The sequence below is a fragment of the Actinomycetota bacterium genome (genome assembly GCA_035759705.1).
Lineage (GTDB): Bacteria > Actinomycetota > CADDZG01 > JAHWKV01 > JAHWKV01 > JAJCYE01.
Genome location: DASTUJ010000138.1, coordinates 1 through 54,945, shown reverse-complemented (window position 1 = coordinate 54,945; position 54,945 = coordinate 1). Strand labels below are relative to the sequence as shown.

62 protein-coding genes (1 of these 62 only partly in view) are annotated in these 54,945 nt (G+C 66.0%); 33 read left to right on the top strand and 29 right to left on the bottom strand.

Translation table 11 applies throughout. The features are described 5' to 3' along the window. From VFV09_09735 to VFV09_09710, 6 genes are all read right to left on the bottom strand, one after another. Window positions 1-477, bottom strand: partial view of a complex I subunit 1 family protein gene (locus VFV09_09735; GenBank protein HEU4867998.1) — the 5' portion only. Its footprint begins 537 nt before the window's first position; the window shows 477 of its 1,014 coding nt (coding positions 1-477); it begins with the start codon at window positions 475-477; its stop codon lies beyond the left edge, outside the window. After that, a complete protein-coding gene (locus tag VFV09_09730; protein ID HEU4867997.1) occupies window positions 474-1,634 on the bottom strand; it encodes an NADH-quinone oxidoreductase subunit D in 1,161 nt (386 codons plus the stop codon). Before VFV09_09730 ends, VFV09_09735 begins: the two co-directional genes overlap by 4 nt. Then, complete coding sequence (locus tag VFV09_09725) at window positions 1,631-2,179, bottom strand: NADH-quinone oxidoreductase subunit C (protein HEU4867996.1); 549 nt, start codon at window positions 2,177-2,179, stop codon at window positions 1,631-1,633. Before VFV09_09725 ends, VFV09_09730 begins: the two co-directional genes overlap by 4 nt. Then, complete coding sequence (locus tag VFV09_09720; GenBank protein ID HEU4867995.1) at window positions 2,121-2,666, bottom strand: NADH-quinone oxidoreductase subunit B family protein; 546 nt, start codon at window positions 2,664-2,666, stop codon at window positions 2,121-2,123. The genes VFV09_09725 and VFV09_09720 overlap by 59 nt, the downstream gene beginning before the upstream one ends. 61 nt (window positions 2,667-2,727) lie before the next feature. Further along, window positions 2,728-3,042, bottom strand: coding sequence for an NADH-quinone oxidoreductase subunit A (locus VFV09_09715; GenBank protein ID HEU4867994.1), 315 nt, complete (start codon window positions 3,040-3,042; stop codon window positions 2,728-2,730). A 283-nt stretch (window positions 3,043-3,325) separates the two neighbouring features. Further along, complete coding sequence (locus VFV09_09710; protein HEU4867993.1) at window positions 3,326-3,853, bottom strand: hypothetical protein; 528 nt, start codon at window positions 3,851-3,853, stop codon at window positions 3,326-3,328. 278 nt (window positions 3,854-4,131) lie between these two features. Between VFV09_09710 and VFV09_09705 the strand changes: the two genes are divergently transcribed. Continuing rightward, complete coding sequence (locus tag VFV09_09705; protein ID HEU4867992.1) at window positions 4,132-4,605, top strand: methylglyoxal synthase; 474 nt, start codon at window positions 4,132-4,134, stop codon at window positions 4,603-4,605. On the opposite strand, the gene VFV09_09700 is transcribed toward VFV09_09705, so the two are convergent. Beyond that, a complete protein-coding gene (locus tag VFV09_09700) occupies window positions 4,600-5,925 on the bottom strand; it encodes a geranylgeranyl reductase family protein (protein ID HEU4867991.1) in 1,326 nt (441 codons plus the stop codon). The two genes, VFV09_09705 and VFV09_09700, sit on opposite strands and share 6 nt — an antisense overlap. Window positions 5,926-6,054: 129 nt before the next feature. On the opposite strand from VFV09_09700, the gene VFV09_09695 reads away from it, so the two are divergent. The 16 genes from VFV09_09695 (at window position 6,055) to VFV09_09620 (ending at window position 18,009) form a co-directional block, all read left to right on the top strand. Then, window positions 6,055-6,444, top strand: a complete 390-nt coding sequence (locus VFV09_09695) for a cytochrome c maturation protein CcmE (GenBank protein HEU4867990.1) — start codon at window positions 6,055-6,057, stop codon at window positions 6,442-6,444. Window positions 6,445-6,468: 24 nt separating this feature from the next. Further along, on the top strand, window positions 6,469-8,466 hold the full coding sequence (locus tag VFV09_09690) for a heme lyase CcmF/NrfE family subunit (protein ID HEU4867989.1): 1,998 nt from the start codon (window positions 6,469-6,471) through the stop codon (window positions 8,464-8,466). Further along, window positions 8,463-8,939, top strand: a complete 477-nt coding sequence (locus tag VFV09_09685; protein HEU4867988.1) for a cytochrome c-type biogenesis protein CcmH — start codon at window positions 8,463-8,465, stop codon at window positions 8,937-8,939. The genes VFV09_09690 and VFV09_09685 overlap by 4 nt, the downstream gene beginning before the upstream one ends. Next, window positions 8,936-9,280, top strand: coding sequence for a hypothetical protein (locus VFV09_09680; protein ID HEU4867987.1), 345 nt, complete (start codon window positions 8,936-8,938; stop codon window positions 9,278-9,280). The genes VFV09_09685 and VFV09_09680 overlap by 4 nt, the downstream gene beginning before the upstream one ends. Continuing rightward, window positions 9,277-10,497 carry a hypothetical protein gene (locus tag VFV09_09675; protein ID HEU4867986.1) on the top strand — a complete coding sequence of 407 codons (1,221 nt, stop codon included), beginning with the start codon at window positions 9,277-9,279 and terminating at the stop codon, window positions 10,495-10,497. Before VFV09_09680 ends, VFV09_09675 begins: the two co-directional genes overlap by 4 nt. A gap of 10 nt (window positions 10,498-10,507) precedes the next feature. Further along, window positions 10,508-11,110, top strand: coding sequence for an ABC transporter ATP-binding protein (locus VFV09_09670; protein HEU4867985.1), 603 nt, complete (start codon window positions 10,508-10,510; stop codon window positions 11,108-11,110). A 5-nt stretch (window positions 11,111-11,115) separates the two neighbouring features. Beyond that, window positions 11,116-11,811, top strand: coding sequence for a heme exporter protein CcmB (locus tag VFV09_09665; protein HEU4867984.1), 696 nt, complete (start codon window positions 11,116-11,118; stop codon window positions 11,809-11,811). Next, on the top strand, window positions 11,808-12,527 hold the full coding sequence (gene ccsA, locus VFV09_09660) for a cytochrome c biogenesis protein CcsA (protein HEU4867983.1): 720 nt from the start codon (window positions 11,808-11,810) through the stop codon (window positions 12,525-12,527). Before VFV09_09665 ends, ccsA begins: the two co-directional genes overlap by 4 nt. A 37-nt stretch (window positions 12,528-12,564) precedes the next feature. Next, a complete protein-coding gene (gene ccmD, locus VFV09_09655) occupies window positions 12,565-12,714 on the top strand; it encodes a heme exporter protein CcmD (protein ID HEU4867982.1) in 150 nt (49 codons plus the stop codon). Window positions 12,715-12,828: 114 nt separating this feature from the next. Beyond that, the gene (locus VFV09_09650; protein ID HEU4867981.1) at window positions 12,829-13,173 is read left to right on the top strand and encodes a hypothetical protein; all 345 of its coding nucleotides are present in this window, start codon (window positions 12,829-12,831) and stop codon (window positions 13,171-13,173) included. Next, window positions 13,170-13,583, top strand: a complete 414-nt coding sequence (locus tag VFV09_09645; GenBank protein HEU4867980.1) for a 4Fe-4S binding protein — start codon at window positions 13,170-13,172, stop codon at window positions 13,581-13,583. Before VFV09_09650 ends, VFV09_09645 begins: the two co-directional genes overlap by 4 nt. Before the next feature lie 100 nt (window positions 13,584-13,683). After that, window positions 13,684-14,400 carry a selenite/tellurite reduction operon b-type cytochrome ExtP gene (gene extP, locus VFV09_09640; protein ID HEU4867979.1) on the top strand — a complete coding sequence of 239 codons (717 nt, stop codon included), beginning with the start codon at window positions 13,684-13,686 and terminating at the stop codon, window positions 14,398-14,400. 34 nt (window positions 14,401-14,434) lie between these two features. Further along, a complete protein-coding gene (locus VFV09_09635; protein HEU4867978.1) occupies window positions 14,435-15,283 on the top strand; it encodes a menaquinol-cytochrome c reductase cytochrome b subunit in 849 nt (282 codons plus the stop codon). Then, window positions 15,280-15,981, top strand: coding sequence for a ubiquinol-cytochrome c reductase iron-sulfur subunit (locus VFV09_09630; GenBank protein ID HEU4867977.1), 702 nt, complete (start codon window positions 15,280-15,282; stop codon window positions 15,979-15,981). Before VFV09_09635 ends, VFV09_09630 begins: the two co-directional genes overlap by 4 nt. Before the next feature lie 37 nt (window positions 15,982-16,018). Then, on the top strand, window positions 16,019-16,939 hold the full coding sequence (locus VFV09_09625; GenBank protein ID HEU4867976.1) for a c-type cytochrome: 921 nt from the start codon (window positions 16,019-16,021) through the stop codon (window positions 16,937-16,939). Between the two features lie 26 nt (window positions 16,940-16,965). After that, complete coding sequence (locus VFV09_09620) at window positions 16,966-18,009, top strand: hypothetical protein (protein HEU4867975.1); 1,044 nt, start codon at window positions 16,966-16,968, stop codon at window positions 18,007-18,009. A 57-nt stretch (window positions 18,010-18,066) separates the two neighbouring features. On the opposite strand, the gene VFV09_09615 is transcribed toward VFV09_09620, so the two are convergent. From VFV09_09615 to VFV09_09605, 3 genes are read right to left on the bottom strand one after another with little or no spacing between them, the layout of a single operon-like run. Continuing rightward, window positions 18,067-18,303: a glutaredoxin family protein gene (locus tag VFV09_09615; protein ID HEU4867974.1), complete on the bottom strand. Its 237-nt coding sequence runs from the start codon at window positions 18,301-18,303 to the stop codon at window positions 18,067-18,069. Next, window positions 18,300-19,040, bottom strand: a complete 741-nt coding sequence (locus VFV09_09610) for a cytochrome c biogenesis protein CcdA (protein ID HEU4867973.1) — start codon at window positions 19,038-19,040, stop codon at window positions 18,300-18,302. The genes VFV09_09615 and VFV09_09610 overlap by 4 nt, the downstream gene beginning before the upstream one ends. Window positions 19,041-19,090: 50 nt before the next feature. Beyond that, on the bottom strand, window positions 19,091-19,828 hold the full coding sequence (locus VFV09_09605; GenBank protein HEU4867972.1) for a hypothetical protein: 738 nt from the start codon (window positions 19,826-19,828) through the stop codon (window positions 19,091-19,093). 93 nt (window positions 19,829-19,921) lie between these two features. On the opposite strand from VFV09_09605, the gene VFV09_09600 reads away from it, so the two are divergent. Beyond that, on the top strand, window positions 19,922-20,296 hold the full coding sequence (locus VFV09_09600; GenBank protein ID HEU4867971.1) for a response regulator transcription factor: 375 nt from the start codon (window positions 19,922-19,924) through the stop codon (window positions 20,294-20,296). A 4-nt stretch (window positions 20,297-20,300) separates the two neighbouring features. Here VFV09_09600 and VFV09_09595 read toward each other — a convergent pair whose 3' ends face one another. The 10 genes from VFV09_09595 to VFV09_09550 form a co-directional block, all read right to left on the bottom strand. Beyond that, complete coding sequence (locus VFV09_09595) at window positions 20,301-20,558, bottom strand: GlsB/YeaQ/YmgE family stress response membrane protein (GenBank protein ID HEU4867970.1); 258 nt, start codon at window positions 20,556-20,558, stop codon at window positions 20,301-20,303. A gap of 181 nt (window positions 20,559-20,739) precedes the next feature. After that, the gene (locus VFV09_09590; protein HEU4867969.1) at window positions 20,740-21,552 is read right to left on the bottom strand and encodes an SAM-dependent chlorinase/fluorinase; all 813 of its coding nucleotides are present in this window, start codon (window positions 21,550-21,552) and stop codon (window positions 20,740-20,742) included. A gap of 12 nt (window positions 21,553-21,564) precedes the next feature. Further along, entirely contained in the window at window positions 21,565-21,666 is a 102-nt protein-coding gene (locus VFV09_09585; GenBank protein HEU4867968.1) for an AURKAIP1/COX24 domain-containing protein, read from the bottom strand. Window positions 21,667-21,703: 37 nt separating this feature from the next. Beyond that, window positions 21,704-22,600, bottom strand: a complete 897-nt coding sequence (locus VFV09_09580) for a Clp1/GlmU family protein (GenBank protein HEU4867967.1) — start codon at window positions 22,598-22,600, stop codon at window positions 21,704-21,706. Between the two features lie 111 nt (window positions 22,601-22,711). Further along, window positions 22,712-22,906 carry a helix-turn-helix domain-containing protein gene (locus tag VFV09_09575; GenBank protein HEU4867966.1) on the bottom strand — a complete coding sequence of 65 codons (195 nt, stop codon included), beginning with the start codon at window positions 22,904-22,906 and terminating at the stop codon, window positions 22,712-22,714. 303 nt (window positions 22,907-23,209) lie between these two features. Beyond that, the gene (proC, locus tag VFV09_09570) at window positions 23,210-24,031 is read right to left on the bottom strand and encodes a pyrroline-5-carboxylate reductase (GenBank protein ID HEU4867965.1); all 822 of its coding nucleotides are present in this window, start codon (window positions 24,029-24,031) and stop codon (window positions 23,210-23,212) included. A 704-nt stretch (window positions 24,032-24,735) separates the two neighbouring features. Further along, window positions 24,736-26,022: a glycosyltransferase gene (locus VFV09_09565; GenBank protein ID HEU4867964.1), complete on the bottom strand. Its 1,287-nt coding sequence runs from the start codon at window positions 26,020-26,022 to the stop codon at window positions 24,736-24,738. 148 nt (window positions 26,023-26,170) lie between these two features. After that, complete coding sequence (locus VFV09_09560; GenBank protein ID HEU4867963.1) at window positions 26,171-27,208, bottom strand: GNAT family N-acetyltransferase; 1,038 nt, start codon at window positions 27,206-27,208, stop codon at window positions 26,171-26,173. A gap of 46 nt (window positions 27,209-27,254) precedes the next feature. Further along, complete coding sequence (locus tag VFV09_09555; GenBank protein ID HEU4867962.1) at window positions 27,255-28,013, bottom strand: HD domain-containing phosphohydrolase; 759 nt, start codon at window positions 28,011-28,013, stop codon at window positions 27,255-27,257. Between the two features lie 28 nt (window positions 28,014-28,041). Next, window positions 28,042-28,578, bottom strand: a complete 537-nt coding sequence (locus VFV09_09550; protein HEU4867961.1) for an aerial mycelium formation protein — start codon at window positions 28,576-28,578, stop codon at window positions 28,042-28,044. A gap of 385 nt (window positions 28,579-28,963) precedes the next feature. Here VFV09_09550 and VFV09_09545 point away from each other — a divergent pair, with 385 nt between their 5' ends. The 4 genes from VFV09_09545 to VFV09_09530 all read left to right on the top strand — a co-directional run bounded on the left by VFV09_09545 (window position 28,964) and on the right by VFV09_09530 (window position 32,349). Further along, window positions 28,964-29,632: a hypothetical protein gene (locus tag VFV09_09545; GenBank protein ID HEU4867960.1), complete on the top strand. Its 669-nt coding sequence runs from the start codon at window positions 28,964-28,966 to the stop codon at window positions 29,630-29,632. A 239-nt stretch (window positions 29,633-29,871) separates the two neighbouring features. Continuing rightward, window positions 29,872-30,543 carry a hypothetical protein gene (locus tag VFV09_09540; GenBank protein HEU4867959.1) on the top strand — a complete coding sequence of 224 codons (672 nt, stop codon included), beginning with the start codon at window positions 29,872-29,874 and terminating at the stop codon, window positions 30,541-30,543. Window positions 30,544-30,838: 295 nt separating this feature from the next. Then, window positions 30,839-31,504 (top strand): hypothetical protein, encoded by a 666-nt coding sequence (locus tag VFV09_09535; protein HEU4867958.1) that lies wholly within the window; start codon window positions 30,839-30,841, stop codon window positions 31,502-31,504. Between the two features lie 260 nt (window positions 31,505-31,764). Continuing rightward, window positions 31,765-32,349, top strand: a complete 585-nt coding sequence (locus tag VFV09_09530) for a hypothetical protein (GenBank protein ID HEU4867957.1) — start codon at window positions 31,765-31,767, stop codon at window positions 32,347-32,349. Between the two features lie 39 nt (window positions 32,350-32,388). On the opposite strand, the gene VFV09_09525 is transcribed toward VFV09_09530, so the two are convergent. The 3 genes from VFV09_09525 to VFV09_09515 form a co-directional block, all read right to left on the bottom strand. Further along, complete coding sequence (locus VFV09_09525) at window positions 32,389-33,957, bottom strand: HTTM domain-containing protein (GenBank protein HEU4867956.1); 1,569 nt, start codon at window positions 33,955-33,957, stop codon at window positions 32,389-32,391. A gap of 135 nt (window positions 33,958-34,092) precedes the next feature. After that, window positions 34,093-34,587, bottom strand: a complete 495-nt coding sequence (locus VFV09_09520) for a hypothetical protein (GenBank protein ID HEU4867955.1) — start codon at window positions 34,585-34,587, stop codon at window positions 34,093-34,095. A 336-nt stretch (window positions 34,588-34,923) separates the two neighbouring features. Next, the gene (locus VFV09_09515) at window positions 34,924-36,045 is read right to left on the bottom strand and encodes an Mrp/NBP35 family ATP-binding protein (GenBank protein ID HEU4867954.1); all 1,122 of its coding nucleotides are present in this window, start codon (window positions 36,043-36,045) and stop codon (window positions 34,924-34,926) included. Window positions 36,046-36,136: 91 nt separating this feature from the next. Between VFV09_09515 and VFV09_09510 the strand changes: the two genes are divergently transcribed. Beyond that, window positions 36,137-36,517 (top strand): iron-sulfur cluster assembly scaffold protein, encoded by a 381-nt coding sequence (locus VFV09_09510; GenBank protein HEU4867953.1) that lies wholly within the window; start codon window positions 36,137-36,139, stop codon window positions 36,515-36,517. 2 nt (window positions 36,518-36,519) lie between these two features. On the opposite strand, the gene VFV09_09505 is transcribed toward VFV09_09510, so the two are convergent. Beyond that, window positions 36,520-37,338: a hypothetical protein gene (locus tag VFV09_09505; protein ID HEU4867952.1), complete on the bottom strand. Its 819-nt coding sequence runs from the start codon at window positions 37,336-37,338 to the stop codon at window positions 36,520-36,522. Between the two features lie 88 nt (window positions 37,339-37,426). Here VFV09_09505 and VFV09_09500 point away from each other — a divergent pair, with 88 nt between their 5' ends. Together VFV09_09500 and VFV09_09495 are read left to right on the top strand one after the other, a co-directional pair. Next, on the top strand, window positions 37,427-38,083 hold the full coding sequence (locus VFV09_09500; GenBank protein ID HEU4867951.1) for a response regulator transcription factor: 657 nt from the start codon (window positions 37,427-37,429) through the stop codon (window positions 38,081-38,083). Window positions 38,084-38,131: 48 nt separating this feature from the next. Continuing rightward, the gene (locus VFV09_09495) at window positions 38,132-39,460 is read left to right on the top strand and encodes a glutamine synthetase family protein (protein HEU4867950.1); all 1,329 of its coding nucleotides are present in this window, start codon (window positions 38,132-38,134) and stop codon (window positions 39,458-39,460) included. 15 nt (window positions 39,461-39,475) lie between these two features. On the opposite strand, the gene VFV09_09490 is transcribed toward VFV09_09495, so the two are convergent. Then, complete coding sequence (locus tag VFV09_09490) at window positions 39,476-40,048, bottom strand: hypothetical protein (GenBank protein HEU4867949.1); 573 nt, start codon at window positions 40,046-40,048, stop codon at window positions 39,476-39,478. A 556-nt stretch (window positions 40,049-40,604) separates the two neighbouring features. On the opposite strand from VFV09_09490, the gene VFV09_09485 reads away from it, so the two are divergent. From VFV09_09485 to VFV09_09470, 4 genes are read left to right on the top strand one after another with little or no spacing between them, the layout of a single operon-like run. Continuing rightward, window positions 40,605-41,990 (top strand): circularly permuted type 2 ATP-grasp protein, encoded by a 1,386-nt coding sequence (locus VFV09_09485; GenBank protein ID HEU4867948.1) that lies wholly within the window; start codon window positions 40,605-40,607, stop codon window positions 41,988-41,990. Continuing rightward, a complete protein-coding gene (locus VFV09_09480; GenBank protein ID HEU4867947.1) occupies window positions 41,991-43,025 on the top strand; it encodes an alpha-E domain-containing protein in 1,035 nt (344 codons plus the stop codon). Next, window positions 43,022-43,780 (top strand): peptidase, encoded by a 759-nt coding sequence (locus VFV09_09475; protein ID HEU4867946.1) that lies wholly within the window; start codon window positions 43,022-43,024, stop codon window positions 43,778-43,780. The genes VFV09_09480 and VFV09_09475 overlap by 4 nt, the downstream gene beginning before the upstream one ends. A gap of 1 nt (window position 43,781) precedes the next feature. Further along, on the top strand, window positions 43,782-44,624 hold the full coding sequence (locus VFV09_09470) for a transglutaminase family protein (protein ID HEU4867945.1): 843 nt from the start codon (window positions 43,782-43,784) through the stop codon (window positions 44,622-44,624). 8 nt (window positions 44,625-44,632) lie between these two features. Here VFV09_09470 and VFV09_09465 read toward each other — a convergent pair whose 3' ends face one another. After that, window positions 44,633-46,159 carry a peptide ligase PGM1-related protein gene (locus VFV09_09465; GenBank protein ID HEU4867944.1) on the bottom strand — a complete coding sequence of 509 codons (1,527 nt, stop codon included), beginning with the start codon at window positions 46,157-46,159 and terminating at the stop codon, window positions 44,633-44,635. Window positions 46,160-46,243: 84 nt separating this feature from the next. Here VFV09_09465 and VFV09_09460 point away from each other — a divergent pair, with 84 nt between their 5' ends. The 4 genes from VFV09_09460 (at window position 46,244) to VFV09_09445 (ending at window position 51,325) form a co-directional block, all read left to right on the top strand. Continuing rightward, window positions 46,244-46,480, top strand: a complete 237-nt coding sequence (locus VFV09_09460) for a zinc ribbon domain-containing protein (protein HEU4867943.1) — start codon at window positions 46,244-46,246, stop codon at window positions 46,478-46,480. A 58-nt stretch (window positions 46,481-46,538) separates the two neighbouring features. Next, on the top strand, window positions 46,539-48,494 hold the full coding sequence (locus VFV09_09455) for a prolyl oligopeptidase family serine peptidase (protein ID HEU4867942.1): 1,956 nt from the start codon (window positions 46,539-46,541) through the stop codon (window positions 48,492-48,494). Then, the gene (locus VFV09_09450) at window positions 48,491-49,336 is read left to right on the top strand and encodes a hypothetical protein (GenBank protein HEU4867941.1); all 846 of its coding nucleotides are present in this window, start codon (window positions 48,491-48,493) and stop codon (window positions 49,334-49,336) included. The genes VFV09_09455 and VFV09_09450 overlap by 4 nt, the downstream gene beginning before the upstream one ends. 468 nt (window positions 49,337-49,804) lie before the next feature. Then, the gene (locus VFV09_09445; GenBank protein HEU4867940.1) at window positions 49,805-51,325 is read left to right on the top strand and encodes a fused MFS/spermidine synthase; all 1,521 of its coding nucleotides are present in this window, start codon (window positions 49,805-49,807) and stop codon (window positions 51,323-51,325) included. Window positions 51,326-51,459: 134 nt separating this feature from the next. Here VFV09_09445 and VFV09_09440 read toward each other — a convergent pair whose 3' ends face one another. The 3 genes from VFV09_09440 to VFV09_09430 are packed head-to-tail and all read right to left on the bottom strand — an operon-like array spanning window position 51,460 to window position 54,852. Next, window positions 51,460-52,917: a cation:proton antiporter gene (locus VFV09_09440; GenBank protein ID HEU4867939.1), complete on the bottom strand. Its 1,458-nt coding sequence runs from the start codon at window positions 52,915-52,917 to the stop codon at window positions 51,460-51,462. A 40-nt stretch (window positions 52,918-52,957) separates the two neighbouring features. Further along, complete coding sequence (locus VFV09_09435; protein HEU4867938.1) at window positions 52,958-53,830, bottom strand: ABC transporter permease; 873 nt, start codon at window positions 53,828-53,830, stop codon at window positions 52,958-52,960. Next, complete coding sequence (locus VFV09_09430; GenBank protein HEU4867937.1) at window positions 53,827-54,852, bottom strand: ATP-binding cassette domain-containing protein; 1,026 nt, start codon at window positions 54,850-54,852, stop codon at window positions 53,827-53,829. The genes VFV09_09435 and VFV09_09430 overlap by 4 nt, the downstream gene beginning before the upstream one ends. Window positions 54,853-54,945 lie beyond the last annotated feature (93 nt).

The window sequence follows — 54,945 nt, the reverse complement described above, 5'->3', positions numbered from 1 at the left end:
CAGCGGAAGCTCGTAGGCGATCAGCTGGGCCGCCGCGCGAAGGGCGCCCATCATCGAGTACTTGTTGGCGGAGGCCCAGCCGGCCATCAGCACACCGATGACCCCGATGGACGACGCTGCCAGGACGTAGAACACCCCCACCTCGAGGTTCTCGATCACGATGTTCTCGCCGGCCGGGATCACCACGTAGATGAGGGCGGCGCCGAGCATCGTCACGTAGGGGACCATCGAGAAGACGCTCTTGTCGGCGTTCTTCGGGATGATGTTCTCCTTCAGGACGAACTTGATTCCGTCGGCGAGCGTCTGGGCCCAGCCGTGGAACCCGCCGGGGTACATCGGCCCCATCCGGGCCTGCATGTGGGCGCCGATCTTCAGCTCCACCCAGCCCAGGGCCAGCGTCGCCGGCAGCAGGATCATCAGGACGCCGAGCTTCAGTCCCAGCTGGACGTAGCCGTTGGCAAGGATGTCGGCGATCAACGGTCGATGTCCCCCACCACGAAGAACATGCTGCCGAGCACGGCAACCATGTCCGGCACGTAGGCGCCCCGGAGCATGTGCGGGACGACCGATATGTTGGAGAACGAGGGCGTCCGGGCCTTCATGCGGTAGGGCTTGGCCTCGCCGTCGGAGATTATGTAGTAGCCGAGCTCGCCCAGCGGGTTCTCGGCCTTGGCCCAGATGGCCCCCTTCGGGATGGTCAGCCGCTTCGGGACCTGCCCGATGTGCGAGCCGGAGGGCAGCCCCTGCAGGGCCTGCTCCACGATCTTCGCCGACTCCTTCATCTCCTGGATCAACACCCAGTAGCGGTCGAACGAGTCGCCCTGCACCCCCACCGGGATGTCGAAGTCGAACTCCGAGTAGTTCAGGTACGGCTCGGCCTTGCGGACGTCGTAGGGAACCCCGCTGGCCCTGAGGATCGGGCCGGACACGCCGTACTCGATCGCCAGGTCTGGATCCAGGACGCCGACTCCGACCGTGCGTGCCTTGAAGATCTCGTTGCCGATCAGCAGGTCCTCGTAGTCCGGGATCGCCCGCTGCAGCTGGCGGATGCCTCTAAGGGCCAGGTCGACAAACCCCCGCGGCACGTCCTCCTTCAGCCCGCCCGGGCGGATGAAACCGAAGTGCAGGCGCCCGCCGGTGGCCATCTCCATGGCCGACTGCAGCAGCTCCCGCTCGCGGAAGGCGTACATGACCGGGGTGGTGGCGCCGAGCTCCAGGCCGAACGACCCGGTGAACATCAGGTGGTTCAGGATCCGGTTGATCTCGGCCATGATCACCCTGAGGTAGGTCGCCCGGCGGGGAACCTCCAGCTCCATCAGCCTCTCGACCGCCAGCGACGCCGGGATCTCGTTGTTGATGCCGGAGAGCCAGTCCATCCGGGAGCACAGGTTCGTGATCTGGCGGAAGTCCCGCTGCTCGAAAAGCTTCTCGTGGCCCCGGTGCATGTACCCGATGACCGGGACGGCGTCGACGATCTTCTCGCCGTCCAGGGTGACCACCACCCGAAGAACTCCGTGGGTCGCCGGGTGCTGGGGGCCGATGTTTAGCACCATCTCCTCGGTGCGCAGGGTGCCGCCGCCGGAGAGGCGCGCCTCGGTCAGCCACTTGTCGGTGGTGGGGATGAGGGTGCTCATCCGCGACCTCCGCCTGCAGCTTCACTTGGGTCTTTAGCGCCGGGCCAGGGCTTGTAGGTGCGGCTGGCCAGCTTGAAGCTCTTCAAAAGGGGGTGCCCCACGAAGTCCTCGGGCAGGTAGAGCTTCACCAGGTTCGGGTGGCCCTCAAAGTTGATGCCGAACATCTCGTGGGCCTCACGCTCGTGCCAGTTGGCGCTCCGAAATACGCCGGTCAGGGTCGGCATGGTGGCGCCGGCCCCCAGCGGCACGTGCAGGATCACGGTGTTCTCGTTGGTGACCGAGTAGAGGGTGATCACAACCTCGAAGCCCTCGGCTTCCCAGTCGACACCACATAGGAAGGTCAGGTAGCTGCACAGCAGGTCCGGGTCGGTCTTGAGGGTGGTCACGACGTCGACAATGCGCGCCGGTTCAACCGTCGCCCAGATGTGCCCGTATTTAACCTCTATACCGGTGGCAAGGTCCCCGATCTTGTCGGAAACCCGCCGGCTAAATACCTCCGGCTCGACCCGTTCCGATGATCTGAGGAATCTTTCCTGTGTGGTCACTACCTTGCCATTTCTCTTTGATGTTCTCGCCCTGGATCATGTTCTGCAGGCGGATGATGCCGCCGAGCAGTCCCTCGGGCCTGGGCGGGCAGCCGGGGACGTAGACGTCGACCGGGAGGATCTGGTCGACGCCCTTGGTAACGCAGTAGGAGTCCCAGTAGGGCCCGCCGCAGTTGGCACAGGAGCCCATCGAGATCACGTACTTCGGCTCGGCCATCTGCTCGTAGACCCGCTTGATGGCCGGGGCCATCTTGTCGGTCACCGTGCCGGCGACCACCATGAGGTCGGCCTGGCGGGGAGAGGCCGGGAACGGGATCACGCCGAGGCGCATGATGTCGTGCTTCGGCATGGCCGAGGCGATGAACTCAATCGAGCAGCAGGCGAGGCCGAACTGGAACATCCAAAGGGAGTATTTGCGCCCCCAGTTCAGCAGGAAGCTGACGCCTTTGGGGAGCTTGACCTTCTCTACATCGGGTTCTGTGGCCATCAGCGCTCCTTACGGGAAATTTTCGGTGAAGCGGAAGTGGCCTGCCGTGCTGGGAAAGCTCTCAAATCCAGTCCAGCACCTTCTTGCGCCAGGCGTAGAGCAGGCCCAGGGCGAGGATGAGAATGAAGATCATCATCTCGACGAAGGCGAACAACCCGATCTCCTCGAAGACCACTGCCCAGGGGAAGAGGAAGACCGCTTCGACGTCGAAGATGACGAAGAGCAGGGCGAACATGTAGTAGCGGATGGTCGTCTGGCTCTGGCCGCTGCCGATGGGGTCGACGCCGCTCTCGTAGGTCGTCATCTTCTCTTTGCCGGGCACCTTGGGGGAAACCAGGCGGTTGAGCCCAAGGGTGCCACCCACCAGGCCGATCATGGCCAGGGAGTAGATCGCCAGGGTTAGATATGAACCGAAATAGCCGTCCGGCACTGAGCGTCAATTCCCTTCGTGGATAGCCGACAAGACCACTGAAAGCTATCACAAGCTTGCCCCGCAGCCCGAGGCTCGTCAGCCCAAACCCTTACCGAAGCGCCGCCTGCGCAAACGTCGAAAAGGCCGCTCCTTCATTAGAAGGGCGGCTACGGGCCGGGGCGGCGGCGATGCGGGCGCTTCCGGAGACCTTTGACCGCGGGATCCCGGCCCTCCGAAAGAGCGGCGGCTAGCGCGCCAGGTAGTTGAAGGGGGCTGCCGGAATCGGGTCCTCGGCCTGACGGCGGACGCGGGGGGCCCGGAGGCTGCGGGTGGTGCGTTTTACCCGGCCGATGCCCATCGCCCGGGCAAGGACGCTGACGATGTGCTTTTGCACCGTCTCGGCCGTGATCTCGTCCAGGGTGTACTCCCCTGCGGTGCCCGAGGGGCCGCCGATGTTGGGCATCATGGCGCTCTCGTGGACGAAGATCGTGTTTTTGTTGGGGTTCACGAAGAAGGCGATGTGCGGCCAGCCGGACTGTTCGCTGTTGCGGGGGTCGTTGGGGCGTTCCCCCTCCGGGAAGATTGCCAGGACGATCGCAGCGTTCAAGGTCTTGCCGTCGGCCTGCAGGCCGTCTTCGTTCTCGATGATCTCGTAGTCGTGCCCGCTTCGCTTCAGCAGCTCCGCCGCCTCCACCATCACCGGCCGGACGGTGCTCTGGATGCGTCCGGCAAAGTTGCTCAAAAACTCTTCTCGCTGGGCTTTCCGAAGTTCCATCTCCAACCTCGCAGCTCGCTGTTTTTTGTTGTACTCGTCAAGGATTGCTTCGATACTTCTGGCAGCTCTTCCGTCCATATCAGCCCATGCCTCCATAGGAGATCCCGCGGTTATCTCTGCGAGTTGATCGGCACAAAGCGAAATTAGTTAAGGGCGAATTCTCCGGCGCCATCTCCTGTTCACGAGCCCGCAACAGACCGGAAACCTGGCGACCGCATACTCGGACCAACGGCGGGCGGAGCGGAATTGTGAAACCTGAGTTCGAATGGAGCGGGCCTATGAAGATTCAACCTGTCGTCATGCCGGCGGTGAAGACCATCGCGCTGGTGGCACACGACAACCGCAAAAGCGAGATGGTCGACTGGGCCAACTGGAACAGGCCGATCCTCTCCCAGCACCTGCTATGCGCCACCGGGACCACAGGAGCCCTGCTGGAGAACGAGGTGGGGCTGGACGTGACGAGGTTCCGGAGCGGTCCCCTGGGCGGCGACCAGCAGATTGGGGCGGGGATCACCGAGGGCCACATCGACTTCGTGGTTTTCTTCTGGGACCCGCTGGAGTCCCACTCCCACGATGTCGACGTCAAGGCGCTGCTCCGGATCGCTGCGGTTTACAACATCCCAATCGCCTGCAACCGGTCGTCGGCGGACTTCATGGTCACCTCGCCGTTGATGGCCGGTGAATACGTGAGGCTGGCCTTCGACTACGACTCGGTGGTCTCACCGGCGGAAGAGGCCGCAGCCCGGCTATGAACGGGCGGAGACCTTTTCCTTAACCCCGTTCGGGGTGGGTATTTCCGGGTCGGTGTACTCCTCGAGGCCCTTCTCCGCCACCCGGACCAGCCCGCGGAAGGCCCGGTCGGCCATCCTGCCGCCGTGCTCCTCGCCGAGGTTTGCCAGGACCTGCAGGGCGAAGGCCATCACCGACTCGGAACGCATGCCGATGCCGCACATCAGGCGGAACAGCTCGGGCTTGCTGATCATCCGGAGGAACAGCCGGCCCAGCCGGTAGTAGCCGCCGTAGATGTCGGTCAGGGCCGTCTGGTAGTCACCGAGCTCGGTGGAGTCGCCCCGGGCCAGCGCCGCACTGATCATCCCGGCGGCGAGCTTGCCGGTTTCCAGGGCGTAGTCGATCCCCTCCCCGTTGAACGGGTTGATCATTCCGGCGGCGTCGCCGATGCACAAGAAGCCGTCGCCGTAGGGCTTGCGTACGCTCAGTCCCAGAGGAAGGCGGGCCGACTTGTAGGGGCCGGTGGCGGTCTCGTGGGTGATGCCGTAGGACTTGGGGAGGCAGTCGATGAAGTCGTGCTGCAGCCGGCTGAGGTTGACGTTCAGGTCCCTCTTCGAGGTCTGCAGCAGCCCGACGCCCACGTTCATCGTTCCGTCGCCCAGCGGGAACAGCCACCCATAGCCAGGCAGTAGGAGGTCGTCCTTGCGCAGCTCCAGCCAGGACTCGATGAAGTCGTCGCTCGACCGATCGGTTTCGTAGTAGGCCCGGATGCCGAGCCCCAGCGGGTAGCTCGGGTCCATCCGGATGCCGAGAGCGCGCCCGAACGACGACGAGGCGCCGTCGGCGACCACGGTGAACGGCGCCATAAAGGTGCCCTCCTCGGCCTTGACCACGCCCCCGCCCTCGGCGGCCTCTTTGCGGACCCACTTCACGCCGACCACGGTCTTGCCGTTGCGGACCGGCTCGACGGCCTCGGTCATCTCGAACAGCTCGGCGCCACCCTCGATCGCCCGGCGGGTGATGTCGGCGTCCAGCACCGCACGGGCGGCCACCAGGCCGTTGGCCGGGAAGTTGCTGAGGGTGGGCCAGTCCAGCTCCATCTCCCGGCCGGCGCCCAGAACCCTGAGGCCCCTGATCCGGTGGTAGGACTCGGTGGCAGGCCGCACGCCCATGTCGACCAGCGCCTTGGTGGCGCGGGGGGTGAGGCCGTCACCGCAGACCTTGTCCCGGCCCAGCGCCTTTTTCTCCAGCAGGGCGACCTTGAGCCCGGCCGCCGCCAGCCAGTAAGCGGCGGCGGAGCCTCCCGGGCCCGCACCGACGACAATTGCGTCGTATTCCGCCATGTTTTGATGTCTCCCACAAAGGTTTGAGCAGTCGCTTGAATCAAGTCTAATTCTCGCACCGAGTTTCGTTCCACGCCCGGCCGGGGGCTCAAGTGCCCGGTTGGTTTGAACGATGGGATAATGACGCCCATGTCCGCGTCAAAACGCTTTCTTCTGGCCGCGGGAGTGATCGTGGCCTCAATCGTCGGATTGATCGTCTGGTCACTTTCGGGAACCACGGCCTACTACCGAACGCCCTCGGAGCTGACCTCCGGGAGCTTTGACGGCAACCGCTCCGTGCGGGTTGCCGGTAAGGTCGTGCCCGGTTCCATAGAGACGGCCGGGACCACCACTCGCTTCGCGGTCTCCGACGGGTCGTCATCGGTCGACGTGACCACCGAGGACGCTCTGCCCGACACCTTCGCCGACGACGTCGAGGTCGTGGCCGAAGGAGCAATGGCGGACGAGGCGTTCTCCGCCTCCAGCGTCCTGGTCAAGTGCCCGTCGAAGATGGAAGCCAAGCTGGCCTCAGAAGGCTAGCGTCACCCGCAGGAGGTTAGGGCCGTGGATGTAAGCGCCGCCGGGCAGGCGATCCTGCTCGCCGCCCTGGCCTGTGCCGTGTGGTCGACCGGCACCTCCGCCCTGGGCGTCAAACGAAACGACAACCGGCTGGCGGCATCGGGCGAGCGTTCCCTGTTCGCCACCGGGTTTTTCATCCTGGCCGCCACCGTGCTGCTGGTCTACGCGTTCTACGCCAGGGACTTCTCCCTCAAGTACGTGCAGGGGTACTCGAGCCGCTCCACCTCCCCGATTTTCACATTGACCGCCCTCTGGTCCGGCATGGAGGGCTCCCTGCTCTTCTGGACCCTGCTCACCGCCCTCTACGCGGTGACGGCGGTGGCGGTGCAGCGCAGGCGCCGGCCGGACCTGACGCCGGTGGCGACCGCGGTGCTGGCGTGCATCCTGGCCTTCTTCGCCGGGGTGCTGGTGTTCGCGGCCAACCCGTTCACCCCGATCTCACCCATTCCGGGCGACGGGCGGGGGCTCAACCCGCTCCTGCAGTCCCCGTTCATGGCCATCCACCCGGCGATGCTCTACCTGGGCCTCACCGGCTTTGCCGTCCCCTTCGCCTTTGCCGTCGCCTCGCTGGTCACCGGCCGGCTCGAGGCCGGCTGGTTCACCTCCACCCGGCGCTGGACCGTGCTGGCCTGGTCGTTTCTCACCGTTGGCATCATCCTCGGCGGCGCCTGGGCTTACATGGAGCTCGGCTGGGGCGGCTACTGGGCCTGGGACCCGGTGGAGAACGCCAGCCTGCTCCCGTGGCTCACCGGCACCGCGTTCCTGCACTCGGTGATGATCCAGGAGCGCCGGCAGATGCTGAAGATCTGGAACGTCGCGCTGATCCTCGGCACCTACTGCCTTGCGATCTTCGGGACCTTCCTCACCCGGTCCGGGCTGCTGAGCTCGGTCCACACCTTCGCCGAGTCGCCGGTCGGGAAGATGTTCCTGCCTTTCCTGGCGGTGATGCTCGTCTCAGCCTTCGGGCTGCTCGGCTGGCGCTACGAGAAACTCCGGTCGCAACGCCACCTGGAGACGATGTTCAGCCGGGAGGCGATGTTCCTGTTCAACAACCTCCTACTGGTCACCATCGCCCTGACCGTCCTGTGGGGGACGCTTTACCCGATCATCGTCGAGTCGGTCACCGGGTCGAAGATCTCGGTGGGTCCGCCCTTCTTCAACACCGTCGTCGCGCCGATGGGCCTGGCGCTTCTCGCCCTGACCGGCATCGGGCCGCTGGTCGCGTGGCGCCGGGCCTCCTGGGCGAGCCTCCGGCGGCAGATGTTCCTCCCACTGGTGGGAGGGGCGTCGACGGTTATGTCGCTGGCGGCGAACGGCGTGCGCTCGGCCGGGGCGATGTTCGGCCTGGGCCTGACCGCCTTCGTAGCCGTGGCCACGATCTCCGAGTTCGCCCGGGGCGCCCGGGCGCACAAGGGAACCGGCCTGTTTGCCTACCCGAAGGGGCTGGTTACCGTAATCTCCGGCAACCGGCGGCGCTACGGCGGGTACATCGTTCACCTCGGCGTGGTGCTGATCTGCCTGGGGATCTCGGGGACTGCGTTCCGGGAGTCCTGGTCGGGCACCATGGCACCGGGCGGCACGTTCGAAATCGGACGGTACGAAGCCACCTACGTGCGGTCCCGCGTCTACACCACCGACGAGAAAGCGGTCCGCATGGCGGTCATGGACATCTCGGAAAACGGCGAGAGGGTCGGGCGGCTCACGCCCCAGCGGAACATTCACCTCGCCCAGGACCAGGCCCAGTCGGAGATCGGCCTTAGGACCTCCCTGACCGACGACCTCTACCTGGTGCTCACCCAGATGGACGACAACGGGCGGATAACTCTCCGAGCGTGGGTCAACCCGCTGGTGGCGTGGATCTGGATCGGCGGCTGCTTCATGGCGTTGGGGATGGCGGTCATCCTGTCCGGCAAGCCCCCCGAGCAGCGCAAAACCGCAGCCTCCGGCGGCAAAGCCAAAGAATCGGTACCGGTGCCGGTATGAGGGTGTGGCCCCTGGCGGCCATAGCCGTTCTCGGCGGCCTGGCGCTGGGAGTGGCTCTCACCTCCGGTCCCGACCCCGACGCGGTCCCCACCTCCGACGAGGTCGCCGGCCGCATGATGTCGCCCTTCTGCCCCGGCCTCACTCTTGACGAGTGCCCCTCGGACCAGGCCAGCCGGCTGCGGGCCGAAGTGGACGAGATGGTTCGCCGGGGCGACACCAACGCCGAGATCGACCGGTGGATAGTCGACAACTTCGGCGAGGTCGCCCTCGCCCGGCCAGGCGGTTCGCTGGCCTGGGTCGCCCCTCCCCTGGCCGTGCTGGCGGGGCTGGGCGTGGTGATGCTCTTCCTCCGGCGCCGGACCGGCGGCGGGGAGGCCGGGCCCGAGCCCAGTGCGACGGTGCCCGAGTTGAGCGAACAGGACGAAAAGCTGTTCGACAGGGACTTCAAGAACTTCAAGCGGGGATCGGAATGATCGAGCAGGTAGTGGTGGGGCTGGTCGTGGCCGCTGCCGTCGCCTGGATCGTGAGGCCGCTCCTGGGGCGCCGCCGGGCCCTTCGGGGGCCGGCCGAAGATCGACGCACGGCCGACCTTCTGGAGGAGAAGTCCAGCGTCTACCGGTCGATCCTGGACCTGGAGCTCGACCACGAGATGGGGAAGATGGACGACGAGGACTACGTCCAGCTCCGTCGGCAGAGCAAGGCCGAGGCCCTGGGAATCATCCGGGAGCTCGAGGGCGAGGCCGAGGCGGAAAGCGAGCAGGCGACCCTCGAGGCGGAGATCCAGGCCGCACGGGCCCGCCTGCGCAAGAAGTGATCCTTCCGGCCGAACCATCCAGTCGTTCGATCAACCGGCGGGCCGCAGCGGTAGCCCTGCTGGCGTTCGCCGTCCTCGCCCTGCCGCGAGTTGCCCTGGCGGCGACACCCGGCCGGGTGGTTATGGGGACCGCCGGGGCCGCACTCCCCGGAGACCTTCGGATCACGGTTCTGCAGAACGACGACGAAGGCGTTCCTCAGGGGCAGCCGGTTTTTGCACCGGTCGCCGCCGACGGCTCGTTCACCTTCGAGGCCGACCCGGCAAAGAGCCACCTGGTCGGCCTGTTCTACGGAGGGGTCGCCTACAGCCAGGTGGTCGAGGCCGGCCGGACCGACCCGGTCGAGCTGAAGATCTACGAGACCACCGACGATGTGTCAGTGGTGAAGATCACCTCGGACTCCATGACCGTCCTCCAGAACACCGAGGAGGGCCAGGGCAACGTCCTGGAGGTGCTCCAGCTGCTCAGGTACCAAAACGACTCCGACCGCGCCTTCATCGGCTCCGAGTCGGACCAGGCGGAGCCGGAACCGAGCCCAGCCGGGTCGCCGGCTCCTCAGCAGAGGCAGGTTCTGAAGCTCCCGGTCCCCGAGTCGGCCTACGACCTGGCGCCGGCCGACGCCGCCAACGGCGCCGGGCTGGCCACGTCCGGGGAGGGCCGTCTGGTCACCACCTCGGCTTTCCCGCCCGGCGAGGCCTCGGTCGCCTACCTGTTCAAGGTCAAGGTCCCCCGAACCGGCTGGCAGCTGCGGCGCGAGGTCTACCACCCGACCGAGCACGCCGACCTGCTCATCGGCAAACGGCTGGTGCTGACCGCTGCGCCCGGGTTCGAGTTCGAGGAGTCCAAAACGCTCGGCGGCGAGTCGTACAACCGCTACCGCAGCGGAGAGCTGAACCCCGGCTCGGTGATCGAGGCCGACATCGGCTTCCCCGATGAGGGCACCGACGGGGTGTGGATCGGTTTCGCCGCCGGGGTCGCGGTGCTGGCGCTTCTGCTCGGCCTGGCTACGGTCCGGATGCGCCGCAGAAGGGCGGCCAAAGCGGCGGCCGGAAAGCCGGCTGCCCCCGCACCTCAGCCGAACCGGCCCACCCGCGAGGTCCTGATCGAACAGATCGCCGAGCTGGACGAGCTATTCGAGTCGGGGGCGATCGAGAAGGACGACTACGAATCCCAGCGTGCGGCTCTTCTCGCCCGGCTGAGCGCTCCGGCGGACAGCTGACCCCCCACCGGTGATAGTCCTCGACGGCGTCAGCAAGAAGTTCGGCCGGGTCCGGGCGTTGAGCAACCTCACACTCGAGATCGAAGAGGGGGCGACCGTCGCCCTGCTCGGCGCCAACGGCTCCGGTAAGTCGACCCTACTCAAGATCGCCGCCGGGCTGTTGAAGCCGACCTCGGGAACCGTAACCCTCGCCGGCAGGGCACCCCGGAACGCCAAAGCGCAGATCGGGTACCTCGGGCACGAGCCTTTCCTCTACCGGTACCTGTCGGCACCGGAGAACCTGCAGTTCTACGCCGACCTGTACAGGGTCGACCGGGCGAAGGTGCCGGGCCTGCTGGAGCAGGTGGGCCTCGAGCACAAGGGCAGCGCGCTGGTCCGCACGTTCTCCCGCGGGGAGTCACAGAGGCTGGGCCTGGCCCGGGCCCTGCTGCACGACCCTGACATCCTCCTGCTCGACGAGCCCTTCTCCGGGCTGGACGAGGCGAGCGCCGGCGGGCTCCCCGCGCTGATCTCCCGGCCCGGGAGGACCACGCTGCTCACCACGCACGACCGGGCGAAGGCGATGCAGATCGCCGGACGGCTCGTGGACCTGGACGGAGGGCGGCTCGTTTGAGGACTGTGCTGGCGCTGGCCGCGAAGGACCTGAGGGGTGAGTCGCGGGCCAGGCAGATCGCCCCGGTGATGCTGGTATTCGCCCTCTGCCTGGTTTTCCTGCTGACCTTCGCCCTGCCGCCGGGCGCCCTCAGGGCCCCGGTGCCGGTGCCGGTCGCCGGCGCCCTGTCGGCCCGGGACATAACGGGGCTGCTGCTGTGGACCAGCATCTTTTTCGCTGCGGTCATCGGGTTTGGAAGGAGCGCTGCGGCGGACCGCGAGACCTCGGCCGCCGACGGTCTGCTCCTCGCCCCCGTGGACCCCGCCGCCCTCTACACCGGCAAGCTGATTGCCAACGTGGCCTTTCTGCTGGCAACCGAGATGGTTGCAATCCCGCTTTTTATGCTTTTCGCCAACATCGCGCCGGGGTCGCTGTTCCCGCAGATCCTTCCGGTGATGCTTGTGGCCAGCCTGGGAATGGCCGCGGTGGGCACCCTGTTCGGCGCAGCCACCCAGCATGCGGAGGCCCGGTCGCTCATGCTGCCGCTGCTCACGTTCCCGTTGACCCTGCCGGTGATCCTGGGAGCCTCCAAGCTCACCTCCACGCTTCTGATCGAGAACGGGTTCGGTAACGAACTGCGCTGGTTTATCCTTCTGGCAGTCTTCGACGTGATCTTCCTGACTCTCGGAGCCGTGACCTTCGAATTTGTGATCGAGGAATGAAAAAAGACCCACTCCAGCTCACGCAAACGATTCTGGCCGCCGCGTTCCTGACGGGCCTGGCCCTAATTTTCTTCTGGGTTCCCACCGAGGCCTTCCAGGGCGTGTCGCAGCGGATCCTCTACGTCCATGCGCCGTCCGCATGGGTCGCCTACCTGGCGTTCGGGGTGGTTCTGGCCTGCTCGGTCGCCTACCTCAAGACCTCCGAGTCCCGCTGGGACTGGGTCGCCCAGGGCAGTGCCAGGGTCGGGGTTCTCTTCACCGGCATCACGCTGATCACCGGCGCCATGTGGGGGAAGCCCATCTGGGGGGCGTTCTGGGCGTGGGACCCCCGGCTCACCTTGACCCTCGTCCTGTTTCTCATCTACCTCGGGTACCTGACCTTCCGGGCGAACGCCAGCGACGAGACCCGGGGCGCCCGCATCGGCGCGGTCATCGGCATCGCAGGGTTCATGGTGGTGCCGCTCGTGCACTTCTCGGTCGACTGGTGGCGGGGCCAGCACCCGTCCCGCACCGTGATCCGCCCCGAAGCCTCGGCCGCCCTGCCGCCGGAGATGCAGATCGTGCTGGTCCTGATGTTCGCGGTCTTCACGCTTTTGTACCTGGTCCTGCTTGCATTGGGGGTCAGGGTGATCAAGCTGGAGGACGAGGTCATGGAGCTCGAGAGCGACTCTTTGGAGAACGCGGTCATAACCCACCGCGCTGCGGGTAGTCTTTAGCCCGTGAACATCTGCCGCCGCACCCCCCGGGCCTGACATGGACGGCCTCGGCTTTCTGGGACTCGCCTATCTGCTGGTTTTTGCGGCGATTGTTATGTTTCTTTTTTCGGTTTCCAGGCGTCAGCGGGCGCTCGAAAAGCGCATCGACGAGTTGCGGGCTTCTGAAAAAAAGGGCGCGGCAAAGTAGAGTGTCGGCTGTGCAGTTAGTGGCCGAAGTGTCGCCAGGACCGTCGGCTATAATGCGCCCGACGCCGACACACGAACCGAACGGCGGAACAGACCAAAGAGGGAACCACTTACTTTGAGCAAACAAACTGACAAGCCGATGACCTGGGTCCGGGCGATCATCCTGTCCACGATCATCACGGGAATTTTGATCGTGACCCTGGGTTTTCTGCCGTCGATGTTCCGCTACGCCTGGGACGGAAACTCCGAGTCCATCGCGGCGTTCATCAAGAGTGTCTCGGGCATCGAGTTCAAGGACCCCTACACCCTGGTTCGCATCCACGATGCGATCACCATGGGCGTCCAGACCTTCATTTTTGCAATTCCCGTAGCTGCGACCTACATCCTGGGTGAGAAGCGCCGCCGGCGCCTCGGCCTCAGGGGCAGCGAGGGCGTTAAGGGATACCTCCCCGGGAAATGACATACCCGCAGGATCCGTTTAGCGAGAAGAACGACATTGAGAAGCCGCGCCTGCGCACCGACTACGTCATGCAGGACGTCGAAGCTTCCTGGGTCAAGTCCGTACGCAAGCCGCCCCGGTACATCGGGCTCATTCCCGAACTGTGTATTCTCTGCGAGGGCTGCGTCGACATCTGCCCCTGGTACTGCATCTTCATGCTCACTCCCAACATCGTTGCGGAGGCCGGCTCGGAAGAGATAGCCCGGGACATGAAAGCCAATGACATTTTGTTCGTGATTGACGACGATGCGTGCACCCGGTGCCTGCTGTGCGTTGAAAGGTGTCCCACGGGGGCGCTGACCATCGGCAGGCTGGAGGCCCAGAAGGCTCCGGCGAGGGCGATGGGCAAGGTTTCCGGCGCAACTTCGTAGCAACCTAAGACACAAGGAGAACGGGTTGGCGGCAAATCTGAAAGAAAAGCTTGGTGGCCTGCGCCACCCGGGCGCTCTGGCAAAGGGTGCTTGGGACGGCCTGAGAGGCGGCCAGGTTTGGCGTTCCATCTTCAGGCCCGGATCGGTCCTGACGAAGGGATACCAGGACTCCCCACGTAACCGCGCTTACGTGATCATGAACTCCGTCCTGTACCACCTCCACCCGGTGAAGGTGAAGCGGCACGGAATCAAGCTCTCGTACACCTTGTGTCTGGGCGGCCTTTCCTTCTTCCTGTTCATCTTCCTGACGATCACCGGAATCTTCCTGATGTTCTTCTACCGGCCCTCGACCGAGGTCGTCTACACCGACATGGTCGGGCTGGCAACCTCGGTGGCGTTCGGCCAGCTGGTGAGAAACATGCACCGCTGGAGCGCCCACCTGATGGTCGTCACCGTCTTCCTGCACATGTCCCGGGTCTTCTACACCGGCTCCTACAAGCCGCCGCGGGAGTTCAACTGGGTCATCGGAGTCGTTCTGCTGCTCCTCACACTGCTCCTGGCCTTTACCGGCTACCTGCTGCCCTGGGACCAGCTGGCGATCTGGGCGGTCACCGTCGGCACACAGATGGGTTACGAGTCGCCGCTGGTTGGTAAAGAGGTCTCGTTCATCCTTCTCGGAGGCGTTCAGATCGGTGCCGGGACTCTGATCCGCTGGTACACGCTGCACGTGCTTGCACTGCCGTTTGTCATCACGCTGCTGATGGCCGTGCACTTCTGGCGAGTCCGCAAGGACGGCGGAATTTCGGGACCACTATGATCTGCACCACTCCACGACGGACTAGGACGAACTGATGCCCACTCCTGACGAAATATTCGACCAGACGCTGGCCGAAGAAAATGCCAAGGGCTCATCCCCGGCGGTTGCCGAGGCTCGAGCCAAGGCTGCACGGCACCGCGCCAAGAAGGCTGCTGCAGGCGGGGGAGCTCCCAAGACTCCTGCTGCTGACAAGCCCGCTGCCGCTGATGAGTCTGCCGAGAAACCCGCGGCTGCTGCTGCTTCGGCACCCGAGCCCGCAGCCGTAGCTGCTGCTCCGGCTGCTGCCGCCGCCTCTGCTCCGGCAGCCGCCCCTCCTGCTGCGGCTCCGGCCGCCGGTGGACGCAGGGCGGCGGCAAGGGCAGGCGTAGGGGCCGGCGACGCCGCTCCCGAGCGTCTGCAGCGTCTGCTGGCGGTCGTCAAGCCGGAATCTATCCAGAGAGTCGAGAAGGAGCCCATCGACCGGGTCAACACCTGGCCGCACCTGATGGCGGGCGAGTTCCTCGCCGTTCTGGCGGTAACTGCGCTTCTGACCATCGTCTCCGTTTTTGTGAACGCCGAGCTTCGTGAGCTTGCCAACATCAACGTCACACCGAACCCCTCCAAGGCGCCGTGGTACTTCCTCGGACTGCAGGAGCTGCTTCGTTACTTCCACCCGCAGGTGGCGGGCGTTTCGATTCCGCAGTGGCTCATCCTGGGCCTGATGGCAACGCCGTACATCGACCGGAACCCGTCCAACAAGCCCGGTGACCGGAAGCTGGCCATCTCGATGTGGACCATCTTCATGCTCATGTTCGCAATTCTCGGCATGCTAGGGTCGATCATGAGAGGCCCTGGATTCAACTTTGTCTACCCATGGGACGCGGGGATATTTTTCGAGCTATGACACCTATTCAGTTCGCCCTCATCATTGCCCTGGCCTCTCTTCTGGCCTGGATTCCTTTTGCTCTCATCGGCGCCCGCAGCCGCAAAGCCGGCGCGGTCACCGAAGGCCAGCTCGAGGTACAGCCGGTTTCCGACGTCACCGACGTCGGCCGCCGCAAGTTCCTCCTGCGGGGCGTAGGGTTTGCCTCCCTCGCCTTCCTGGGGCAGTTCGCCCTGGCCTCCATCGACTTTTTGTACCCCCGCCTGCGGGGCGGATTCGGCTCGAAGATCACCGTCGGCAACGAGGACGACCTTCGCGCCGAGCTCGCAAGCCGGGAGCCCAAGTTCATCCCGGACGGCCGTTTCTACCTGACCCTGTACGAAGGCGACCCGGCCGACGCGGCCGACGTTCCCGCCTACAAGGCAGCCAACGTCGATGTCTCCGGCTTCATGGCCCTCTACCGCAAGTGCGTTCACCTGGGCTGCAGCGTTCCGTGGTGCCCGCCCGCAAAGTGGTTCGAGTGCCCGTGCCACGGCTCGAAGTACTCCGTGAACGGCGAGTACCGGGATGGCCCGGCGCCTCGCAGCCTCGACCAGTTCAGGGTCGAGGTGGTGGACGGCGAGATCATCGTCGACACCGCCACCATCATCGCCGGAGCCCCCCGGGGAACCATCACCACGCAGCCGCAGCCTGAAGGGGCTCACTGCGTTACCGCCTAAAACTTTGACCGTTCGAACAGCAAGTTAGCAGGAGATCATGGGTCAGCTACTTATCGCAGTTCTAGTTGGAGGCATTGCCGCCGGCGCCGCCCTGGTTGTGCTCAGGACGCGCTCGGGATCCGGCAACAAGTCGAAGGTGCCCCCGGCCCTCAGGCCGGCAGACATCGACGCAGTGCTGGAGTCGTCACGCCTAACCAAGATCCACGGCTGGGGCCTGGCCCTCACGCTGTTCTTTGCCTTCTTCATGCCGGCCTACTGGGTGCAGGAGCCCCAGAACCGCCTGGACAACGAAAAGGAGTTTGCCGAGGAGTCGCTCGAGCGGGGCGAGGAGTACTACGCCCTGACCACCAACCAGCAGACCGGAGCCACCAACTCGAAGGGCAAGGAGTGCGCCCGCTGCCACGGCGAGGGTGCCGAGGGCGGAACCAACGAGTTCCTCAACCCGGACACCGGGACCCGATCCATCGTGCAGGTGCCCGAGCTCAAGACCGTGTTCGCCCGCTACGAGGAGCCGCCTCCCGGCTTCGAGGATGCCCGCGCCTACATCCGCGAGACCATCGAACGTGGACGCCCGGGAACCGACATGCCCACATGGGGCGGCGAGTACGGCGGCCCTCTGACCGAGCAGGAGCTTGACGACATCGTCAACTGGCTCGAGAGCATCCAGCAGGAGGCGGAGGTGGAGGAGGGCGCCACCGGCGACCAGATCTTCACCCAGTTCTGTTCCACCTGCCACGGTATCGGCGGCGCCGGAGGATCCGGTCCTGCGATGAAGGGTGGGTCCGAGTCGGCGATGTTCCCGAACATCGAAGATCACAAGACCTTCGTGAAGGAAGGCTCCAAGCCCGGACAGCCCTACGGCACGTCCGGCCAGGGCACCGGAGCGATGCCCGCCTGGGGCGGAACCCTCACCGATGAGCAGATCCAATTGGTTGTGGATTACGAGAGGAGCCTGTAGATGCTTCTCGGATTGGGAGCAAGCCGTTGAATACCTCCGACATCGCACTACTCGCTACCGAGGCCGCGACCTCCGGAGGCAGCGGTACCTTCATCAAGGGGATTGCAATCACCATCGCGTTCATCGTCGTCTTCGTGGGCAGCGTCTGGCTGCTTACGTCGATGATCCTGGGTGCCAAGCTCGGCTACTTCGTAACCGGCGCCTGCCTGTTTGCGGTGATGACGCTTCTTTCGGCCATCTGGTTCGCCACGGGCCTTGGCCCGAAGGGTGAAGCTGGTTTCTGGGGTGATCTGGGAACGGACACCGCATGGCATCCGGCGGCGGTCGGTCCTGAGCTGGACGAGGTCGACACCCGGTGGGGAACCTGGGACACCGCGGACTACCCCGACGGCGAAGGCTGGGAGGAGCCCGAGGAGGACGTCCACCTGGCCGACCTCGAAGGGGGCGACGACCTGGCCTCCGAGCTGGAGAACGCCGACCCGGTAATGGAGGCGCTGGTGATGGAGGCCACGAGCCCCATCCCCGGTGTCGTCGAGTCGGTCGAGGACATGACCAAGGGCGACATCGCACTCGACCCTGAGAAGTTCTCAACCACCGACGTCAGGATGAAGGAAGTCGACGTGGCCGGGAAGGACTCCGTCCTCGCAGTCGGCCGGGCGGTCGCAATCGAGCAGATGATGTCCGGCGACCTGGGCGGCAAAGCCGAGGGCACCGTCAAGGAGTTCCTGGTCGAGGAAGGCACGGATGTGACTCCGGGAATGCCCATTCTCGAGGTCGACGCCGAGGGCCAGACCATCACGCTCAACGCCGACAAGACCGGCAAGCTCATCGACTACGGATTCCGCAAGGACGACGCCATCAAGCCGAACGTGCCTTTCGCCACACTGGACATGACCGGACAGCCGGGCGCTCCGGACGATGCCTTGGTCGCAGCAGTGCGGGTCCGGGGATCGGTACGGGTGCCGGCGTTCATCTACCTGGCGATCAGCGTGATCCTGATGATCGCCCACCTGATCGGCGTTTCGAAGATCGAGAAGGAAGCGCGGCTGACCCAGCCTCAGATCGCTTAGAAACAAAGCCCCGACGAAAGGCCCGGCCACCCGGCCGGGCCTTTTTGTTTTGCCGAGCTAGAGGCCCCGCGCCTCGTCCACCAGTTCCGCAATCTCGTCCGGGTTCATCCCCGCCTCGAATGCAGGCACACCGCCGACCTCCACCACGGGGATGCGGATGCCGTACTCGGCGAACAAGCCGGGGTCCCGATTGATGTCCACCTCCCGGAACCCGATGCCGGCCCTCTCCAGGGCCGCTTTTGCGTCGTCGCACAGGCAGCAGCCCGGCTTCGTGTAAAGGACCACGTCGCTCATATGCCTATCAGCTCCTCCAGGCCCGCTGCGTCCATCCCCCGCTGGATCCAGGCGGAGATCACGTACACCCGGTTGAAGAACAGGAGCAGCCCGAACGCCACCAGCAGCCCTCCGCTTACCCGCAGTATCGCCTGTTGGTGGCTGCGGAAAAAGGCGAGGGCCCCGGTGAGCCGGGACACGCCGAGCGCCGACAACACGAACGGAATGCCGAGACCCAGCGAGTACACGAACAGCAGGAGCGCCCCCTCCCCCACCCGGTCCGCCTGGGAGGCGATGACCAGCGTCGCGCCGAGGGTCGGGCCGATGCAGGGAGTCCACCCGAGCCCGAAGCTCAGGCCCATCAGGTAGTTGCCGGTGTAGGTGCGCCCCCGCCTCATGTCCAGGCGCTTCTCCCGATAGAGGAAGGGGAGCGGCAGCAGGCCCATGAAAGCCAGCCCCATCAGAATGACCAGCACGCCTGCAATACGGGTCAGGATCAGCTGGTGGTCCCTCAAAAGCGAGCCGGCCAGGCTGGCCGAGGTCCCCAGGGCAACGAAGATGGTCGAAAAGCCGGCAACGAACAACAGAGTCGGCCCGAGCAGCCGGCGGACCGGCGCGTTGCCCTCCCGCACCATCTCCAGCGACATCCCTGACATGTAGGAGAGGTAGCCGGGCAGCAGGGGAAGTACGCAGGGAGAGAGGAAGGAAGCGGCCCCGGCGATAAAGGCGATCGGCAGCCCGACCGAGGCGTCAGCCACGATCCACGCCGGTCCCGCTCAGCTGCTTCGCAAAAGCCCGCCGCGCAGCGCTAACCTCCCGAGGAACCATTGGTCGCCACCACCGCGCCCTGCGCCTCGGCAACAGCCGCCTTTCGGCCGGGCGGCGTGCTCGTGCGGAGAAACCCCAGGTACATGACCGTCACGCCCACCGCCAGGCCCACCGCAAACACCGTTCCCTGGCCCTGCCGGGCGAAGGCGCTTCCCAGCGCCACCACGACAGTCCCTGCGGCGATCAGGCCGTTACCCTGCGCCAGTCGCTTGAACCGCTCCCCCGGCTTGCGTGCGAGCTTCACCGCCGACCAGATTGCACCGGCCACGACGATCAGGAAGCCGGCGTAGGAGTAGTAGCGGGACAGCGCACGGACGGCGGGGGCCATGACCTCTGAGCCCATGGGGATCGCGCCCGAGATCCTGAGCGGCGCCTCGACCAGTTCGGCCGACATAACTGCTACCGCGCCGTAAAGCGATGCCGCCGCCACCAAAAGTGCCGCCAGGTGGCCCACCCGGCGCGGGAAATAGAGATAGAGGGTACCCAAAGCCAGTATCGGCACGTTTACCAGGGCGCCGAACAGATAGTACAACCGGAAGATGGAACCGGACCAGCCGGCGAGCATGCCCACCGCGGCAAACACCGAAGCGGCGGCAAAGGTGCCCAGCGCGATGCCCCAGGCCAGCTGGTGAGGACCACGCCGGCGGGCAAACTGGCGGAGGAGTGAGGCTGAGAATGTGCCGCTTACCAGTGCAGCAGCCAGAGGAAAGAGACCCATCACACCTACACCCTAACTGCGAAACTTCAAGTAATGTGAATTGAAGGCCAACCGCGCGCCATGCCGCCCGGCAAGCCTAAGGAAAGGAACATCTTGGCGATAGACGTAGTGGTCGTCGACGACACCAAACACGTGCTGGACATGCTCGTGTCGCTTCTTACCCTGGACGGGTTCAACATCGTCGGCCAGGGCAGCAGCGGCGCCCAGGCCGTGGAGCTGGCGGCCGAGCACCGTCCGGCCGTCATGGTCATAGACCACGCCATGGCCGGGATGAACGGCCTCGAGGCCTCCCGGCGCATCCTCGCCGACGCCCCGGACCAGAACATCATTCTCTACACCGCCTACGTGGACAAAGACCTCAAGCAGCAGGCGGCCGGCGTTGGGGTGGCGTTGTGCGTCGGCAAGGCCGAGGGCCTCGAGACGCTGGAGCGGGCGATCTGCGAGCTGACCCTTCAGCTCGGGAAGTAGACCGCTAGCCCCGCCCGGTCAACAACCGAACGATGCCCAGCAGAATCGCTGCGCCGACGAACGACACCACAATCGGGCCCACCCAGGTTCCTCCCGGCATCTGCATGCCGGTCTTCTGGAAGACCCAGGCTCCAATGAACCCCCCGACTATCCCTGCGACGATGTTCAACAGGCAACCCATCCGCTCGTTGGTGCCCGTAACCATGCTGGCCAGCCAGCCGGCGATCCCGCCGACGATGATTGCGTAGAGAAACGAACCCATTTTGCTACTCCCGTGTCACGGTCGTGCCCAATTACGTTGGCTCACGATATCCTCATTGGGTGAGACGGAATACGATCGTGGCCGTAGCGGTGCTGCTCCTGGCAATTTTGCTGATGGGAGCCCTCTCGGTCCTCCAGATGAGCAGCGTTCCCCGCTAGACGGCGGCACGCTCCAAAATCCACTAGCCCTCCGCAAACCCTCCAGCTCCCAGCAGCACGGTCGAACCGGGCCGGGCGCCGGTCAGCAGGGCCGCACTCCCCTCGTTGACGCAGATCGCGACGCAGCCGTGCGAGTCCACCACCAGCTGCAGCTCCCCCACCTCGCCGAAGGAGTAAGACCGGCGTACGGTCGCCTCCACAACGCGCTCTCCCAGACGGACCTGCAGCCGGTCGCCGGGTACGGCGTTCAGGCGGTCCAGGTGGACACTACGAAGGTTGGTCTGCAGGTTCCCGAACCGGTCGACGTGCACGACCTCGCCGCTCAGGTGGCTGCCGAGGTCCGCCACCGTGGTCTCCTCCAGCCGCACCAGGGAGCCTGGGTCGACCCCGGGACCGAACTCTGCCGGGGCGACCCCTAGGAACAGGTGGGCGGCCGCCGGAGAGAAGACGTCCCGCCCGTGGAAGGTCGAGGAGCGGACCGGGAGGCCCAGCTCGGGGTTGGCGATCTCCCAGGCGCCCTCGACGCCGCCCAGACGGGCGGCGGAGGGCATAAGGAGGCCGTTGTCGGGCCCGACCAGCAGCGAGCTGCCGCCGGCTACCGAGAGGATCACGGCGCGCCGGGCCGAACCAACACCCGGGTCGACAACTGCGAGGTGGACCGATTGTGGGAAGTAGGGGACGGACTCATACAGCACCACGGCACCCTGACGCACCCCGTAGGGCTCGATGAGGTGGCTGATGTCTGCGATCTCCGCACCCGGAGCGATACTCCTAATCACCGCCTTGCAGACTGCGACGTACTCGTCGGCCAGTCCGAAGTCGGAGAGAAAGGTTATCTGGCGGAAGGCCTACTTACCCTGCTGCCGGCGCTGCCAGCGCGTCCGCTTCAACATCTTCTTGTGCTTCTTCTTGCGCATCTTTTTCCTGCGCTTCTTTACGACAGATGACAAATCGAGCCCTTCTCCTAAGAAATTCGGCCTCAGCGGTCTAGCTGCTGAAGATCTCTTCTGCTTCGAACCTGCCGATGGTCTTACCTTCCACGGTCAGGCGGACCGATCCGAGCCTGAGACCTCTGGCACCGGTGCCTACTGACGATACCATCCTGAGCACATCGCCCTCCTCGGTGTACTCCAGAAGGCCGATGCCGCGGCACTTGCCCTTGCCGTCCTCGAGCCCCACCAGCAGGCCGTCCAGGCGCCTCGCATCGGTGTCGGGAGCGAGCGTGGGCATAAAAACCGTCCGCTTAACCCGCCACTTGGATATCGGCGGGACGAAGAAGGAGGCGAGGGCCTTCTCCCGGGCCGCGAGCCGGTCCTCGGCGGACCGTTCGGCGATCTCACCGTCGACCTTGAGTGCCGTGACGTCGAGCGAGAAGAAGCGGCTTAGAACGCCGAGGATGGGGTCGAGCTCCTCGCCTCTTTGAAAGCCGACCACGTGGTCGGGCCGGACCAGGTCCAGCTTGTGGAATTTGAGCAGCTCGGCGTCCGTCCCGGAGATGAGCGTTCCCGTGTCGACGATGACGAGCCGGCACCCGGCGTCCCGGGCGTGGTTGACCAGGCGGGCGGTTCCGGCCACCACCGCCGTCAGGTTTCCCTCGGCCGAGTAGGCGCCGACGAAGCCGAGCTCGTCGGCGTCCCGGACGGTCTGGGCGTCAACCCTCTCCAGGTCGGTGCAGAACTTGAGGCCCACACAGGTAGGCGGGCCGACCGTGGACTGGTCCAGGTCGGCGTCGACGTAGGCAACCGAGATTCCCTTACGCCGGGCGGCTTCCGCGAGGCTGAGCCCGAAGCTGGTTTTACCGGAGTCGATGCCCCCGAGCAGGACGATGGTGTGGCACGACTCGACGAGCCGGTCGATCAACTCTTTCTGAGAAACACGCGCCACTTGGCATCCCTTTTAAGTTAGTGCCGGCGCGCCATCTACCGTCGATCTATTCGTAGAGCAGACTGCATTTTCGAGGCGCGCATCGAGCGAACCTCAGCTTAGAGACTCTGCCTAGACCGCCCTGACGTAATGGTCATCAAGATACTGGTGAACATCCGACTCTTTAACCCGGTAGCGGTTACCGACCTGCACCGCCTTTAGAGCTCCGGACTTGATCAGTCGGTAAACCGTCATGTTGGATACACGCATCAGCAGAGCGACCTCGCTCACGGTCAGAAACTGGAACCCCTGTTTTTCACGAGCCATTCGCTCACCCTTTTTTTCGGGAGTATACATCCCGCCCCACTGGGCAACATAGGGCAACCCCTGCTATCGGGCGCGGTATGATCCCTCACCCGGCAACGGCGCCATTTTGCTGTTAGAGGTGGCACCATGTGGGAGCCTGCTCGATCCTTCGACGGCCAGGCCCACCACCTGAATCAAAGGGAGGCGAAGTGGCTAAGCAGCCTGCACCCAAAGAGAAGAAGCGTCCGAAGAACGACGCCGCCCAGGCAGCGAAGAAGGCCAAGAAGGCCGCCAAGAAGTCCGGCGGCGGTTCGGCCTAGAAACCTACTTGCCTTCGGCTCCTGCCAGCCCTCTGGCCCGGTCGAAGGCAGCTTGAACGGCGTTCAGGATTCCGGCACGCACCCCGGCCCTCTCCAACTCCCGGACCGCCATCGCGGTGGTGCCTCCGGGAGAGGTGACGGCTGCGCGAACCTCCACCGGCTCCATCCCCTGGGTGATCAACGCTGCCGTGCCCTTCATAGTTTGGGCCACGAGCCGGGCTGAGATCTCCCGGGGCAGGCCAACCGTGACGCCGGCATCGACCATAGCCTCGGCGAAAAGGGCGAAGTAGGCGGGACCAGAGCCGGAGACCGCCGTCACCGCGTCGATGTAGGCCTCGCCCACCGACAGGACCGGCCCCACGCCCTCCAGCAGCTCCCGGGCCACGGCCAGGTGTTCGTCGCCGGCTGCGCTGCCCGGGCAGATGGCAGTGATGCCTTCGCCAACAGAGGACGCGGCGTTCGGCATGGCGCGAACCACAGTTGCCCCGTCGCCCAAACCGTGTTCCAGGGCGCCGGTGGTGATGCCCGCAGCGATTGAGATAACCAGAGTGCCGGCCCCCAGAGCGGGGCCGATCTCGGCGAGCAGACCGTCGATGTCCTTGGGCTTGACCGCCAGTACCACGACCCCGGCTTCCTCGACGGCCTCCCGGTTGCTCTTTGCGGCCGAAAAGCCATGGCGGCCGGCTACCTGCTGGAGACGATCCGGGTCGGCGTCGGTGACCAGAATCTGCCCGGCGGAACAGACGCCGGAGCGAACCATGCCTGCGGCGAGGATCTCGCCCATCTTGCCGGAGCCGAGAACGGCTACCTTGCGATCTGTGTCCATTCCGGCAGTATCCCAGACCGCGCCTTGCTCGGGACACATTTAAGGCTCAGGAGTTGGGGCCACACAACCCGGCCCCAGAACCGCTCGATCGGCCGGCTTTCGCCGGTGCTTCGTGCAGTAGCTACGGCGGGCCACGCAACCTTATTGCCCTGAGCCCTAAAAGTGTCCCGAGCAATCCCTGGGGCCTTTGCGATCACCTCCGACGCTCAAAAGCTGTACTACCTGTGGACAGACCTGGTTGCCCGGTCCGCCGACAAGGTTTCGGCCTTGGGATGAGCTGCCGGAAGGATCCGCTGCCGGTCCCCGGTATCGCTCGGGATACTCGAAAACTACGGCGCGCGGCCGAACCGGTCAAGGGCGGCAGACGAGATTTATTCGCGCTCTCGACGCGAACATACGGAGACAAAAAGAAGCAGGGCCCGAGGTACCTCGAGTCGCACTCCACTGCGCACTTCCCCGAACACAGTTTTGTGCTTCCTTACGGCATCTTGGGCCCTGCCAGTCCCACACGGCCGGAAAATCCCGGCAACCACAATCCCGTAGATGCAGTGCCTTCCCGCCCAAATCCACGTCGATGTAGGCCAAAACCTTCAAAGACGAGAGACCAACGAGGATTCGCTCTGCCCTCTTCGAGACCGCTTCGCTGCCGGCGGTTTACCGGGCTGCGTGCGACTGGGACAAGTTACCCAGCCCTTTGAGGAGCGTCAAGACCGCTTCAGGACAATTGTTCGCGACCCGAAAGGTTTCTTCCCACTCCACATCGAAGAGGGGGAACAGTCGTTGCTCTTGGACCCTGCGGTGTAAAGATCGTGCAGCTCACCGGCCGAGCGGTCCCACGCGAAGTCGCCGGACGAGCAGACCGCCAGCCTGCCCATGCTCTCCGAGAGGCGGTCGTCCGACAGGACCATCCACGTCCGCTCTGCGAATGACTCCGACGCCCCGGGCGCCACGAGGTAGCCGGTCTGCCCGTGACGGACGATGGCCTTCAGGCCTCCGACAGCGGATCCCACCACCGGGACCCCCGACGCCTGGGCCTCCAGCGCAACCAGGCCGAACGACTCGGTGTAGGAGGGGACCAGGCACACGTCGGCCGCCTGGTAGTAGGCGGGCAGGCGGTTGTGCGGCTGCGCCGGGACGAACTGGACCGCCTCCGACAGGCCCAGACCGGCAACCAGCTCCGCCAGCCTCTCGGACTCCCCCGAGCCGGACTTGCCGCTGGACCCTCCGACGATCAGAAGACGCACGTCGTCCAGGCCCACCCTTCCCCAGCGGACCAGATGTCCCAGAGCTTCGATGGCGACGTCGGCCGCCTTCAACGGCTGCAGCCGGCCGACGAAGAGCATGACCTTCTTGCCCTCGAGGCCGAGGGCGTGCTTGGCCGCCTCCCGGTTGTCGGGGCGGAACGTGGCATGGTCCACGCCCGGCGGGATGAGGTGGATGCGCTCCGGGTGAGCCGAGTAGAGATCGATGAGGGCCTTGCGCTCCTCCGCGGTGCTGGCCACGATCGCGCAGGCGTCGGCGATCACCCGCGCCTCCCCGTCCAGCCGGAACTCCGGCTCCATGAGGTCTCCCGGACGGCGGGCGCGGTTCTTCTCGCGGCCGAGGGTGTGGAAGGTGTGTACGAAAGGGACCCCCCAGCGGGCGGCGACGATGGCGGCCACCTTGCCCGAAAGCCAGTAGTGGCTGTGGACGACGTCGTAGGAAATCCCTGAGCTCTCGACGAACTTGAGCAGGTTGGCGCTGAACTCGGGCAGGTAGGCGGGGATCTGCTCCTTTGATAGGCCGGGAGCCCCGGCCTCGACCTGGATGACCCGCACGCCCGGCCGGAGGGTGACCTCGGTCTTCGAGTCCGCTGAGTCTCGCCGGGTGAAGATGTCCACCTCGATGCCCCGCTGGGCGAGGCTTGCGGCCATCTGCCGGACGTAGACCGTCATGCCGCCGGCGTCACCCGAGCCGGGCTCGGCCAGGGGGTTGGAGTGCACGACAAGCATCGCGACACGCCGGACCGGCCGGAATGACTCGGGAATCAGGGTTAAATCTCTAACGGCCAGTGCGGGGCGTCCTTCGTAATCGGGATGTTGGCAAACTACGCTCGTTATGCCTACTAGGAAAATGGTAGCCGAAGCCTGTGGTTATTCCTTACTTACTGGGACGGCCGGATTCCGTCGCCATCCCGGAAGGGTGGCGGATCAGGATCCAGTGGAGAGGCAGCGCCTCCGCCCCCAGGTCGTACTTGTACCGTTCCCGGCCCCTCAGGAAATCGAAACGCCTGGCCTTTTCGCCAATCGATCGCTGTATCAGGCGGGAGACCAGGATCAGCCCGGGCGATATCGGGCGCAGGGTGAGGTCGTAGGCCGAGTTGTACAGGTAAAAGACGTTGTCGTACCGGAACGAGATGGTGGCGGCGATCGGCTTGTCGTCCAGCTCGAGGAAGTCGAGCGCCAGCATCCCCATCGGCTGGAGGGTGCGGGCGATCTCCCGGAAGAACTCCTCGCGGGCGGGCAGCATGAACTCGCCCTTCTCGCCGGCGCTGGTCTTGTGGAGGCGGATGAACGCCTCGATGTCCGCCTCGAGCGTTTCGTCGCCGGTGCTGCGCAGCACGGCGTCGGGGGCCTCCCGTTCAAAACGGCGGGTCTTCCTCTCCAGCTCGTGCCGCTTCTTCTTGCCCAGGCCGGCGAGGTAGGTGTCCCAGGAGTCCGGGAGCATCAGCACCGCCGTCAGCTCATGCAGCTCCAGCTCGAACCGGAGCTTCATCCGGTCTGCGGCCTCAACCAGCCACTCCGAGAAGTGGAAAGGCACAGGAAGTCCCTTGGCCTCCAGGTAGTCCCAGTCGTCGAACGTCTCAACGAGGTACCGGATGAACGCCTCGGCCACCGCGGGACGGTGCCTCTCGGACGCGATCAGCGGGCCCTGGTAGTCGGTGAGGTCGTCGCCTCCCAGAAAGCGGACTCTGCGGCCTTCTTCCGTTCGGTCGATGGTCAACGCGGCCAGCGCGACCGTGCCGGGGTCGGAAAAGGTCAGCACCAGGCCCTCCTGTTTGCCCTCCCCAAACCGGTTCCACCACAGGCGGCTCCACTCGGGGGTGGCGAAGACGTGCCTGTTCGGGTCTGCCTCGAGCAGCTCCTGCCACTCGGGCAGGTCGAAGGCGCCTTCTATCGGATGAGCTGTGACTTCCACTCGATCGACGCTAACAGAACGCAGGGGTTAGCCAGGTAACGGGTTTTTACCAGTCCTCGGGAGACTGGATGCTCTGCATCAGCAGCTCGAACTCGGCCACGACATCGGGATCGAACTGCTTGCCCGCTTCGGCCCTGAGGCGGGTGAGAGCCTCATCCAGGGGAAGGGCCTTGCGGTAGGGCCGGTTCGTGGTCATGGCGTCGAAGCTGTCCACGACGCTGAAGATCCTGGCCGACAGCGGGATGTCCTCCCCTTTGAGGCCGTCCGGGTACCCGTTGCCGTCGAACCGCTCGTGGTGGTGGCGGATGACCTCCACCGTCACCTCGTCCAGCACCCGGCGCATCGGGGCGACGATCTGTACCCCGATCAAGGGGTGGGTTCTCATGACGGTCATCTCCTCGGAGGTCAGCGGTCCGGGCTTCATGAGGATCGCCTCCGGGATGCCGATCTTGCCGACGTCGTGCAGGAGGAATCCGTACTGGAGCTGCGGGGTGATCATCGCCGCATCGATACGGCTGGTCAGCGCGATGCCGTAACGCTTGCACCGTTCGAGGTGGTTGGCGGTGTACTGGTCCTTGGCCTCCACCACCAGGGCGAGGGTCTCCACAATCGAGAGGTAGTCGGTTCGGAGCTCCTCGAGCAGGGCGCCGAGCTTTTGTTCGTGCTCCCGCTTCCTCTGGTAAACCGCACTCATGTCCCGGGCGAACACCAGGAGCTGCGAGCGGGTTCGTTCAAGCTCGGCCCGGTAGTCGGTCTCCGTCTCGAACTCGGCCGGGGGGCCGGACTGGGAGGGGGGTTCGTTCACCTCAAAAGCGCTGGGTTCCACCGGCCCGCTAGCTGCTCAAAAGAGCCGAGGGGTCCTCATCACCCTTCTGGTACCGCCTCACCAGCTCTGCGTTCAGCCCGTCGATGATCTTTTGGGCCCGCCGGCGGTCTTCGGAGACCTTTCGCTCCTCGGCTCCCAGCTCGGTGACCATCGCGGTGAGCTCTTCGGGGGTTGAGGTCTCGATGTGTGCCAGTCCGGTAGCCAGCCTCTCGGTGTACCTGCGGAACTTGCCGGCGTTGCGAGGGAGATCGGACTCCAGCAGGCGGGTGGCGCCGCCGGAGCGGGGCTCGTCGGCAAGGATGGAGGGCAGCCGGCTGACCAGGTCTCCCATGCCGGCCTCTCCGCCCTCCGAGCGCCGCTTCAGCTCGGCGGCCAGGATGTCGATCTTGCCCTGCAGAAGGCGGCGGGCATAGCTGAACTCCGCTTCCAGCTCACGGACCTCGTCCCGGCGGCTGCGCAGGTCGGTGGTGGACATCGAGGCCGCGTCGTTGAGGAGCTCGGGATCGAGGATCCTGTCGTCCCGCCTGGAATTCTTCTCCGTCAAATCTGTCTCCCGGCCGCTGTTGCTCTTCGGCGAATGCCTTAAGAGTCTAACTCGGCTGCGAGACGCCGGATTTCCGTCGATCCTCCCGTTCACATACTCCCCGCACGCCCGTAAACTCGATACGCGGAAACGGCGGTGGAGGATCTGCGAACGCTGAGCGGGGTTCTGAAACAATTCCTTGAACCGGCCGGTTTGGAGCGGTAACATTCGGCGTGCTCATTTAACTGGGCGCTAGTTTCGTCTACACCAAAGTTTTGCATCGAGATACGGCGGGGATTTACCAGTAGTTGCGAAGTCTCGCAAAAGAATTTCGCCCCTGGCGGCAAGGTCCAGGAGGCGGATGCAGCGCATAAGCAAGGCAACATCAAAGGAAGGAATCACGCAGATGATCAAGAAACTCATGGGCACCCTGATGATGCTGGCCCTCGCGGCCGCACTTCTGGTTCCTACCGCAGCAGCTGAGAACAACTGTGACGCCAACGGCCCGGGCGAGGACACCACCGAGTGTTCGCAGGAGCTCGAGCTCACCACCGGCGAGACCGGCGAGACCGGCGCAACCGGTGACGGCGGCGCAGGCGGCGACTCCGGCGCAGCAGGCGACGGCGGCGCAGGTGGAGCATCCGGCGCAGCAGCCGGCGGTAGCGGCGACGGCGGCGGCGGCGGCGCAGGTGCCGGCGGTGCCGGCGGCGACGGCGGCGGCAACGGCGGCGCAGGTGGCGGCGGCGGAGCAGCCGGCGGCAGTGGCGCTTGGGCCGGTGCAACCACCGGCGGCGGCGACGGCGGCGGCGGCGCAGGCGGCGCAGGCGGCGACGGCGCATGTGACGGCAGCGCAACCGACACCAGCGCTGGATGCAACGGCGGCGCAGGCGGCGACGGCACCGGCGGCGACGGCGGCGAAGGTAACGGCGGCGACGCCGACACCGGCGACGGCGGCGAAGGCGGCGAAGGCGGACGTTCCGGTAACGGCGGCAACGGCGCACGCAGCGGCCGTAGCGGCGACTCCGGCGACTCCGGCGACGCTTGTGCAGACGCTGACAACAACAACAACTGCTAAGGCTCAACCCCTGGCAACAAACGGCGGCCCTTCGGGGCCGCCGTTTTATTTCTCGAAAGAGCCGTCAACAATTTTCGGAAGAACTTTTTCTCACCGAGTGCCCTTTTGGCCGAACGGTTTGATAGACTCCCCGATGCACGGCGGAAGGTGCTAACTCTCCTTGCGTCGAGCGCGCATCAAACGCTCCACCCAACTCCTTCGGGAGTTGATTCGATCGAATCTCTAGGAGGACACCGAAAATGAAGGTCAAGAACCTCTTCGGAATGATGCTGATGCTGGCCCTGTCGGCCGCACTGCTCGTTCCCACCGCATCTGCGGAGAACAACTGTGACGCAAACGGTCCCGGCGCTGACGAGACCGGCTGCGAGCAGGCTTTTGAGCTCGAGTCCGGCGAAACCGGCGCAACCGGCGCAAGCGGCGACGGCGGCGAAGGCGGAGCCTCGGGCGACGCTGGTGCCGGCGGCGACGGCGGCGCAAGCGGCGCAGCAGCAGGCGGTAGCGGCGACGGCGGCGGCGGCGGCGCAGGTGCCGGCGGTGCCGGCGGCGACGGCGGCGGCAACGGCGGCGCAGGCGGCGGCGGCGGAGCAGCCGGCGGCAGTGGCGCTTACTCCGGTGCAACCACCGGCGGCGGCGACGGCGGCGGCGGCGCAGGTGGCGCAGGCGGCGACGGCGCATGTGACGGCAGCGCAACCGACACCAGCGCTGGATGCAACGGCGCAGGTGGCGGAAGCGGCACCGGCGGCGACGGCGGCGAAGGTAACGGCGGCGACGCCGACACCGGCGACGGCGGCGAAGGCGGCGAGGGCGGTCAGTCCGGTAACGGCGGCAACGGCGCTCGCAGCGGCCGCACCGGCGACTCCGGCACCTCCGGCGACGTTTGTGCCGAGGCCGACAACAACAACGACTGCTAACAGCTTCAAGCTCGACAAAGAGGGGCGGCAATTGCCGCCCCTCTTTCTATTCCGGGATACCTCGAACGCCGTCGGAGCGGCTCCCAACTTTTTTTCGCGGGTTCGCCCACTCCCACCGGCCAAACTGATAGAGTCCCCGAGTATCGGGTGGAAGGGGCTCGGTTTCGCCTATCAGGCGGCCGGTAGCGCCCATTCCATTTCGAGCAGCTTGAACTTCCCGCAACACCATGCAGGTTCGATACATCGCTAATTCAGAAGCACATCGAATACGGCAGTTAGCCAGGAGGTAGTAGGAATGATCAAGAAAATGTTTGGCATGCTCATGATGCTTGCCATGGTTTCAGCACTGCTCATCCCGACCGCAGCCGCAGAGAACAACTGCGACGCAAACGGCCCGGGCCCCGACACAACCGAGTGCTCCCAGGAGTTCGGCCTTGAGACCGGCGCAACCGGCGAAACCGGCGAGTCCGGCGCTGGTGGCGACGGTGGCGAGTCCGGCGCAGCCGGCGACGGCGGCGCAGGCGGAGCATCCGGCGCAGCAGCCGGCGGTAGCGGCGACGGCGGCGGCGGCGGCGCAGGTGCCGGCGGTGCTGGCGGCGACGGCGGCGGCAACGGCGGCGCAGGCGGCGGCGGCGGCGCAGCTGGTGGTAGCGGCGACTACGCCGGTGCAACCACCGGCGGCGGCGACGGCGGCGGCGGCGCAGGCGGCCTCGGCGGCGACGGCGCATGTGACGGCTCCGGCGACGAGTCCGGCGGCTGCAACGGCGCAGGTGGCGGCGACGGCACCGGCGGCGACGGCGGCGAAGGTAACGGCGGCGACGCCGACACCGGCGACGGCGGCGAAGGCGGCGAAGGCGGACGTTCCGGTAACGGCGGCAACGGTGCCCGTAGCGGCGCCACCGGCGACTCCGGCGACTCCGGCGACGCTTGCGCAGACGCTGACAACAACAACGACTGCTAATAGCAGTTCAGCCTGAAAAGGCAAAAGGGGCGGCCTTCGGGCCGCCCCTTTTTTGCGTCCTGGTAGGGCGAGTCTCTCTAATCCTCAAGATGTAATTAGCCGGATTGCCTATACCTCCATAGGCGACTCAAGTATGTTGTTCAAACGCTACTTAACAAACGCACCATGAGCACCATGCCTGAGGAGGCGCTCCAGAGGATCCCGAGGGCTCGTGACCGAACCGGGCACGCTCGGAGAACCGGCGGAACAAGGAGGATGGGATGAAAACTCGCAGAACGCTTTTGGCCGTTGCATTGATCTCGGCCGCCCTTCTCGGGGCATCGTTGATCTCAACCGCATCAGCCGAAAACTTTTGCGAGACCTCCGGTCCGGGCCCGGACTCCACGGGGTGCGAGCAGGAGTTCATCCTCGAATCCGGCGCCAGCGGCGCCACGGGGTCCTCGGGCGGCGGCGGGAGCGGGGGCGACTCCGGGTCCGGCGGTGGAGGCGGCTCGGGAGGTCCCAGCGGCGCCTCGGTCGGCGGCAGCGGTGACGGAGGCTCCGGCGGAGCGGCAGTGGGCGAGGAGGCGGCTCCGGCGGCAGCTCGGACAGCAGCTCCGGGGACGACAGCGCGGACGGCGGCGGAGGCAGCGGGGGCGATGGCGCCGGCGGACAGGGCGGAGCCGGAGGCGGAGGCGATGCCGACAGCGGCACCGGCGCCGACGGAGCCGACGGCGGCACCAGCGGCCGCGGAGGCAACGGTGCTCGAAGCGGGGCAACCGGCTCCAGCGGACAAAGCGGCGATGTCTGCGTCGAGGATCGTAACCCCGACGGCTGCGACTGACGGGACCGGCCCCGGCAGGTAGCAATAACCTCGGGGGACGCCCGGCTGCAGTTACCGGGCCCTAGGGCTCCTCAGCCGTGATCCAGTCTGCTTTGCCCAACCAGGGAACCTTTACCTTCGTCAGGTCGACGTTCCGGTCGATGACCGGGCGCTCCGGCTTGTTGTTCAACGAGATGGCGGTGATTGCCCGTATCTCCACCTCCGGGTAGCCGTCTTCCCGGAGCCGGTCCTGGATGTAGTGGGCGAACTGAACGATCATGTCGGGCTTGTCCCTAAGCGTCAGGGATTGCCTTCGGGTCAGGTAGTTCTCGGGGAACAGCTCCCACGTCTGACCCCGGCTCACGTCGGTCACCTCGTAGATGACCCGGCCCTCCTTGGACCGAACGAGCATCATCCATGAGAACCGCTGTCCCTCCTCGGTCCAGTAGACGTTGCCGGGCACGGCCAGGTGCCTGAAAGGCAGCAACACCTGCACGGCGACCCATAGGACCAGAAGGGCGAGCACCGGCCGGGGCGGGCGAAGCGCCGGCCCGGTCGCCCGATCGTTCTCCTGCTGCGGCTCGGAGGCCACAGGAACGGCCGGTAGGGGCCGCAACAGCTCGGCCAGGCTCCAGCAGAGGATTGCGATTCCGAGGCCGCCTATCGCCACCTGGGGCAGCGTGAAGGTCGTCGGCAGCTTCCAGCCGAGCCAAGCGCCGCCGGCCATCCCAATCCACCATGCAATCGATCGCAGCGAGCCGGGCCGGCGCCGGAGGTCCTCGAGAATCCGTCTGGGGGTGTCGGGAGGAAAGAAGATTGCCGTGCCTGCGATCATCAGCCACGGGAAGATGCCGATGTTGAACAGCCTCGAGTTCATGAAGTGGAAAGCGACTGCGGCGGCGTATGCGAAGGGCCGGGTTTTCCGGGACGCCAGCAGGAAGAGGACGACCAGCAGGTCCAGCGCCAACGCGCCGTAGGTCATCAGCCTGACGACCGGCTCCTCGGTGAAGAACCGGCCGATGAGAGGAAAGTCCACGTCCTCGGCCAGCCACATCCTGAGCGGCTCCCCTTTTAACCAGTCGGGGTTCAGCTTGGCTATGCCCCCGAAGAAGTACGGAAGCGCCAGCTGGAAGCGAAGCAGCCACAGGGTCCAGGCCGGGGCGGTGTCTGCCCTAAGGGACGGCTTCCTCCGGACGTCTACCGACCACGTCCGGTGGGCGGGCAGGAAGATCATCAGAAAAGCGAGGAGGCAGACCAGGTAGAGGTGGTTGAGGTAGTTGGCCTTGTCGAGCAGGAAGAAGTACGTCATCGCAACGAACAGCACCGAGGCGGACGCCCGGTAGAACGCTCCCAGGGCGACCAGGATGCCTGCGGCGCCGAGGACCAGGAAGTGAGCCTTCATCCCCCAGCCCGGCCACGGGTCTACGAAGTGAAACGGCCAGTAGGTGAACAGGAACGGAGGATCGACGAAGAAGGCGTCGATCCACCCGAGCTTGAAGTATCTCCAGGACTCCCAGCAGACCACCAGGCCGAACACGATCCGGAAGTAGGCAAGGGCGGCAAGGTCGAGCGGAGCAAACAACGACGAGACGACCCGGCTGCGCATCGACCGGGTTGCCGGAGTTGGTGCGGGCAGTTGATCTTGAGCCAAGCTCTCCCCTACCGCTCGAACTTGTTGTCTTCAGGTTGCCCCCGCCGGGGCGCAACCATTGTGAGCGATGTCCGGTCATCACTCAACAAAAAAAGCAGCCCCCGTCTCCGGGGGCTGCTTGGTTGAATCGGTGTATTAGAGGCGACGCTTCGGGCGGTAGGTCATGGCTGCCATTGCGACCTTGGTCGAGGGGTGCTCGACGAAGGTGAAGAACAGACCAACCAGGATCATTCCGGCGCCGAGTGCCAGGGTGGCTGCGGTCGGGATACCCGTGCGGGGCAGTGCCTTTGCGCCAGCGGCCTTGGCCGGTGCGTCGTGCTTCTTACCGTGGTCAACGGCCGTTCCCGGACCGCTGATGCTTCCGCCGCAGTTACCGCCTGCGCAGCTGCCGCAGTCGGGGCCCTGGCAGATGCTTCCGCCGCAGTTGCCGCCGGTGCAGTCGGGGCCGACGCCAGCCGGGTCCTCGACGATGACGCCGCCACAGCTTCCGCCAACACAGTCAGGTGCATCGCCGGACTCGACAACAACTCCACCTGCGTTGCTGCTAGCAGCGAACGCCGGGAGGGCCAGAGCGGCGAAGATCGCTCCTGCTATCACAGTCACGAGCAGTAGTCCCGTGAGCTTCTTCATTACTACCTCCTCTTACGTTTCATTTCGAATCAAAGGGTATTCCACCCGCAGTCTAGCAAACACTATCAGAACGACCCATTCGTCCGTGGGATATGAATCCTAGGCCGAACGGCAATGACAAACCTGCCTTTCTGGGAAGTTTCTGCCCCTCATCGGAAGAATAAAACGCCGTCAAACCAAGAAACTGGCGCCGTTCCCCGCGGCGAGAGACATATCCGACCATCCTGCCACCCCTGATGGGGCGTATGACAATCGGTATCGTACAAGGTGCCACCCCATTAGGCCAGTTCTTTTTGAAGCCAGCCGAGCGCGAATTCTGGTGGCTTTTTGGAATCCTCAGCCGGTGTGGGCGGGGGCGGCCGAAGGGCTCATGATGAGCGGGAGCGACTTGCGCATCCGGCTTCTGGGTTTGGGTGGAATCAGCTTGACCAGGGCCTCGGTGACCTCTTCGAAAGCCTTCGCCGAGGGTGACTCCGGGGTGACGATCACCGAAGGCTTGCCGTGGTCGGCGAGGGCGCCCATCGGTGGGTCCAGCGGGATCTGGCCGAGAAGCGGCGCCCCGAACGTCTCGGCAAGCTCCTGGCCGCCGCCGCTGCCGAACGGGTAGGTCCGCTCTCCGCAGTGCTCGCAGAGGGCGTAAGCCATGTTTTCGATGACCCCCGCCACCTTCATCCCAACCTTGCCGGCCATATGCCCGGCCCTCTCGGCCACCTTCTCGGCAGCCTGCTGGGGGGTGGTGACGAGGATGATCGAACAACCGGGGACGAACTGCGACAGAGAAAGGGAGATGTCACCGGTGCCGGGGGGCATGTCGATGAGGAGGTAGTCCGGCTCCTCCCAGTGAACGTCGGACAAGAAGCTCTGAAGGATCTTGTGGAGCATGGGGCCTCGCATGACGACCGGGCGGTCGTCCTCGACCAGGTTGCCCATGGAGATCATCTTGAAGCCGTAAGCCTCGACGGGGACGATAAGGCGCTCGTCGATGACGGTCGGCTTGGCCGAGGTCCCCAGCATTCGGGAGGAGGAGAATCCCCAGATGTCGGCGTCCAGAAGGCCGACCGAGTGACCTCGTTTGGCCAGGGCCGCTGCGAGGTTGGCGGTGAGGGTCGATTTGCCGACCCCGCCCTTTCCGCTTCCAATGGCCAGCACCGTGGTGCGCGACTGCGGGCCGGCAAAAGAGGAGGGGCTTTCACTCTTCACCCCGCCGACCAGAGCTTTGCGCTCCTCGTCGGTCATGGACCCGAGGTTGACCGTGACTGCGGTGATCTCGGGGAAGGAGGCCTGGATCTTGGCCGGCAGGACCTCCTGGAAGAAGGACTTGAGGGGGCATCCGGGAATGGTGAGGGCCAGGTCGACCGTGACGTGCGGCGGAGCGACCTCGATACCCTTGACCATGCCCAGCTCCACGATGCTGCGGTGGAGCTCGGGGTCGTTGATGGTGGCGAGAACCTCTCGCACTTGCTCGATAGTAGGCATGCCCCAGACTACCGCAGGACCGCACTCTATCCAGGCTCGGAAATAGCAGCCCGCCGTCCCTTAAAGTGGAGGGATGTACAGCGACGCGCTAATGGGCCGGTTCCTCGAGCCGTCGCATGCGGGTGATCTGGACGATCCCCAGGGCACCGCTCAGGCCGGAAACGAGACCTGCGGCGACGTTGTCCACCTGGCCCTCGTGGTCTACGACGGCGTCATCGCCGACGCCCGTTTCCGGGCTCAGGGCTGCGCCACCGCCATCGCCTCGGCCGATGTCATCTGCGAGCTCGCCATCGGCACCTCGATCACGGAGGCCCAGACGATCGACTACCCCCGGCTCTACCGGGCGCTGGGCGGCATTCCCGACGAGCGCACGAACTGCGCCACCATCGTCCTGGAAGCGCTCCGGTCCGCGCTGGAGCAGGTCCGGACCCGGGAGTCGGCCCCCTCGGCCTGAGATCAGGCGAGGTACAGGCGGAAGCCGTAGTAGAAGGCGCCGGCCGCAAACAGCAAGGCGTTGAGCGAGATGAACACCCCCGCGTCGAGGCCCCCCATCCGCAGCGCGCCGGACTCGAAATCCTCCGAGGTGGCCGCTGCAGCGGCGTGTCCCAGCGTCGCTGCGGCGCCGACGGCCGCCCCGAGCACAACCGAGCTGAGCACGCCCGGCGGGGAGTCAAGAAACAGCCGGGCGACCACCGACGCAACGACGCAGGCGGCCAGCCCGGCCAGCGCAGCCCTCGGGTCGAAGAAGGACGCCGGAGCAGCCCCCCGGTTGGAAGGCCGCTCCAACGGGTGGGCTCGGGAGAGCAGAACGGCATGCGCCGCCTCAAAGGCCACCACCATCAGGACCAGGGCGCCCAGCAGGCGGTTCCCGGAAACCGCAACCAGCACCAGATAGCTGCCGAGCAGCCCCAGGTGGAGCACCACCGCGACACCCACCGCCAAGGAGCCGACCACGTCTCGGCCCAGGCCGCGCATCACGTAGGCGCCGGCCATCGCAAAAAACGTGAGCGCCGCCGCCCACAAGATCCCTCCCTCGCCGCGCTCGACCGCCGCCAGGGGGTAGGCCATTACCAGCACTGCGCCGAGCGCAGGCAGAGCCCTCGCCCCGCCCCCGAGTGTGTAGAGGGTCAACCCGACTGCCACCGCCAAGCCGACGGCGGCGTAGCCGGCCAGGATCCGAGGTCCGAGGAGCGACGACCCAACGGCGCCGGCCGCGAGGCCGGCCAGAGCCACTCGTGTGACGACCGGTGTGCGTTCCCGAGATTCCATCGACATTGCGCGTTATCCTACGTTTCACCGGGTAAGGAGAGCCCACCATTCGAATATCGTCACGGCTTAGCCGTCAGCACTTAGACTATTCTCAATGATTCGTCTACTTTGGCTGAGTAGCCAGCGCTCCGATCCGGAGGAGTCCTTCCCCCCGCTCTCCGGCAAGAGGCCCGCCCCGGAGCCCATCACCTTCGCCGACGCGACCCCCGATCTGCTCAGCCGCCGCCTTGCCGACCTCATCGTCGTGGACGGCCGCGACCGTCCCGACGAGGCCGCCGTCGTCGTGCGAAAGCTGAGGGGTGAAACCGAAGCCCCGTTCGTCGTGGTCCTCAACGACGATGCTCTGGCAAGCTTCGACTGGGCCTCCGGCGTCGCCGACTTTTTGACCGACCGCTGTACTCCCGAGGAGCTCGACGCCCGGCTGCGGCGGGTGGTCAGCCCGGCCGAGACCGAGTCGTCCGAGGTGATCAAGCGCGGAGAGATCAACATCAACCGCGAGCGGTTCGAGGTCCGGGTGCGGGGCGAGGCACTGGACCTTACATTTAAGGAGTTCGAGCTAATCGCATATCTGGCGCAGAGGCCTGGACGGGTCTGCTCCCGGAGTGCGCTGCTGAGCGAGGTCTGGGGATACGACTTCTTCGGAGGCACCCGGACGGTTGACGTTCATGTGAGACGGTTGAGGGCCAAGCTGGGGCACGAGGCCCACATGATCGAGACAGTTCGAAACGTGGGGTACCGCTTCGCCGGCTAGACGACTGCGGGCGCCTGCAAGAGTGCGGGGCCCGGTTTTGGAGGAATTTTGCTGACACCCGATCAAGAGTTTGTCCTGAAGACGGTTGAGGAGCGCAACATCAAGTTCGTGCGCCTCTGGTTCACCGACATCCTCGGCTTCCTCAAAGCCTTCGACATCACCCCGACCGACCTCGAGGAGGCTCTGACCGAGGGCATCGGGTTCGACGGCTCGGCCATCGAGGGGTTCGCCCGCATCGAGGAGTCCGACATGATCGCCTGGCCGGATGCGTCGACCTTTCAGGTCATGCCGGCCCACCCGTCGCGCTCCGACTCGGCCCGCATGTTCTGCGACATCTGGAACCCGGACGGAACGCCGTTCGCCGGCGACCCCCGCCAGGTCCTGAAGAGAACGCTCAAGGAGGCGGCCGGGATGGGCTACAGCTACTACGTAGGCCCCGAGCTCGAGTACTTCTACTTCAAGGACTCCCGCAGCACCCAGTTCCTGGACCACGGCTCCTACTTCGACCTCACGCCGCTCGACGAAGCCGGCGACCTGCGCAAGCGGACCGTCGAGTACCTCGAGGAGATGGGCATCCCCGTCGAGTACGTCCACCACGAGGTGGCACCGTCCCAGCACGAGATCGACCTCAGGTACGCCGACGCCCTCTCGATGGCCGACAACGTAATGACCTACCGCCTGGTGGTGAAGGAGATCGCCCAGGAGCTGGGGGTCTACGCGACCTTCATGCCGAAGCCGGTCAGCGGCATCAACGGCAGCGGCATGCACACGCACATGTCGTTGTTCTCCGACGACCACAACGCGTTCTTCGACGCTTCCGACGAAGCCCACCTGTCCACGGTCGGCAAGCAGTTCCTCGCCGGGGTCCTGCGGCACGCCAGCGAGATCTGCGCCGTCACCAACCAGTGGGTGAACTCGTACAAGCGGCTGGTGCAGGGCTACGAGGCCCCCGTCTACGTCTGCTGGGCCCGCCGCAACCGCTCCGCACTGGTGAGGGTTCCGATGTACAAGCCGGGCAAGGAACAGGCGACCCGGATCGAGGCCCGCTTCCCCGACCCCGCCTGCAACCCCTACCTTGCGTTCAGCGTGATGCTGGCCGCAGGGCTCAAAGGAATACGGGAGAGCTACGAGCTCCCGCCCGAGGCGGACGACAACATCTACGAGATGAGCCTCAAGGAGCGCAAGGCCGCCGGCATCGGCTCTCTGCCCGAGGACCTGCACGAGGCGATACAGGTCTGCGAGGCCTCCGATCTGGTGCGGGAGACCCTGGGTGAGCACACCTTCGAGTGGTTCATCCGCAACAAGAAGAAGGAGTGGGACGACCACAAGGCGTACGTCACCCCCTACGAGCTGGAGCGGTATCTCCCTATTCTGTAACCCTGGCCGGAGAGGCTACAGGGACTCTTTGCCGGGGCCACAGGCCGGGTGCTGGTCGCCCGGGGCGTCTTCGACCACTACCTCCACCAGGTCCTCACTCGCCTCCCACGGAGTGCCGATCCCGACCCGGCCACCGGCGAACCCTCCGCCGCGGGCGTCCACCGTCACGGTGAAAGGGGTCGGCGCCTGGAGTGCGGAGCGCCGGATCACGTCGGGGCTTGACGAAAACGCCTGCGTACCGTCACAGGGGCCGCCGCCGTTGTCCGACGAAAACAGGATCGGGACGTTGGTGGGAACGGCAATCCAGCCGTCGAGGGTGCAGTCGAAGGTGACGGACCATCCCCGCCGGACGGCCAGGCTGTCCCGCTCGCAATCCACTTTGAACGCTCTGAGCAGAACCGGAGGGACCACCTGCCCGGGGACCACCTTCCCCAGTTCCGGAGCCGGCTCTGCCGGCGGGGCCGGAAGAGCCTTGGGCTTGCCCGACGCCTGCGGCTGGGGCTTGTTTGGTGTTGATTCGGCGGGGACCGGGACGGCCTCGCCCGGCGCCGAGTTGGCGGGAAGGGTATCGGAGGCAGGGGTTTTCACCGGGGGCGCTTTTGCAACAAGACCCGGGGGTGTCAATTGGTCGGATGCCTTCGCGGCAGTCTCGGAGGCTGAGGGCTGGGAAGTGAGCACAGCCATTGCCCCAACCGAGCCCGTAAGCATCAAAAGAACGAAGCTGAATGTAACGATCATCGATGAAGAAGAGCTCTTTTGAGCCAGGGCAGCAATAAGTCGAGCCCCTCGCATGACTGTCTATCGGCACGCCTGCCGGCCGTCTTAAGCCAAACCTGGCGAAATTGGCTCTTTTCTTGGCAATCGAGGGCCCCAGCGGGCGTTTACCCAGACTTAACCCTCCGGCAACCGCCGGATAACATCGGCTTCGTAGGGTTCTACCAAGGTCCCCGGAGTGCCCATCCGGTCTCGCCGCCACGAGCCTCCTCCGTAGGGCGCTCCGCCGGGACCTCCTTTCCTTCAGCCCCCCGGCGAGTAGTAGGGATCGAAATGGACGGTGGTTCCCACGGCTAGAGTCGAGACCAACATCGGCCCCTCGGGACCCCGTGGGTTCGACACCTACGACACCGAGGGGTTCTTCGACGAGATGTTCCAGCCCAACGGACGGCCGCGTCCCCACTCGGAGCCGGTGGTCGACCGGATCACATCCCTTTCGGAAGGGGATCTGGTCAGGCGGCAGCGGGCGGCCGAGCTGGCCCTGCTCAACATGGGGATCACCTTCAACTCGTCCGGCACGGGCCCCGAGCGCATCTTCCCCTTCGACCTCATCCCCCGGATCGTCGAAGCGAGCGACTGGAAGCGCATCGAGGCGGGCCTGGAGCAGCGTATCCAGGCTCTCAACCTGTTCCTCGAGGACATCTACAACGACCAGAGGATCCTTAGGGCCGGGGTCATCCCGGAGTACGTGATCCGCTCCTCCAAGTCGTACCTGCCCCAGTGCGAGGGGATCAGCCCCCGCCACGGCATCTGGTGTCACATCGCCGGCTCGGACCTGGTCCGTGACCTGGACGGGCAGTTCTACGTGCTCGAGGACAACCTCAGGTGCCCGTCCGGAGTCTCGTACGTGCTGGAGAACCGGCAGGTCATGAAGCGCACCTTCCCTCAGGTCTTCGCCGAGTGCCGGGTACGTCCGGTCGACAACTACTCCACCCGGCTGCTGGAGACTCTGCAGCACATCGCCCCGCACGGCGTTGCGAACCCGACCGTTGCGGTTCTTACACCGGGCATCCACAACTCCGCCTACTTCGAGCACTCGTACCTGGCGCAGCAGATGGGGGTCGAGCTGGTCGAAGGGACCGACCTCCTCGCCACCGACGGCGCCGTCTACATGAGGACCACCCGGGGGATGCGCAAGGTCGACGTTATCTACCGCCGGATCGACGACATGTTTCTGGACCCGCGGGCCTTCCGGCCCGACTCGATGCTGGGCGTGCCGGGCCTGATGGACGTCTTCCGGGCAGGCAACCTCGGCCTGGCCAACGCGCCGGGGACCGGGGTGGCCGACGACAAGGTCGTGTACGCCTACGTGCCGAAGATCATCAAGTACTACCTGGGCGAGGAGGCGATCATCCCCAACGTCCCGACCTATCTGTGCTGGGAGGAGAAGGACCGGCGTCACGTCCTGGCCAACCTGGACAAGCTGGTGGTGAAGCCGGCAAACGAGTCGGGCGGCTACGGAATGATGGTCGGGCCCCACGCCACGCCGCAAACGCGGAGGGAGTTCGCAGGGCACATCGAGGGCAGCCCCCGCAACTACATCGCCCAGCCCACCCTGGCCCTTTCCCGGGCGCCGATCATCGTCCAGGACCACTTCGAGGGCCGCCACGTGGACCTCAGGCCCTTCACCCTGCTGGGCCGGGACCTCTACGTGATGCCGGGCGGCCTGACCCGGGCCGCCCTGACCAAAGGATCGCTGGTGGTGAACTCCTCCCAGGGGGGTGGCAGCAAAGACACCTGGGTTCTCTCCGAGTAGATGTTAAGCCGGGTAGCAAACTCGATCTACTGGATGCACCGCTACGTCGAGCGGGCGGAGAACATCGCCCGGTTCATCGACGCCAACCTCAACCTGACGCTGGACCTGCTGCCCGGATCCGACGAGCAGTGGGAGCCCCTGGTCCTCACCCTGGCCGACCTGCCGCTCTTCGACTCCCGCTACGACGCGCCGACCCGCGCCAATGTGATCGAGTTCTTGACCTTCGACGCCGACAACCCCAACTCGATCCTCAGCTGCCTGAAGATGGCCCGGGAGAACGCCCGGGCGGTTCGGGACGCCATCTCCTCGGAGATGTGGGAGCAGGTCAACACCTTCTACCTGTTCGTGGCCGCCGGGTCGCACCGGGACCTGCAGAGCGGCGACACCCACGCGTTCTTCAACAGGATCAAGATCCAGAGCCATCTGTTTCGAGGCATCACCGACGACACCATGTCGCACGGCGAGGGGTGGCACTTCGGCCAGCTGGGACGCAACATCGAGCGAGCGGACAAGACCTGCCGGCTGCTGGACGTGAAGTACTTCATCCTCCTGCCGAGCGTCACCGAGGTGGGCTCCCCCTTCGACGCCCTCCAATGGAAGGCCCTGCTGAAGTCGGCGAGCGCCTTCGAGATGTTCCGCAAACGCCACGGACGGATCACGCCCGACCGGGTGGCGGAGTTCCTCATCCTGGACCGCCAGTTTCCCCGGGCCATCTGCCACTGCCTGATCAGCGCCCAGGACTCGCTGCACGCGGTGACCGGGTCCCGGGTCGGCACCTTCGACAACCCGGCGGAGCAGCACCTCGGGCTGCTCTGTTCCCAGCTCAACTTTGCGCGGATCGAGGAGATCATCTCCTTCGGCCTGCACCAGTTCCTCGACAACATCCAGGCGCAGCTGAACCTCATCGGCCAGGCGATCTTCGACAACCTCTTCGCCCAGCAGCCGGCTGGGGATTTGGACAGCCACCGCCGGGCGTGGATGATCTCCCAGACGGCCGGCAACACTTTGTCCCGGGCGGCCGGAGGCAAAGAATGACGTTTTGTATCGGCATCAAGGTCCACGACGGGCTGGTCGGGATCGCCGACACGCGGATATCGATGGGATCGCAGACCCTCACGGCCCGGAAGATCACCGTGATCGAGGACGGCGACCACTCCATGCTGCTCATGACCTCCGGCCTCCGAAGCGTTCGCGACAAGGTCCTGACCTACTTCGAGGAGGCTCTGGAGGAGCGCAAGATCGGCTTCGACAAGCTGTACCAGGCGGCCAACGCCCTCGCCGACCAGGTCCGGAGGGTGGCGCAGGAGGACAAGGCGGCGCTGCTCGACGCCGGGCTCCGTTTCGACCTGAACTGCCTGATCGGTGGTCAGTTCTCCGCCGACAAGGAGCACAAGCTCTACATGCTGTACCCCCAGGCCAACTGGGTGGAGGTAGGCCGGGGCACGCCGTACTGCATCCTCGGTGAGTCGAGCTACGGCAAGCCGCTGCTGGATCGGATCCTGCGCTACGAGTCGTCCCTGGAGGATGCGTTCAAGGCGGGCTTTCTGGCGTTCGACTCCACCCAGAGCAGCACCACGGGAGTCGGCTACCCGATGGACGCGGTGATCTTCCGCAAAGGCGAGCCGATGGTCACGAACCGCTTCCTCCACGAGGACCTGACTGCGGTGGCCGAGCGGTGGAACTACAGCTTGAGGCGGCTGGTCGAGAAGATGCCCACCGATTGGATGGAGCCCCTCCTGGGCGACGAGCCGGCGTCCAACGTGACGCCGATAACCTGGATCGAGAGCTGAGGTGATCTTCGAGGTTGAGCACACCACCCGCTACGACTACAGCGAGCCGGTCAAGCTCGAGCCGCTGGCGGTGCGCCTGAGGCCCCGTGCCGACCGTTCGCAGCACGTTTTGAGCTTCGAGCTGAACCTGGACCCGGCCCCGGCCGGGCTCACCGAGATCTCGGACCTGGACGGCAACGACACCGCGCTCGCCTGGTTCACCGAGGGGACCACCAGCCTGGAGATCTCCACACGCGTGCGAGCCGAGACCTTTCGTGCAAACCCGTTCGACTACATCGTTCTGGACCCGGCGCTGATCGAGCTCCCGATGCGCTACCCGGCGGAGGAGTCGGCAGCACTGGTTCGGTATATGCAGCCCGGCGGCGACCCTGCCGTGTCGGAGCTTGCCCGGGAGGTGCTGCAGTCCGCGGGGGGCGAAGCTCCTCTGTTTCTGACCCAGCTGTCGGGCCGGCTGGCGGCCGAGATCGAAGGTGAGGTACGGCTCCAGGGGCAGCCCCTCTCCCCGGCGGAGACGCTCAGCCGGGGACGGGGCTCGTGCCGCGATGCGGCGGTGCTCTTCATGGACGCCTGCCGGTCCGTGGGCCTGGCCGCCCGGTTCGTCAGCGGCTACCAGGAGGGCGACCCGGAAGTCGACGAGAAGTACCTGCACGCCTGGGCCGAGGTGTACCTCAGCCGGGTCGGCTGGAGGGGATTCGACCCGACTCTGGGGCTGGCGGTTTCGGACCGGCACCTGGCGGTGGCGGCAGGGCCGACCGCGGCATCCACCCTGCCGTCCGAGGGCTCCTACCGGGGAACCGCTCTATCGGCGATGAAGGCCGACTTGCAGGTGAAGGTGCTGCCTTGAGGAGCGGGTTAGCCGAACGGCGGTCGCTCCTCAAAAGCGTCCTTCGCCTCGTTGTCCAGCACCCGGATCACCGCGTCGTACATCCACTGGGCCTCCTCCGCAGAGTCGGCCACCGCGGTAAGCCCGGTTCGGCCGACCTCGGGTAGGGCGCTCACCATGTGGAACACCACCCCGGTCTGGGCCGCGTGGTCGAAGTGGAGCCGGTGGCGCACCACAATGTCGAAAAGGTCGTCCGGGGTGAAACCCCGGTACAGGGGCGACTCGACGTGGTCGGAGGCGACGAAGTACTTCCGCCGGCCGTTGGGGGCGACGAATATGCCCTGGTCGGGGACGTACCTGCCGTCGGTGAGGAACTGCAGCGTGAGGAACGGGTGCGTGGTCCCGCCCTGGCGCAGGTTCAGCTCGATCGCGTACGCCTCCCAGTCCCCGGAGGGGGTGCGGATGCATACGAAGTCGATGGCCGCCCGGCCCACCGCTCCCTCCTTGGCGAGCCGGCGCCCGATCTTTTCCGCCTCCTGCGTGATCTTCACCGCATAGGCCCGGTCGGCCGGGAACTGGCAGCCCTGGTAGACCTGCCCCGCCGGGCCCCCGAGCAGCTGGTCGTGGGTCGAAAGCATCTGCACGCCGCCTTGCGGGTCGATCAACATCTGGGCGCTGGGGCTGCGAACCTCGTCGCCGATCACCATCTCCTCGACGATTCCGCCCTCGTGCACGAACTGCTCCTCGAACGCCTGGTACTTGAATCCGATCTGGTCCCGCACCGCCCGCTCGATCGCCTCGGCTTCACCGGGGTCCCCCGGGGCGGGCAGCCCGCCGAGGTCGATGGGGGCGTTCCCCCAACCGCTAACCCCCTCGTTGGTCTTGACCAGCAGCTCCTGCATCCCCGGCTTCTCCGCCCGGAGCTTGGCGATTGCGGCGGTCACGTCCGGCATGGTCGCCAGGTCCTCGAAGCCCGCGGGGTGGGGAACCCCCTCCTCGGCGAAAAGGCGCCGGCAGCCGCTCTTGGTTCCGAGAGGCCCGAACCTGGGGTCGGCCCCCAGGATGGGCACGTCCATCTTCACCGCCAGCTCACGCTCCAGGTGGGTGGTGTTGAACGGGATGATGTAGGCCCGGTCCGGGTCGATCACCAGGCTCTTCAGGCGGGCGATCAGGCGCGGCCGCTCGAGCAGCTTCTCGGTCAGCGGCCGAAGTGTCCCGTCCAGTGTCGAGACCAGGAACAGTCGCTGGCGGGCGTGGCTCGCGATGACGCCGGGCAGCAGGTTCAGGTAGTAGTCGACAACGTTCGGAAGGGTCTGCTCGGAGGTGACGTAGACCAGGCGGGTGCGTGGGTTCCGCAGCAGCATGAAGAGGATGAGAAACCTCTCCTCGTACTGCTGCAGGCTCTCCAGCTGGCTGAGGACCGCGGCCTTGTAGCTGATCGACGGGATCACGAAGATGGTGTTCGGTGGCTTGTTGAGGTCGTCGGCGGTGCTCCAGAAGGGGGCCAGCTTCTTCTGAAGGTCGTCGAACCGGCCGAGGATCTCCGACTCTTCCATGCCCGGTCCTCCCGTCTTCGCCCGCAAAAAGCTGCAGCTTTCATTGTGAACGTTTCCCGGACGAGATCGGACTACACTTTCCGCATGCCTATCTATGAGTTCAGATGCTCCGCATGTGAAAAAGAGTTCGAGACGTTGATCTCGTCCGCCAAGGTCGACGAAGCCACCTGCCCGTCCTGCGGCGCCGGCCGGCCCCGACGCCTGATGTCGGTGATCGCCGGCATGGGCGGGCGCACCAGCCCCAACAACGTCGAGCGGGCGTCGGGCAACTCCGGGCCCGCGCCTTCGTGCGGCGCAGGGGCCTGTCCCAGCTGTAGCTGATCCGCCCGCGTAGGAATCCGACCGGGTTCAACAAGCGCGTGCCGGGTAACCTGAACCTGTGAGCACCCCACTTCCCTACGGCTCCTGGCCGTCTCCCATCACCGCCGACCTTCTGGTCGAGAAGGCAGTCACCCTCAGCTACCCCATGGCCCAGGGCGACGACGTGCTCTGGCTGGAGATGCGCCCGGCCGAGGCCGGCCGGTACGTGATCGTCCGCAGGGCGGCGGACGGGACGATCGGCGACGTTCTGCCGGAGGGGTTCGCCGCCCGCACCCTCGTTCACGAGTACGGCGGCCTGGCGCACGCGGTTTACGGCGAATCGGTCTTCTTCTCGAACTTCTCCGACCAGCGCCTCTACCGCCTCGACCCCGGCGAAGAGCCTCAGGCGATCACACCCCAGCCCGGCGAACCGATGTCCGAGCGATACGCCGACCCGGTGGTGTCCCCCGACGGCCGCTGGGTCGTCTGTGTCCGGGAGCGCCACACCGCCCAGGGGGTGGTCAACGAGATCGCAGCCATCTCGGCGGACGGGACCGACGACCCCCAGGACCTGTTCGGCGGCCACGACTTCTACGCCTCACCGCGCCTCAGCCCGGCAGGCGACCGCCTGGCCTGGGTGAGCTGGGACCACCCCAACATGCCTTGGGACGGCACCGAGCTCTGGGAGGCGCCGGTCGGGCCGAACCTGACGCTCGGCAAACCGCGCAAGGTCGCCGGAGGGCGGGACGAGTCGGTTACCCAGCCCCGCTGGTCCCCCGACGGGCAGCTCTACTTCATCTCCGACCGCAGCGGCTGGTGGAACATCTACGCCGACGAGCCGGCAGGCCCCCGATCGGTGGCGCCGATGGATTCCGAGTTCTCCGGGCCGGACTGGGTCTTCGGCCAGTCCAGCTACACATTCCTGGCCGGGGGTTCGCTGGCCGCGATCTGGGGAGAGGCGGGCCTGGACCGGCTCGGGGTCATGAAGCCCGGAGAGGACCGGTTCACGCCGGTCGACCTCCCGTTCACGGTTTTGAACTCGATCCGGCCGTCCCGGACGGGCGTGGTTGCGATCGCCGCCGGAGCCGCGCAGGCGCCGGCGGTGGTGGAGATCGACCTGCCCGAAGGCAACTCCCGGGTCATCCGGCGAAGCCGGGAGCTCACGATACCGGCCGAGATGATCTCCGAGCCCCGGGCCATCGAGTTCCCCACCGAGGGCGGGCTGACCGCCCACGCGCTCTTCTACGCCCCGCACCACCCCGAATACACCGGTGTCGAGGGCGAGCTGCCTCCCCTTATCGTGATCAGCCACGGCGGGCCGACCTCGGCGACATGGTCGGCCCTCAACCTGGGGATCCAGTTTTGGACCACCCGGGGAATCGGGGTGGTCGACGTCAACTACGGCGGCAGCACCGGCTACGGCCGCGAGTACCGCAGGCGTCTGAACGGAACCTGGGGGGTGGTCGACGTCGACGACTGCATCAACGCCGCCCGCTACCTGGCCGAGCGGGGCGAGGCCGACGGCGACCGTTTGGTGATCCGGGGAGGCAGCGCCGGGGGTTACACCACCCTGTGCGCCCTCACCTTCCGGGACGCCTTCGCCTGCGGGGGAAGCCACTTCGGGGTTGCCGACGCCGGAGCCCTGGCGGAGGACACCCACAAGTTCGAGTCCCGCTATCTGGACAACCTGATCGGACCGTGGCCCGAGGCCAGGGCGCTCTACGAGGAGCGCTCGCCCATCTTCCACACGGAACTTCTCGACACCCCGCTGATCCTGTTCCAGGGCCTGGAGGACAAGATCGTCCCGCCGGATCAGGCCGAGCGGATGGCCGGCGCCCTTCGCACCAAGGGAGTTCCCTTCGCCTACCTGGCGTACGAGGGGGAGCAGCACGGATTTCGCAAGGCGGAGAACATCAAACGCACCGCCGAGGCCGAGCTGTACTTCTACGGGCGGATCCTCGGGTTCACGCCGGCCGACGACCTGCCCCCGGTAGACATCGAGAACGCCGACGCGATAGCCGCCAGACCTTCGTGAGCCCCTCCGGGCTCGCGGCAGTCATCGGCAACTCGACCCTCTGGCGGGGACTCAGCCCCAGGAACTCCTCGCACCTGACGATCTTCGGGTGTTGCGCCGTTACATTTGCCGCAGTGCTGGCGATCCAGGTGATCGATGGCCGGGAGCCCGCTGCAGCCGTAGCGGTCGCCGCAAACGCCGCAGTGATGCTCTTTTTGTCCTGGGCGATCGCCCGGGAGCTTGACCCCGACTTCCCCCGCTCGGCCTTTGTGGCGGCGGCAGTTGCCGCCCTGATCCTGGCAGGCGGCAGCGAAGCGGCCGGAGCGTCGGTGGGCGTCCTGATGGCGCTGCGGATCGCCGGCCGCAGCACCGGCAAGCAGCCGAGCCTTCTTGACCTGGTGGCGGCGCCGGTTCTCGCCGCAGCCTTCGCCTGGCTTCCGCGGGGGTGGATCGGAGGGGTCGCAGTAGCCGTCGCCCTCGTCTGGGACACCCTGCTGCCCGAACCCGGCCCCCGGCGCAATCACGTTGGGGCAGCCCTGACCCTGGCCGCAACCGTCGCGGTCACGCTGTTCCGGGACACCCTGGGGACCGGGTTCGTCACCGGCGGTTGGCTCGGGTGGGCTGTCGTCGCAGCCGCCCTGGCCGCCTTCCCGGCGATCGGGCACTACGTCCCCCGGTCGAGGTGCGACCGGACCCGCCAGACCATCGAACCCGAACGGCTGAAGGCCGCCCGGCTGCTTGCCCTGGGCACCGGCCTGGCCGCTTTTGTGGTGTTCGGAACCGAGGCGGCACCGCTCCTGGCGGGCCTGTGGGCCGCAGTGATCGGCATCGCAATCTACGGCCGGCTGGCGCCCACCCGCTGACTCCGGCCCCATAACAGAATTTCGCGGGGTTTTAAAGGGGCTTTGCCGGGTACAGATGGATCAGACGAAAACATCGAGTTCGAAAGGAGGTGGGTCGTTTGTTCCTGAAGCGAGCAGAAATCGTGCAGCAGCAGATCTCCACCGATTGGACCTGTGCTTTTTGTGGCGAAGTCTACAAAGAGGGCGGCGAATGTTCTCGGGATGCCGAGCACTGGAACGAGTTCATGGACGCTATGAGCCGTCCCCGGCACGCCCACCTGCAGCGAGGCGCAGCCTAAACAAACAAACCCAACACGCCGGCGAAACTGAAGCAGGAGTAACCGGCGTGAGTTTCCCCTTCTTTTCGAACGTCCCTCCCCCTGCACCACCTGCCTTTCAGGCGCTTTGGCGCGGCCGTTTTGAGGGCTTCGTGCGGCTTCGGTCGTAGTATCGGCTGAGTTACCCCTCAAGACGAATCGAGCCGACTCCTTGGATAACGACGCGCCGCAAGAGCCTGCACCAACGCCGGTTGATGCCCCCGGGCTGAACGCCGCCGCTGCGGGGTGGCTGGTCTTCATCACCTCGGGGGCGATCCTCATGCTCGAGATCCTCAGCCTTCGCCTGGTGGCGCCCTACCTGGGGCTCACGCTGGAGATGAGCACCGGGGTCATCGGCTTCGCCCTCGGCGCCATTGCCCTCGGCGCGTGGTTGGGCGGACGCGCTGCCGACGCGGTGCCTCCACAAAAGCTGCTGGGCCCGATGATCCTGCTGGCCGGCATCCTGGTGTTGTTCGTTGGGCCCGCAGTGCGGTTCACCGGCGAGCAGGTCCGGGGAGGCAACGCCACCTCGGTTCTGGTAATGGCGGCGGTGTCCATCCTCGCCCCGGCCGCCCTGCTGGCGGCGGTCACTCCGCTGGTCGTAAAGCTGCGGCTGCAGGCTCTGGACGAGACCGGCCGGGTGGTCGGGCGACTTTCGGGAGTCGGCACGCTAGGGGCACTGGTGGCAACCTTCGCCACCGGCTTCCTGCTGGTCGCCGAGCTGCCCACGAGCCGCATCCTGCTGGCCCTGGGGGGCACGCTGATCGTGCTCGGGCTGATATTGACAGTCAAGCTGCGGGCCAACCGTGCGGCCTACGGGCTTTTGCTGTTCGCCGCGGCCGGAGTCGGTGCTTCGTCGTTCTTCCCTCCGCCGTGTGACGTGGAGACGGCGTACCACTGCGCCAAGGTGGTCGTGGACCCGACCCGGCCCTCGGGACGGACGCTGCGCATGGACACGCTCTTTCACTCCTACGTGGACATCGAGGACCCCTCCTACCTGGAGTTCTCCTACACCCGCTCATTTGCCGCGGTGATCGATGCAGCCAAGCCGGAGAAGCCGATAGATGCGCTTCACATCGGCGGCGGTGGGTTCAGCATCCCCAGGTACCTCGACTTCACCCGGCCCGGATCCGACAACCTGGTGCTGGAGATCGACCAGGGGGTGGTCGACCTGGATGTCAAGAGCCTCGGCCTGAAGTTGGGCGACGGCATCGAGGCGCACGTGGGTGACGGCCGGGTGGCTCTCAGAGACCAGGCCGACGCCAGCCGCGACGTCGTCGTGGAGGACGCCTTCGGCGGGCTGGCGGTGCCCTGGCACCTGACGACGGTCGAGACCGCCCAACAGATCCGCCGCATCCTGCGCCCGGACGGCATCTACCTGGTGAACGTCATCGACTTTGCGCCCCTTCTGTTCGCCCGGGCCGAGGCGGCGACGATCGCGGAGGTGTTCCCGCACGTCGCCCTGATCACCCGGCCCGACGTCGCCGCCGGCCGTAGCGGCGACAACCTCGTGATGGTCGGGTCGGAAAGCCCCCTGCCGGTGGAGGCGATCCGGGCCGAGCTGGCCGCTCGGGCGCCGGAGTTCACCCTGATCGAGGGCGATCGGTATAAGTCGTTCATGGGCAAAGCCCGGGTGCTGACCGACGACTACGCCCCGGTCGACCAGCTGGTGACCCTCCGGGACCAGTTCTAGACAGACGGCGTGACCATCTCCTCCACCGGGAAGCCGGCCCTCCACGCGTCGAGGCCTCCCTCCAGGGCCCACACCCGGCTGAACCCCTTCGACTTCATGTGTTGCGCCGCACGGGCGCTGGTGGCCTCGCTCGGTCAGGTGCAGTACAGGACGTAGGGCCGGTCCTTCAGCTGGTCGGAGACCCACTCGGGGATCGAGTCGGGCAGAACCCGGATGCTGCCGGGGATCTTCACCGCATCGCGGTCATGCTGCGATCGGGTTCGGACATCCACCACGAGCGGGGAGTCGTCGCTCTCCATCATCTCGGCCAGGCGGGCCGGGCTGATGCGGTCGGAGGTCTGCTCCTTCTGCTCGAACAGGCCGGTGGCGGTGCCGAAGCGCTCCTCCGCCAGCACCTCCGCTGCAACCTTGCGGCCGTACCAGGAGGACACCGGCGTCGCGCTGGCGCCGTGCCCCACAACCGACACCAGGACCACCATGCCGGTCACCGCCAGGAGGAACTCGCCCTCCGGCACCTCGCCTGCCACTACGAGCAGAGCGAAAAGCAGGGAGTTGAGGCCCCGGGGGCCGAACCAGGCGATGAACGCCCGGGCAGCCCGGCTGAGAGCGGCCTGCCGCACGCTGAGCACCAGTTCGATGGCGAGCGGCCGGGCCACGAAGATCACGATAGCGGCGAGGGCCAGGCCGCTCACCAGCGGGACCGAACCCAGCTCGGTCGAGAGCAGGGCGCCAAACAGGACGAACGTCAACAGCATCGAAATCTCCGCCGCAGCATCGCCGAACTCCAGGAAGCAGTCGCACAAGGTCTGGTCGAGGGCCGTGATCGCCAGGCCGGCAAAGAACGCAGCCAAAAAGCCGTCGCCCCCGACCGCGACCGCGGCGGCATATGAGCTCAAAACGAGGCCGACGCCGTAGAGCGCCTGGTACTCGCGCCGGACCGAGTGCCGGGCGTCGGCTCGTGCCATCAGCCAGGCGCCGACCGCGCCCACCGCAGCGCCCACGGCGGGTCCTATGACAAAGATCTTCAGGCCGAACAGCGCCCAGTCTCCGGCGCCGTTGCCGGAAGCGTCGCCCCCGGCCACTGCGATCAGGACGAGCAGGAGGGGCAGGACGATGATGTCGTTGGTCCCCGCCTCCACCGACAGGACCCGCCTCACCGGCCGCGGCACCCGGTCGTCCCGGACGACATCTCTGAGAACCACCGCGTCGGTGGAGGAGAGAACCGCCCCCAGGATGAAAGCGGAGATCGGCCGCACGTCGAACAGCAGGATGGCCGACCCGGCGACCACCAGGATCACAAGCGCCGTGCCGGGGCCGAGGACCAGCGCCGGGACAAGCCAGTCCTTGCGCGACCCGCCGCCCTCCAGGCTGAAGGCATCCATGAACAGGACCAGGGACAGGGTGAGCGCGGCGACGACCTCCAGCGACGGGTCGTGCACACCCACGTCCAGCACGCCGGCAGCCCCGAGCGCCAGGCCCAGCCCGAGAAAGATCATCGGGAACGATACCGGCCCCCGGTCGACCAATCCGGCCACCAGGCCGGACACGATCACGGTCACACCGATGAGGCCGAAGCCGGTTACCAGGTCCACGAAGCGCCTCCAGTCGGGGCGGGCACCATCTTGGTGGAGGCTACTCGGTTTTGGAAAACAGGATGCAGGCGACGCTGAGCAGCGCCATGCCGGTTCCCAGGACGATCAGGATGTCCATCCACGGCGGGACCAGCCAGCCGAACCAGGTGATGCCCCCGACCAGCGCACCGCCGGTCGCGCCCTCCGGCAGGAAGTGAAAGAACAGCGAGCGGGTGGCGTCCACGCCGTAGCTGAGCGGGTTGACCTTGGTGGCAATCGACAGCCAGGCCGGGATGTTGCCCCCGATGGGAAACAGCGAGCCCGACAGGAACATCAACGGGGTCAGCAGCAGCTGCATGACGGGCATCACCGTCTGCACCGACTGGACCCGGACCGCCAGCACCAGGCCGAAGGCGGTGATTGTGAAGGCGACCAGGAAGGTGAGCACGGTCCCCCCCAGCAGCAGCAGCGGGTGGTAGGGGATGTGCACCAGCCCGGCCAGCGAAAGGATCGCGATCCCCTGCAGGGTGGCGATGCTTGCGCTGCCCAGGCACTTGCCGATCACGATGCTGCTCCGCCGGACCGGCGCCACGAGCATCTCCCGGAGAAACCCGAACTCCCGGTCCCACACGATCGAGATCGCCGAGAACACCGCGGTGAACATCACGCCGGTGATCAGGACTCCCGGGAACAGAAAAGTCGAGTAGTCGGTCCCCTCCTCGGCGGGCACGACGGCCGCCAGGCCCTTGCCGAGCACGAAGAGGAACAGCAGCGGCTGCATGAGGCTCGACAGGATCCTGGCACGCTCGTTGCGGAACCGGATCAGGTCGCGCTTCCAGACGACCTTGATCGCCCGAAGCTCGTGGCCGAGACCCCCGCCCGGGGCGGAGACCGGGGCAATTTCCAGCTCGGGAGCGGCGGCCGCCGTGGTCACGAGCGCTTCCTCGACCAGGGCCCGGGGGGCATGCCGCCCGACACGGGTGCGTCGTCGATCCGGTTGCCGGTGTAGGCCAGGAAGACGTCGTCCAGCGTCGGCTTGGTCACCGTGACCGATTGCACCGAGAGGCCCAGCTCGAAGATCCGGGGCACAAAACCCTCACCGTCGTCGGTGAACACGTCCACCCCGTCCTTGGTGGCTATCGCCTTTACCCCCAGGCCGGTGATGATTGTCTCGGCGGCTGCGGTGTCGTCGGCGGTCCGGATACGGATCCGATCCTGGCCGACGCTAGCCTTCAGGCCGGCCGGCGACCCGAGGACGACGATCTCGCCCCGGTCGATGATCGCAATCCGGTCGCAGCGCTCCGCCTCGTCCATGTAATGGGTGGTGAGGAAGACGGTGATGCTCTCCTGGACCCTCAGCTGGTCGACGTACTTCCACAGAGTCACCCGGGACTGCGGGTCGAGACCGATGGTCGGCTCGTCGAGAAACAGCACCCTCGGGGAGTGCAGCAGGCCCCGGCCGATCTCGAGCCGGCGCTTGAGCCCGCCCGAGAACGTGGAGACCTTGTCCTTGCGGCGGTCGGCCAGGCCGACCATGTTGAGTACCGACTCCAGGCGCGACGCCACCGCCGCCCGGGGGATGCCGTAGATCTCGGCGTGGAACCTGAGGTTCTGCTCGGCCGTCAGGTACTCGTCCAGGGTGGGCTCCTGGAAGACCAGCCCGATGTGCCGCCGAACCTCGGTCCGCTCCTCGACCACGTTGTAGCCGGCCACCAGGGCGTCGCCCGAGGTCGGGCGGACGAGCGTGCAGAGTATCTTGATGGTGGTGGACTTGCCGGCGCCATTGGGCCCGAGGAATCCGAAGATCTCGCCGGCGGGCACCTCGAGGTTGATGCCCTTCACCGCCTCCAGCTCGCCGTAGACCTTCCGCAGTCCCCTGATCTCGATCGCAGGGCGGGCCGGCCCGGGGAAGGTCTCCGGCGCTTCCGGCGAGATGGTCGCTGACACGTCAACCATGCTCCCACATCCTGGTTTTACCGCCGTGGTTGCTGCCGGGAAGAAGGCGTGCGACATAAACGTTCTTTAGGGGTAGGGTGATATCAACAAGAT

Excerpts from the sequence above, each read along its gene's own strand:
- VFV09_09705 (HEU4867992.1), top strand. The coding sequence starts at position 4,132 with ATGAAGATTCAACCTGTCGTCATGCCGGCGGTGAAGACCATCGCGCTG.
- VFV09_09615 (HEU4867974.1), bottom strand. The coding sequence starts at position 18,303 with ATGAGCGACGTGGTCCTTTACACGAAGCCGGGCTGCTGCCTGTGCGAC.
- VFV09_09465 (HEU4867944.1), bottom strand. The coding sequence starts at position 46,159 with ATGGAAGAGTCGGAGATCCTCGGCCGGTTCGACGACCTTCAGAAGAAG.
- VFV09_09485 (HEU4867948.1), top strand. The coding sequence starts at position 40,605 with ATGTTCCAGCCCAACGGACGGCCGCGTCCCCACTCGGAGCCGGTGGTC.
- VFV09_09500 (HEU4867951.1), top strand. The coding sequence starts at position 37,427 with ATGATTCGTCTACTTTGGCTGAGTAGCCAGCGCTCCGATCCGGAGGAG.
- VFV09_09475 (HEU4867946.1), top strand. The coding sequence starts at position 43,022 with ATGACGTTTTGTATCGGCATCAAGGTCCACGACGGGCTGGTCGGGATC.
- ccmD (HEU4867982.1), top strand. The coding sequence starts at position 12,565 with ATGGACGGCCTCGGCTTTCTGGGACTCGCCTATCTGCTGGTTTTTGCG.
- VFV09_09520 (HEU4867955.1), bottom strand. The coding sequence starts at position 34,587 with ATGAAGAAGCTCACGGGACTACTGCTCGTGACTGTGATAGCAGGAGCG.
- VFV09_09710 (HEU4867993.1), bottom strand. The coding sequence starts at position 3,853 with ATGGAACTTCGGAAAGCCCAGCGAGAAGAGTTTTTGAGCAACTTTGCC.
- VFV09_09625 (HEU4867976.1), top strand. The coding sequence starts at position 16,019 with ATGGGTCAGCTACTTATCGCAGTTCTAGTTGGAGGCATTGCCGCCGGC.
- VFV09_09460 (HEU4867943.1), top strand. The coding sequence starts at position 46,244 with ATGCCTATCTATGAGTTCAGATGCTCCGCATGTGAAAAAGAGTTCGAG.
- VFV09_09545 (HEU4867960.1), top strand. The coding sequence starts at position 28,964 with ATGATCAAGAAACTCATGGGCACCCTGATGATGCTGGCCCTCGCGGCC.
- proC (HEU4867965.1), bottom strand. The coding sequence starts at position 24,031 with ATGGACACAGATCGCAAGGTAGCCGTTCTCGGCTCCGGCAAGATGGGC.
- ccsA (HEU4867983.1), top strand. The coding sequence starts at position 11,808 with ATGAAAAAAGACCCACTCCAGCTCACGCAAACGATTCTGGCCGCCGCG.
- VFV09_09505 (HEU4867952.1), bottom strand. The coding sequence starts at position 37,338 with ATGTCGATGGAATCTCGGGAACGCACACCGGTCGTCACACGAGTGGCT.
- VFV09_09730 (HEU4867997.1), bottom strand. The coding sequence starts at position 1,634 with ATGAGCACCCTCATCCCCACCACCGACAAGTGGCTGACCGAGGCGCGC.
- VFV09_09565 (HEU4867964.1), bottom strand. The coding sequence starts at position 26,022 with ATGCTTGTCGTGCACTCCAACCCCCTGGCCGAGCCCGGCTCGGGTGAC.
- VFV09_09645 (HEU4867980.1), top strand. The coding sequence starts at position 13,170 with ATGACATACCCGCAGGATCCGTTTAGCGAGAAGAACGACATTGAGAAG.
- VFV09_09510 (HEU4867953.1), top strand. The coding sequence starts at position 36,137 with ATGTACAGCGACGCGCTAATGGGCCGGTTCCTCGAGCCGTCGCATGCG.
- VFV09_09595 (HEU4867970.1), bottom strand. The coding sequence starts at position 20,558 with ATGGGTTCGTTTCTCTACGCAATCATCGTCGGCGGGATCGCCGGCTGG.
- VFV09_09715 (HEU4867994.1), bottom strand. The coding sequence starts at position 3,042 with ATGATCGGCCTGGTGGGTGGCACCCTTGGGCTCAACCGCCTGGTTTCC.
- VFV09_09605 (HEU4867972.1), bottom strand. The coding sequence starts at position 19,828 with ATGGGTCTCTTTCCTCTGGCTGCTGCACTGGTAAGCGGCACATTCTCA.
- VFV09_09575 (HEU4867966.1), bottom strand. The coding sequence starts at position 22,906 with ATGGCTCGTGAAAAACAGGGGTTCCAGTTTCTGACCGTGAGCGAGGTC.
- VFV09_09635 (HEU4867978.1), top strand. The coding sequence starts at position 14,435 with ATGCCCACTCCTGACGAAATATTCGACCAGACGCTGGCCGAAGAAAAT.
- VFV09_09430 (HEU4867937.1), bottom strand. The coding sequence starts at position 54,852 with ATGGTTGACGTGTCAGCGACCATCTCGCCGGAAGCGCCGGAGACCTTC.
- VFV09_09530 (HEU4867957.1), top strand. The coding sequence starts at position 31,765 with ATGAAAACTCGCAGAACGCTTTTGGCCGTTGCATTGATCTCGGCCGCC.
- VFV09_09685 (HEU4867988.1), top strand. The coding sequence starts at position 8,463 with ATGAGGGTGTGGCCCCTGGCGGCCATAGCCGTTCTCGGCGGCCTGGCG.
- VFV09_09720 (HEU4867995.1), bottom strand. The coding sequence starts at position 2,666 with ATGGCCACAGAACCCGATGTAGAGAAGGTCAAGCTCCCCAAAGGCGTC.
- VFV09_09695 (HEU4867990.1), top strand. The coding sequence starts at position 6,055 with ATGTCCGCGTCAAAACGCTTTCTTCTGGCCGCGGGAGTGATCGTGGCC.
- VFV09_09680 (HEU4867987.1), top strand. The coding sequence starts at position 8,936 with ATGATCGAGCAGGTAGTGGTGGGGCTGGTCGTGGCCGCTGCCGTCGCC.
- VFV09_09630 (HEU4867977.1), top strand. The coding sequence starts at position 15,280 with ATGACACCTATTCAGTTCGCCCTCATCATTGCCCTGGCCTCTCTTCTG.
- VFV09_09700 (HEU4867991.1), bottom strand. The coding sequence starts at position 5,925 with ATGGCGGAATACGACGCAATTGTCGTCGGTGCGGGCCCGGGAGGCTCC.
- VFV09_09480 (HEU4867947.1), top strand. The coding sequence starts at position 41,991 with ATGTTAAGCCGGGTAGCAAACTCGATCTACTGGATGCACCGCTACGTC.
- VFV09_09540 (HEU4867959.1), top strand. The coding sequence starts at position 29,872 with ATGAAGGTCAAGAACCTCTTCGGAATGATGCTGATGCTGGCCCTGTCG.
- VFV09_09535 (HEU4867958.1), top strand. The coding sequence starts at position 30,839 with ATGATCAAGAAAATGTTTGGCATGCTCATGATGCTTGCCATGGTTTCA.